Annotated in this window: 38 protein-coding genes, 2 pseudogenes, 2 CRISPR repeat arrays and 1 other annotated feature (1 of these 43 cut by a window edge); of the genes and pseudogenes, 14 read left to right on the top strand and 26 right to left on the bottom strand. The window is 70.5% G+C overall.

The genetic code is table 11. From position 1 onward, the window contains the following. The 3 genes from casA to AL2_RS17710 all read right to left on the bottom strand — a co-directional run. The coding region (casA, locus tag AL2_RS17720) for a type I-E CRISPR-associated protein Cse1/CasA (RefSeq protein ID WP_067634938.1) at window positions 1-595 on the bottom strand (595 nt) is incomplete at its 3' end. A 221-nt stretch (window positions 596-816) separates the two neighbouring features. After that, window positions 817-3,792: a CRISPR-associated helicase Cas3' gene (cas3, locus tag AL2_RS17715; protein WP_245666706.1), complete on the bottom strand. Its 2,976-nt coding sequence runs from the start codon at window positions 3,790-3,792 to the stop codon at window positions 817-819. Between the two features lie 61 nt (window positions 3,793-3,853). Then, window positions 3,854-5,163: direct repeats of the CRISPR family, unit length 28 nt; unit sequence GTCGGCCCCGCGCCCGCGGGGATGGTTC. Between the two features lie 95 nt (window positions 5,164-5,258). Next, window positions 5,259-5,652: direct repeats of the CRISPR family, unit length 28 nt; unit sequence GTCGGCCCCGCGCCCGCGGGGATGGTTC. Between the two features lie 373 nt (window positions 5,653-6,025). Next, on the bottom strand, window positions 6,026-6,226 hold the full coding sequence (locus AL2_RS17710) for a helix-turn-helix domain-containing protein (RefSeq protein ID WP_067634937.1): 201 nt from the start codon (window positions 6,224-6,226) through the stop codon (window positions 6,026-6,028). 668 nt (window positions 6,227-6,894) lie between these two features. Here AL2_RS17710 and AL2_RS17705 point away from each other — a divergent pair. After that, a complete protein-coding gene (locus AL2_RS17705) occupies window positions 6,895-7,401 on the top strand; it encodes an integrase core domain-containing protein (RefSeq protein ID WP_067634936.1) in 507 nt (168 codons plus the stop codon). A gap of 35 nt (window positions 7,402-7,436) precedes the next feature. Here the strand turns inward: AL2_RS17705 and AL2_RS17700 are convergent, their stop codons facing one another. Both AL2_RS17700 and AL2_RS17695 read right to left on the bottom strand, forming a co-directional pair. After that, the gene (locus AL2_RS17700; protein WP_067634935.1) at window positions 7,437-8,102 is read right to left on the bottom strand and encodes a response regulator; all 666 of its coding nucleotides are present in this window, start codon (window positions 8,100-8,102) and stop codon (window positions 7,437-7,439) included. A 16-nt stretch (window positions 8,103-8,118) separates the two neighbouring features. Beyond that, entirely contained in the window at window positions 8,119-9,750 is a 1,632-nt protein-coding gene (locus tag AL2_RS17695) for a sensor histidine kinase (RefSeq protein WP_157438210.1), read from the bottom strand. A 188-nt stretch (window positions 9,751-9,938) separates the two neighbouring features. On the opposite strand from AL2_RS17695, the gene AL2_RS17690 reads away from it, so the two are divergent. Genes AL2_RS17690 through AL2_RS17680 form a run of 3 tightly spaced genes read left to right on the top strand, consistent with a single transcriptional unit; the run spans window position 9,939 to window position 12,754 of the window. Beyond that, window positions 9,939-10,772: an ABC transporter ATP-binding protein gene (locus AL2_RS17690; RefSeq protein WP_210748132.1), complete on the top strand. Its 834-nt coding sequence runs from the start codon at window positions 9,939-9,941 to the stop codon at window positions 10,770-10,772. Continuing rightward, window positions 10,762-11,673: an ABC transporter permease gene (locus AL2_RS17685; protein ID WP_067634933.1), complete on the top strand. Its 912-nt coding sequence runs from the start codon at window positions 10,762-10,764 to the stop codon at window positions 11,671-11,673. The genes AL2_RS17690 and AL2_RS17685 overlap by 11 nt, the downstream gene beginning before the upstream one ends. Before the next feature lie 19 nt (window positions 11,674-11,692). After that, window positions 11,693-12,754, top strand: a complete 1,062-nt coding sequence (locus tag AL2_RS17680; protein ID WP_083946620.1) for an ABC transporter substrate-binding protein — start codon at window positions 11,693-11,695, stop codon at window positions 12,752-12,754. 257 nt (window positions 12,755-13,011) lie between these two features. Here AL2_RS17680 and AL2_RS17675 read toward each other — a convergent pair whose 3' ends face one another. From AL2_RS17675 to AL2_RS17645, 7 genes are all read right to left on the bottom strand, one after another. Beyond that, window positions 13,012-14,397, bottom strand: a complete 1,386-nt coding sequence (locus tag AL2_RS17675) for an aldehyde dehydrogenase (NADP(+)) (protein WP_067634932.1) — start codon at window positions 14,395-14,397, stop codon at window positions 13,012-13,014. A gap of 10 nt (window positions 14,398-14,407) precedes the next feature. Next, entirely contained in the window at window positions 14,408-15,409 is a 1,002-nt protein-coding gene (locus AL2_RS17670; RefSeq protein WP_067634931.1) for a proline racemase family protein, read from the bottom strand. Continuing rightward, window positions 15,409-16,338 (bottom strand): dihydrodipicolinate synthase family protein, encoded by a 930-nt coding sequence (locus tag AL2_RS17665; protein ID WP_067634930.1) that lies wholly within the window; start codon window positions 16,336-16,338, stop codon window positions 15,409-15,411. Before AL2_RS17665 ends, AL2_RS17670 begins: the two co-directional genes overlap by 1 nt. Continuing rightward, a complete protein-coding gene (locus tag AL2_RS17660) occupies window positions 16,335-17,744 on the bottom strand; it encodes an FAD/NAD(P)-dependent oxidoreductase (protein WP_067634929.1) in 1,410 nt (469 codons plus the stop codon). The genes AL2_RS17665 and AL2_RS17660 overlap by 4 nt, the downstream gene beginning before the upstream one ends. Beyond that, window positions 17,741-18,055: a (2Fe-2S)-binding protein gene (locus AL2_RS17655; protein WP_067634928.1), complete on the bottom strand. Its 315-nt coding sequence runs from the start codon at window positions 18,053-18,055 to the stop codon at window positions 17,741-17,743. The genes AL2_RS17660 and AL2_RS17655 overlap by 4 nt, the downstream gene beginning before the upstream one ends. Then, entirely contained in the window at window positions 18,052-19,218 is a 1,167-nt protein-coding gene (locus AL2_RS17650; RefSeq protein ID WP_067634988.1) for an NAD(P)/FAD-dependent oxidoreductase, read from the bottom strand. Before AL2_RS17650 ends, AL2_RS17655 begins: the two co-directional genes overlap by 4 nt. An 85-nt stretch (window positions 19,219-19,303) precedes the next feature. Then, window positions 19,304-19,915, bottom strand: coding sequence for a helix-turn-helix domain-containing protein (locus AL2_RS17645; RefSeq protein WP_067634927.1), 612 nt, complete (start codon window positions 19,913-19,915; stop codon window positions 19,304-19,306). A gap of 174 nt (window positions 19,916-20,089) precedes the next feature. Here AL2_RS17645 and AL2_RS17640 point away from each other — a divergent pair, with 174 nt between their 5' ends. Further along, complete coding sequence (locus AL2_RS17640) at window positions 20,090-20,755, top strand: GntR family transcriptional regulator (protein ID WP_157438209.1); 666 nt, start codon at window positions 20,090-20,092, stop codon at window positions 20,753-20,755. A 71-nt stretch (window positions 20,756-20,826) separates the two neighbouring features. Here the strand turns inward: AL2_RS17640 and AL2_RS17635 are convergent, their stop codons facing one another. The 6 genes from AL2_RS17635 to AL2_RS17610 all read right to left on the bottom strand — a co-directional run bounded on the left by AL2_RS17635 (window position 20,827) and on the right by AL2_RS17610 (window position 26,402). Beyond that, window positions 20,827-21,537 carry an ABC transporter ATP-binding protein gene (locus AL2_RS17635; RefSeq protein ID WP_067634926.1) on the bottom strand — a complete coding sequence of 237 codons (711 nt, stop codon included), beginning with the start codon at window positions 21,535-21,537 and terminating at the stop codon, window positions 20,827-20,829. Continuing rightward, window positions 21,521-22,348 (bottom strand): ABC transporter ATP-binding protein, encoded by an 828-nt coding sequence (locus tag AL2_RS17630; protein ID WP_067634925.1) that lies wholly within the window; start codon window positions 22,346-22,348, stop codon window positions 21,521-21,523. The genes AL2_RS17635 and AL2_RS17630 overlap by 17 nt, the downstream gene beginning before the upstream one ends. Then, on the bottom strand, window positions 22,348-23,346 hold the full coding sequence (locus AL2_RS17625) for a branched-chain amino acid ABC transporter permease (RefSeq protein ID WP_083946618.1): 999 nt from the start codon (window positions 23,344-23,346) through the stop codon (window positions 22,348-22,350). Before AL2_RS17625 ends, AL2_RS17630 begins: the two co-directional genes overlap by 1 nt. Beyond that, complete coding sequence (locus tag AL2_RS17620) at window positions 23,346-24,239, bottom strand: branched-chain amino acid ABC transporter permease (RefSeq protein ID WP_067634924.1); 894 nt, start codon at window positions 24,237-24,239, stop codon at window positions 23,346-23,348. Before AL2_RS17620 ends, AL2_RS17625 begins: the two co-directional genes overlap by 1 nt. A gap of 6 nt (window positions 24,240-24,245) precedes the next feature. Further along, window positions 24,246-25,397 (bottom strand): branched-chain amino acid ABC transporter substrate-binding protein, encoded by a 1,152-nt coding sequence (locus tag AL2_RS17615; RefSeq protein ID WP_067634923.1) that lies wholly within the window; start codon window positions 25,395-25,397, stop codon window positions 24,246-24,248. A gap of 180 nt (window positions 25,398-25,577) precedes the next feature. Further along, complete coding sequence (locus AL2_RS17610; protein WP_067634922.1) at window positions 25,578-26,402, bottom strand: ATP-binding protein; 825 nt, start codon at window positions 26,400-26,402, stop codon at window positions 25,578-25,580. A gap of 170 nt (window positions 26,403-26,572) precedes the next feature. Between AL2_RS17610 and AL2_RS17605 the strand changes: the two genes are divergently transcribed. The 3 genes from AL2_RS17605 (at window position 26,573) to AL2_RS17595 (ending at window position 29,761) form a co-directional block, all read left to right on the top strand. Continuing rightward, window positions 26,573-27,529: a LysR family transcriptional regulator gene (locus tag AL2_RS17605; RefSeq protein WP_067634921.1), complete on the top strand. Its 957-nt coding sequence runs from the start codon at window positions 26,573-26,575 to the stop codon at window positions 27,527-27,529. Window positions 27,530-27,618: 89 nt separating this feature from the next. Next, complete coding sequence (locus AL2_RS17600; RefSeq protein WP_067634920.1) at window positions 27,619-28,290, top strand: GntR family transcriptional regulator; 672 nt, start codon at window positions 27,619-27,621, stop codon at window positions 28,288-28,290. Window positions 28,291-28,480: 190 nt separating this feature from the next. Next, the gene (locus tag AL2_RS17595) at window positions 28,481-29,761 is read left to right on the top strand and encodes a S1 family peptidase (RefSeq protein ID WP_067634919.1); all 1,281 of its coding nucleotides are present in this window, start codon (window positions 28,481-28,483) and stop codon (window positions 29,759-29,761) included. A 77-nt stretch (window positions 29,762-29,838) separates the two neighbouring features. Here the strand turns inward: AL2_RS17595 and AL2_RS17590 are convergent, their stop codons facing one another. After that, window positions 29,839-31,269: an aminopeptidase P family protein gene (locus AL2_RS17590; RefSeq protein ID WP_067634918.1), complete on the bottom strand. Its 1,431-nt coding sequence runs from the start codon at window positions 31,267-31,269 to the stop codon at window positions 29,839-29,841. 100 nt (window positions 31,270-31,369) lie between these two features. Between AL2_RS17590 and AL2_RS17585 the strand changes: the two genes are divergently transcribed. Genes AL2_RS17585 through AL2_RS17565 form a run of 5 tightly spaced genes read left to right on the top strand, consistent with a single transcriptional unit; the run spans window position 31,370 to window position 36,894 of the window. After that, window positions 31,370-33,031 carry an ABC transporter substrate-binding protein gene (locus tag AL2_RS17585; RefSeq protein ID WP_067634917.1) on the top strand — a complete coding sequence of 554 codons (1,662 nt, stop codon included), beginning with the start codon at window positions 31,370-31,372 and terminating at the stop codon, window positions 33,029-33,031. Beyond that, window positions 33,031-33,978 (top strand): ABC transporter permease, encoded by a 948-nt coding sequence (locus AL2_RS17580; RefSeq protein ID WP_067634916.1) that lies wholly within the window; start codon window positions 33,031-33,033, stop codon window positions 33,976-33,978. The genes AL2_RS17585 and AL2_RS17580 overlap by 1 nt, the downstream gene beginning before the upstream one ends. Next, window positions 33,975-34,964 (top strand): ABC transporter permease, encoded by a 990-nt coding sequence (locus AL2_RS17575; protein ID WP_067634915.1) that lies wholly within the window; start codon window positions 33,975-33,977, stop codon window positions 34,962-34,964. Before AL2_RS17580 ends, AL2_RS17575 begins: the two co-directional genes overlap by 4 nt. Continuing rightward, window positions 34,961-35,926 carry an ABC transporter ATP-binding protein gene (locus tag AL2_RS17570; RefSeq protein ID WP_067634914.1) on the top strand — a complete coding sequence of 322 codons (966 nt, stop codon included), beginning with the start codon at window positions 34,961-34,963 and terminating at the stop codon, window positions 35,924-35,926. Before AL2_RS17575 ends, AL2_RS17570 begins: the two co-directional genes overlap by 4 nt. Beyond that, on the top strand, window positions 35,923-36,894 hold the full coding sequence (locus tag AL2_RS17565; protein ID WP_067634913.1) for an ABC transporter ATP-binding protein: 972 nt from the start codon (window positions 35,923-35,925) through the stop codon (window positions 36,892-36,894). The genes AL2_RS17570 and AL2_RS17565 overlap by 4 nt, the downstream gene beginning before the upstream one ends. An 89-nt stretch (window positions 36,895-36,983) precedes the next feature. Here the strand turns inward: AL2_RS17565 and AL2_RS17560 are convergent, their stop codons facing one another. Then, a complete protein-coding gene (locus AL2_RS17560) occupies window positions 36,984-39,542 on the bottom strand; it encodes a collagenase (protein ID WP_245666703.1) in 2,559 nt (852 codons plus the stop codon). A 362-nt stretch (window positions 39,543-39,904) separates the two neighbouring features. Here AL2_RS17560 and AL2_RS17555 point away from each other — a divergent pair, with 362 nt between their 5' ends. Further along, entirely contained in the window at window positions 39,905-41,422 is a 1,518-nt protein-coding gene (locus AL2_RS17555) for an alpha/beta hydrolase (protein ID WP_067634912.1), read from the top strand. Window positions 41,423-41,630: 208 nt separating this feature from the next. On the opposite strand, the pseudogene AL2_RS17550 reads toward AL2_RS17555, so the two are convergent. The 6 genes and pseudogenes from AL2_RS17550 to AL2_RS17525 form a co-directional block, all read right to left on the bottom strand. Next, window positions 41,631-41,974, bottom strand: a pseudogene (locus AL2_RS17550) (transposase); the annotation flags it as partial. Continuing rightward, window positions 41,634-41,747, bottom strand: a sequence feature (AL1L pseudoknot). Its footprint overlaps the pseudogene before it by 114 nt. Before the next feature lie 734 nt (window positions 41,975-42,708). After that, a pseudogene (locus AL2_RS36430) lies at window positions 42,709-43,026 on the bottom strand (transposase); the annotation flags it as partial. Between the two features lie 653 nt (window positions 43,027-43,679). Then, on the bottom strand, window positions 43,680-43,886 hold the full coding sequence (locus AL2_RS17540; protein WP_067634909.1) for a hypothetical protein: 207 nt from the start codon (window positions 43,884-43,886) through the stop codon (window positions 43,680-43,682). 68 nt (window positions 43,887-43,954) lie between these two features. Next, window positions 43,955-44,851, bottom strand: coding sequence for a serine/threonine-protein kinase (locus AL2_RS17535; RefSeq protein ID WP_067634908.1), 897 nt, complete (start codon window positions 44,849-44,851; stop codon window positions 43,955-43,957). Continuing rightward, window positions 44,848-47,049, bottom strand: coding sequence for a UvrD-helicase domain-containing protein (locus AL2_RS17530; RefSeq protein ID WP_067634907.1), 2,202 nt, complete (start codon window positions 47,047-47,049; stop codon window positions 44,848-44,850). Before AL2_RS17530 ends, AL2_RS17535 begins: the two co-directional genes overlap by 4 nt. After that, on the bottom strand, window positions 47,046-53,476 hold the 3' portion of the coding sequence (locus AL2_RS17525) for a DEAD/DEAH box helicase (RefSeq protein ID WP_067634906.1). The gene runs 82 nt beyond the window's last position; the window shows 6,431 of its 6,513 coding nt (coding positions 83-6,513); the start codon falls outside the window, past its right edge; the stop codon is at window positions 47,046-47,048. Before AL2_RS17525 ends, AL2_RS17530 begins: the two co-directional genes overlap by 4 nt.

Raw genomic sequence — 53,476 nt, 5'->3', positions numbered from 1 at the left:
GCTGTCCGAGCGGACCGGTGGGGTTCCCCGTCGTCTTACCGGACTTGACCATCGGGTCGCCAACGGCGCCGGTCTTGATCGCCGCGGTGTCCCAGCACTGCGCGTGCAGGAGCCACAGCGCCGCATCAGCCGGAGCCAGTTTCGGCGGCTCACCCTCGGTTCGCGCGGAGAACAGCGGCACGTTGTTGCCGGTGGCTTCCGCAGCGACCAGCAGTCCCGACCCCTTGGTCTCGCCCTTGGCCGTGCATAGCCCGGCGACCTGGGCGAACGGCGTCTCAGGATGGAACAGGTCGAGCCGGGAACGATGTTCTTCCAAGTAGGTGTCGAGCTTATCCAGCTCAGCCCCGCTGAAAGCCCCCTGCGCGAACCTGTCCGCCCATGCTCGCCGGTCAGCCGGAACGCCCAAAGCATCCACGACGACCGGCAGAAGCATCTGCCGCAGCAGCGCCGGTGATTGCGTCGGCAGATCAACGACAATCTCGCTGATCTCACCGGCGCGATGCAGCACCTCGCGCAGCCCCATCGGTTCGATGGTCTGCGCATCACCGAGACGCGGACGCAACCACCCCTCGGTGACCAGGTCGAACACCGGCATCGAAAAATCCTCAAAATAGTTATGTGTAAGGCTTGGGAGGCTAACTGGGCTTGGAGTGCCCGGTGGGCGGTATGGCAGAGTTGACCGGACGCGGCCTTGCGGTGGACAACGCCGGGCCCGTTGGCCTCGCCTCCGCGGGGATGGCTCCTAGTTATGTGTGAGCTGCGTGTTGGCCCTGCGCACGCGGGGGAAGGGCGGGGCGGCCACTGCTGTCCCGCCTTTCAGCCACGTGACTCGCGCACCACCAGCCCCAGGAACGGGTCGTAGCTGACGAGGTGGTCGCCGAGCCGCGCCACACCGCTGGAGTCCATTGGCAGGGCCCGGCTGTAGCGCAGCCACGGGTGATCGCGCCACCCGTCCAGCGGGCCCAGAGCATCCTCGGCCGTTTCGGTCAGCTTGGCCGGCAGGCGCACGGTGCCGCCGAGTACGTCATCCAGGACATCCCGTGACGCCTCACCATTGGTTCCGAGTGACCTGCCTGACAAGGCGCGGAACCCGTGGTCGTCGCGACGCACGAGCACCACCTCGATGCTGCGGTCGCCGTCGCGTACCACTGCCCGATGCTGCTCCTGCGACAGGTCACCGCGCGCTCCACCGCGGTGCAATCCTTCCAGTGTCGGCCGGGTGTGCTCACCGGCTCGGGTGAGCAGAAACGGCTCCGCGCTTTCGGCGCGCGTGCGCTGCCGGTCCTCCCAGTCGCTGCGGGCTTGACGTTCGGTCTCGGCCCAGGCATCCGGGACAACCTGGTGGTCGGCGTCATACACCTTGGCCACCAACTGCGGAACCTGCCCGGGGATGGACCAGTGCTCACCGGCAGCGTCACTCACCAGAGCCGCCGTACGCAACAACAGGTAACGCCCATAGATCGCCTCGGCGGCCGGAGGGAACTCCGGCGACGCGGCATCTCGCGGGCAGAAGCCGGTGACGACCACTCGCGGCCGCCCGACCGCCTGCGGCCGACCGACACCAGCATGCCGATGGATGCGGCCGATCCGCTGCAACAGCAGATCCATCGGAGCCAAGTCTGTGACCAGGAGATCGGCGTCGACGTCGAAGGACTGCTCGGCGATCTGTGTGGCCACGAGGATCATGCGATGGGGGCGCCCGGCCTCTCCCTGTCGAGGTGGCCCAAGCAATTGCAGACACCTTTCGGTACGGTCAGCCCGGTCGGCGGTGCTGAGTCGCCCGTGCAGCAACCGCACGTCCTCACCGAACTCGGCGCGCAGGGCGGCGAACGTCTCTTGTGCGCGCGGCACAGTGTTGCGGATCACCAGGGCGCAGCCGCCGTCGACGAGGCGTTCCCGTAGCAGGGAAAGTACCTGCGCGTCTCTCTCGGACATCTCGCCCGACATGCGCGCTGCCTGGTTGACCGGCTCGGGGAGGACCTCGATCTCGACGTGAAGATCCGGGCGCCAGGACGGGCAGCTCCCGATCAGGTGCTCCACGGCCGAATCGGTTCTCCACACGGCTGTCACATTCGGGTAGCCGGAGACCTCGCCGACCATCTCGGTCTCTGAGATTTCGGTGTGCTCGCAGTCTCCCGCGCCCGCCAGATACGCGGCGACAAGATCGCTCCGCTGCGCGGGAGGCAGAGTTGCCGACAGCAAGATGACCGGCACCCCTGCCTGCCCCAGCCAGCGCAGCCCCTCGGCCAGGAACTGCGACATGTACACGTCGGCGGCGTGCACCTCGTCCAAGACCACCACCTTGCCCGCCAGGCCCGCCATCCGCAGCATCACATGCTTTGTGCGGGTGGCGGCGAACAGCAACTGGTCGATCGTGCCCACAACGAACGGAGCCAGCAGGCCACGCTTGGCCCCCAGGAACCACTCCGCCGGCGCCAACCGCTCCGCCGCGGTCTCCGGGCAGCACGCCCCGCCCGAGAGGCCGTAGGGGTCGTCGAGATCGAACTCGTCCTCGACCACCCCGGCGAACCGGTCGTCCGGGCTGGGCCCGCCGTCCTCCAGAAGTTTCCGCCACTGCTTGTTGAACATCCGCTTGCCGTGCAGCAGAGCCACCTGCGAGGCGAGCGAAGGCGAGATCGCCTCGACCCACGAACGGACATTGGTGAACATCGGGTCGGACGTCGCCTGAGTCGGCATCCCGACGAACACCCCGCCCATCCCCCACCGAGCGGCCAAAATCTCAGCGGCTGCCAGCGCCGCCTTGGTCTTCCCCTCCCCCATCGGCGCCTCGACCACCATCAAGCCAGGCGCATCCATCCGCGCGGCAACATCCATGACCATCGTCTGCGACGGCCGTGGCGCCTCCCCAAAACGTCTCCGAAAAAGGCCTGCGTCCCGCTGATCCAGTTCATCCCAGCCCCCGCGCAAACCCAGGCGACCCCAGGCCTCATGCGCACGTTCCCGCGCACCTCCGATATTGACCCGCTCCAACGCATCGACACCCTTGAAATGGTCTTGATCGCTGGCGATCCAGTCGGCCATCACCACGAAACCACTCACCTGTAACTGCAATGCACGACTCGGCACGCTCGCCGGTTCGACATCAGCAACATCCCGGAACCCCACCGCCCGCGTCAGAACATCCAGCAATTGACGACGTGCCGCATCCCAGCCGGACGCTTTACCGCTGAGCTGCCCCTTAGCGCGGCGATTCTCACGGGCGTCACCAAGCGTAGGAAACCGACCGTGATGCCCAGCTATCAGCGGCCACACCCAGCCGACACTCTCCTCAGCCCACCCTGCCTCCGCAAGGTACCTGAGCATCAAGATCCCGCCAGCCCGATCATGACGCCACCGGTAGCGCAGAACCACGCGCTGATCCCACGCCAGCCCCGCACCCAGAACACGCGCGGCACCTGCAGCATCCATATGCTGGAACGCAGGAGTAGCCTTGCCGATATCGTGAACACCGCACACCCACGCAAACAGCCGCCTTCCCCCGCCTTCGCCGGCAACACCGTCCAACGCCCGACGGACCGACGGCGCCAGGTAATGATCCCAAACAAGTTCGGCCACCGCGGCAGTATCCAGAAGGTGCTGCACTAACAAATTTGCCTGGCCACCAGCTTTACCCGCGCTCTTGCCCCACAGCACCCCAAGCGGATCTTGCGTGTACGGGACTGGTCCTTCGATACTCACACCCGGGAAGGTAGCGAACCACACCGACAAAATAACGCTCATGACTGAAACACGGCGCGCAGTCAGATCATCACGGCTGTCAGGCATCACCATGATCACAAACCAACCGAATGGAAACCGGGTCTCTCCCTGCTAACGTCGCAGGTCAGCAAGGGTCGGCCCCGCGCCCGCGGGGATGGTTCCTCGCTTTCGGGACACGGCGGGGTGGTGGTGCCGTCGGCCCCGCGCCCGCGGGGATGGTTCACTGGTCCGGGGCAGCTTGACGCCCAGATGCTCGTCGGCCCCGCGCCCGCGGGGATGGTTCGTCGGTGATCGCTGCGGCCTCCCCGGACGTGAGGTCGGCCCCGCGCCCGCGGGGATGGTTCCACCTCGCGGCGGGTGCGGCGGGCGCTGGAGGAGTCGGCCCCGCGCCCGCGGGGATGGTTCCTCGCCGCGCGCCTACAGCAGGCCGAGCGGCAGGTCGGCCCCGCGCCCGCGGGGATGGTTCCGCCGCCGCCGGCGACGTCCGGCACAGCGCCTGGTCGGCCCCGCGCCCGCGGGGATGGTTCCTCACCTGGGACGGGACCTAGATGTCCGACGATGTCGGCCCCGCGCCCGCGGGGATGGTTCCGGTGGTGGGGCGCGAGGGTCGTCGAGGCCAACGTCGGCCCCGCGCCCGCGGGGATGGTTCCTGGTTGTAGTCGGTGAACCATGCCTGGGATGCGTCGGCCCCGCGCCCGCGGGGATGGTTCCCCGCCGCCGTCGGCGCGGTCCTGGCCGCCGTGGTCGGCCCCGCGCCCGCGGGGATGGTTCCCCGTCGTTCCCGTTCCGCACTCCACTGGAGTCGTCGGCCCCGCGCCCGCGGGGATGGTTCGCAGGTGCAGGCGGAAGGGTGGCCGCACCTGTAGTCGGCCCCGCGCCCGCGGGGATGGTTCCTCGCCGAGCCCCTCGGTGACCTCCTCAGATCCGTCGGCCCCCCGCCCGCGGGGATGGTTCTGCTGATCGATCCGGGGAGGGGTGTATCTCCTGGTCGGCCCCGCGCCCGCGGGGATGGTTCTCTGCGCCAGCGACAGCCCGGCACGCCGTAGCTGTCGGCCCCGCGCCCGCGGGGATGGTTCCAACGAGGTCGCCGACACCGACGGCGCCCACTCCGTCGGCCCCGCGCCCGCGGGGATGGTTCGACGGTGCGGGGGCCTGGGGGCGGCTTTGTGTGGTCGGCCCCGCGCCCGCAGGGATGGTTCCCGCGCGACGACCCGCGAGCCGACGCCCGGCGAGTCGGCCCCGCGCCCGCGGGGATGGTTCGATCTCGCCGGCCGGTGAGACATCGTTGGTGAGGTCGGCCCCGCGCCCGCGGGGATGGTTCCCCGTGCCAGGCGGAATCGTTCCTGGCCACCCAGTCGGCCCCGCGCCCGCGGGGATGGTTCCTGGAGGCGGTCCGCACCACCGAAACCGACGTGGTCGGCCCCGCGCCCGCGGGGATGGTTCGCACCGGTTCGACATGACGATGGTGGAGGTGCAGTCGGCCCCGCGCCCGCGGGGGGATGGTTCCATCGCGCACCACGGCGCACCCGGCATCCCCCAGTCGGCCCCGCGCCCGCGGGGATGGTTCCGCCTCACCGAGCCGCTACAGAGCTTGGACGCCGTCGGCCCCGCGCCCGCGGGGATGGTTCGGGGTGCCGTCAGACTGCCTACCGGGCGCGGCAGTCGGCCCCGCGCCCGCGGGGATGGTTCCCCGCGCCACCGGAAGACGGAGGAGTGATGGACGTCGGCCCCGCGCCCGCGGGGATGGTTCCTGCACCGCCGGCACGACTGCACCCGCCACGTCGTCGGCCCCGCGCCCGCGGGGATGGTTCTCACGTGGATCGACGGCACCAAGTGACCCCGGTGTCGGCCCCGCGCCCGCGGGGATGGTTCAGCCCGTCACAGCCTCTTGCGGGATGATGGGGGTCGGCCCCGCGCCCGCGAGGCTGGTTCGACGATTCGGTTGAAGACCAACGCCGGCGGCGGGTCGGCCCCGCGCCCGCGGCCGGTGGGGGGTATTGGAGGCATAGAAACGTCCGGCAGCCCGGTGCAGTGGCTAGCCGACCTAGGGGACGGTGAGTTGGGCCTTAGCGCGGACCATCGGACCTGACCTCTTGGCCGTGATGTGGCTGTGTGGTAGCTCCGCACCACGCCAGAAAATCTTCCCTTTTCAAAATCGTCAGCCTGATGCGCCGTCACCGCCGTCCGTGGGTAATACACCTAGCGGACAATGTTCGGGCGTGGCCTCATAAATAGGCTGAGGCGGCGTTTACGTTAATTGACTAAGATCGTCTACGCATACGCGAACGGATGCTGCTCTTCGGGGTTATTCAGCGTCGAGCAGGGCTAGAAGTGCCGCTGTGGGGACGCGGTAGCAGGAGCCGATGCGGATTACCTTGCAGGGGAACTGATCTTCTTTGGCGAGTTGGTAGGCATAGGTGCGGGAGAGGCCGAGGGCTCGGGCAGCGGTGACGATATCAACGACGGTGGGAAGTTCGGCGAGGTCTGCATACTTGAGGGGCTGCATAATTGGGCCTCCATGGAATTGCAGCTTACCGCTGATCGATGATAATGGCGGGCGATTAGGTGAAGCACCAGCAGCTATAGCAGATGCTGTCTTCGTCTCTCGAAGGAAGGGTTTCGGTTGCGGGTGACGGTGACGAGAGGGCGTTATAGCGGGTGAGGTAGACCGGGCTTGACGAGGTCGGCGCGGCGCTTACTGATGGTGGCCTCCAGGCGGCCGGCAGCGGTGGATTGCCATCCGCCGCCGTAGCTGAAGGCGCGAAGCGGCCCGCACCGCGGCGGGGTCTTCGGCTTCTTCGGGTGTGGTGACGCCGTCTTCGGGCGCCGACGATTTGGGGCTGGGCGTTCCTGGGGCCGGGGCGGTCAGAGCATGGGCTCGCGTGGTCGGGCAAGGGCAGAACCTCGGGCTAGGTTTCGGTGGAGTGCGGTACTGCAGGGTGGGCGGCGCCGATGTATTGGCGTTCGCGGTAGAGGTTGCCGGTGAATTGGGTGATGCGGACGACGTCGCCGGGGTGAAGGTCGGCGCCTCCACAGTGGGAGACCCTCAAGGACGCCGGGATCGACCCGGCACCCCAACGCGCATGCGGCACACGGGCGTCGTTCCTGCGCTCCCAAGCCGACGCCCTGCCGGCTTGCGACTTCCTGGAGACCCTCCCCCTGACACGGGCGCGCATGTACGTGCTGGCCGTGATCGAGCACCGCACCCGCCGGATCCACGTCCCGGGCGCGACCGCCCATCCAACGGACGCATGGGTGACGCAGGCCGCAAGGAACCTGGGCATGGACCTGGAGGACGCCGGGTGCCGGGCGCGGTGGCCGATCCGGGACCGCGACGGCAAGGTCCCCGAGCTGGCCGACGCGGTCCTGGCCGACGCGGGCATCACGATGGTGCTCACCGGGGTACGAATGCCACGGACGAACTCGATCATGGAACGGTGGGTGCAGACCTGCCGCCGCCAAATGCTGGACCGGACCCCGATCTGGAACCAGCGCCACCTGCCCCACACGCTGCGCGAGTTCGAGACCTTCTACAACGAGCACCGGCCGCACCGGGGCATTTCCAACGCCCGCCCGTGCACTCCGCAGCCTCCACCGACCACCGACCAGATCGCCGATCTGAACGTACGAAGACACCAACGTCTCGGTGGAATCCTCAACCAGTACCAGCATGCCGCATGACCTGCACGGATGGGGTTTTCGGCATGAGCAGGGCTCTACCGGGGCGACCACGCATACTGGTGCTCCGGGCGCCCGGTCGCGCCGTAGCGGAGCGACACCACGACCCGGCCAGCCTGGGCGAGTGCGGCCAGGTAGCGCTGGGCGGTGGCGCGGGAGATGCCGATCTCGTCGGCGACCTCGGCGGCGGAGCGGGGCGCCTCCGCGCGCCGCAGCGCGTCGCCGACCAGCCGCGCCGTCACCGGAGACTGGCCCCTGGGCGGCGGGGGACGGTCGTGCAGTGGCGCGTTCAGGGCGCGGACCGCGCCGTCCAACACGGCCTGCGACAGCTCGTCCTCGCCGGACAGCGCCTCCCGGTAGCGGGCGTAGGCGTTGAGCCGCGCGTTCAGCGCGGCGGCGGTGAACGGCTTGATCAGGTAGTGCAGGGCGCCGTTTCGCAGCGCCTCCCGCACGACGCCGGGGTCGGCCGCGGCCGTGGCCATGATGACGTCGGCGTCCAGCTCGGGGAGCAGGGTCAGGCCCGAGGAGTCCGGCAGGTAGACGTCCAGCAGGACGAGGGCCGGCGCCAGCTCGGCGGCCATGGACCGGGCCTGCGCGGCGGTGTGCGCGAGCCCGGCGACGGTGAACCCGCGCAGCGCCGCAACGAATCCCGCGTGCACCTGCGCGACCCGGAAATCGTCGTCCACGACGAGCACGCCGATCATCGTCGCCCCGCCCTCCTCACCGTACGCCCTCCGTGCCCAGCACCCCGGGGAGCCGGGCGACCGCAACGGCTCCGCCCTCGCCGGGCCCGGCCGAGCCACCGTCCACGAACGTCACGTCCCCGTCGCGGGCGCGCGCCGTGCGGCGCGCCAGCCCGAGGCCGAGTCCCCGCGACCAGCCGGCGACAGTGTCGCGAGTGGAGACGCCGTCGTCGAACACGGCGTCGCCGAACCCGTCCGGCAGCCCGTCTCCGGAGTCGGTGACCGTGATGTGCAGGTCGCCTCCGTCGCCGAGCAGTTCGACCTCAACGCGGGCGGGCCGCCGGCGGCCGAGCCGCGCCGCCTCGACGGCGTTGTCGACCAGGTTGCCGACGACGGTCGTCACGTCGAGGGGGTCGACGACGCGGCCCGGCACATAGCTGCCCGGCCCGATGTCGAGCCGGACGCCCTTCTCCGCGGCGACGGCGAACTTGGCCGACAGGAACGCACGCAGGTAGGGGTCCGACAGCGGATCGGGCAGGGTGTCGGGCGCGGGAGCGCGGGAGGCGGCGTCCTGCATCAGGGTCCCGACGTACTCGGAAGCCTCCTCGCTGTGCCCGAGCTGGAGCAGGCCCGACAGGGTGTGCAGCCGGTTGGCGTACTCGTGCCGCTGCGCGCGCAGCGCGTCGAAGAGCGTGCTGACCGAGTCCAGCTCGCGGGCGAGCGTCTCCAGGTCGGTGCGGTCGCGCAGAGTGACGACGGCGCCGAGGGCGCGGCGGTCCCGGCGGACCTCGCGGCGGTTGACGACCAGGACCCGGTCCCCCGCCGTGACGAACAGGTTCGCGGCCTCGCGCTCGCCGGTCAGGACGTCCCGCAGCGTCGTGCCCTCGGGAGCGAGGTCCCCGGCCGGGGCGCCCCGCTCGGGACTGACGCCGAGAAGTCGGGCCGCCTCCTCGTTGCAGACCGCGGTCCGCCCGGCGGTGTCGACGGCGACGACACCCTCGCCGACACCGTGCAGCACGGCCTCCCGCTCGTGGACGAGCTCGACCAGCTCGTACGGTTCGAGGCCGAGCGTCTGCCGTTTCAGCCGGCGGCCGATCGCTGCAGACGCCACCACACCGAGGAGGACGGCACCGGCGACGAAGAGTGACATCTCACGGAGCATGTGCCCGAGTTCCCGGTCGATCGCTCGGGCGTCGAACCCGACGCTGACCTCGCCGAGGATCTGCCCGTTGCCCCCGTACAGCGGCACCTTGCCGCGCGCGGACAGGCCGAGCGTGCCGCGCTCGACCCGCACGACCTCCCGGCCGGCCAGCGCGTCGGACGGGTCGGTGCTCACCCGCCCGCCCAGTCGTCTCGGGTTGGGGTGGGAGAAGCGCATGCCGCGGTTGTCGGTCACCACGACGAACAGCGCCCCGGTCCGGACCCGGATCCGCTCGGCCCGGTCCTGGACGAGATGTCCCGGATCGCCCGCCGCGACCGCGTCGGCGACTTCCGGATCGACGGCGACGGTGCGCGCCACCGTCAGCGCCCGCTGGCCGTACTGGTCGCGGAGCTGGCCGTCGAGCATCCATGCGACCAGCCCGTAGCCGAGGACGGCCACGATGACGACCACGCCGACCTGGAGGATCAGGACCTGCCGGGCGAAGGAGATGCGGGGCCGGACGGACATGACGTGTCACGGTAACCCATGCCGGCCCGGCCGCCCACCCCCGAGCGAGCAGAATGCACAGAAGTCCGGAAAACGCGCTTAACGTGGGGATTCGCGGCTTGCGAGCACATCGCGGGCAAGGGTTCCGGTGACGTGCGCCACATTCGTACGGTTCGGCAGTGTCCGAATCAGCGATGTCCGAAGAAGCAGTGCCTCGAGAACAGACCACCGAGCGCCGCGCCGCCGGGCCCGTGATCGAGCTGGACGGCGCAGCCAAGCGCTTCCGGTCGGCCGGCGGCGTGCACACGGCCGTCCGCGACCTGCACATGAGCGTGGGGTCCGGCGAGTTCGTCGCCGTGGTCGGCCCGACCGGCTGCGGCAAGTCCACCACCCTGTCCCTCGTATCCGGCCTGGAGCCGGCGTCGGAGGGCCGAGTCCTGGTCCACGGCCGACCGGTCGACGGCATACCCGACGGCGTCGGCTACATGTTCCAGAACGACGCCGTACTGCCGTGGCGGTCCGTCCTGGACAACGTCGCGGCCGGTCCCCGCTACCGGGGCGCGTCCAGGCGCGAGGCCCGCGCCCGCGCCCGCGACTGGGTCGCGCGGGTCGGCCTGGCGGGCTTCGAGGGCTACTACCCCCACCAGCTGTCGGGCGGGATGCGCAAGCGCGTCGCGCTCGCGCAGACCCTCGTGAACGAGCCGTCCGTGCTGCTCATGGACGAGCCGTTCTCCGCGCTCGACGTCCAGACCCGCGGCCTCATGCAGGACGAGCTGCTGCGGCTGTGGTCGGGGTCCGGCGCCGCCGTCGTGTTCGTCACCCACGACCTGGAGGAGGCGCTCGTCCTGTCCGACCGGGTCGTGGTCATGACCGCCGGCCCGGCCACGATCAAGGGCGTCTTCGAGGTGCCGCTCGACCGGCCGCGGGACGCCGAGGAGGTCCGCCTCACCAGCGAGTTCCTCGACATCTACCGCGAGGTGTGGGACTCGCTGCGCGACGAGGTCCAGATCACCCGCGAGAGAGGGGCCGGCCATGCCGCGTGACGCGCACCTGGCGGAGGCAACGGCGACCGTCGAGAAGGCGCCGCCCGCGGCGGCAGCCGCCGCCGACTGGGGCGAGCCGGCCGCGATCGCGCGGGCGCGCACCGCCGGGCTGCGCCGCGCCCTCGGCATCAACGCCGTGCGGATCGCGCTCGTCGCGGCGTGGCTCGGCTCGTGGGAGCTCGCCGCCCGACACGTGATCGACCCGTTCTACTACTCGATGCCCTCGAAGATCTGGGAGCGGCTCGTCGGATGGTTCACCGACGGCACCTCGCAGGGATCGATCTGGGAGCAGATCTCCGTCACGCTGCAGGAGGCCGTCGCGGGCTTCGCGCTCGGCGCCGCCGGCGGCGTTGTCCTCGGCATCGTGCTCGGCCGCAGCCGGTTCCTGGCGGACGTGTGCGCGCCGTTCATCAAGGCCGTCAACGCTATACCGCGCATCATCCTGGCCTCGCTGTTCATCATCTGGTTCGGCCTCGGCATGCAGTCCAAGATCGCGACGGCGTTCGTGCTGGTGTTCTTCGCGGTGTTCTTCAACGCCTTCCAGGGTGCCCGCGAGGTCGACCGGAACCTCGTGAACAACGCGCGCATCCTCGGCGCGGGCCGGCTGCAGGTGCTGTGGACGATCGTGGTGCCGAGCGCCACCTCGTGGATCCTCGCGTCGCTGCACTCGGCGTTCGGGTTCGCCATCATCGGCGCGATCGTCGGCGAGTACACCGGCGCCGACAAGGGCCTCGGCCTGCTCATCAACCACGCGCAGGGCACCTTCGACTCGGCCGGCATCTATGCCGGGATGATCATAATCACCGTGCTGGCCCTGCTCGCCGAGTACCTGCTCACGCTGCTGGAGGGCCGGCTGCTGCGCTGGCGCCCCACTGTCTCCGGCCACGACGTCCAGATCTGACCCCCGACAGGAGAACCCCATGCCCACCAGCAGGCCCACCGCCTCCGTGCGGGTGAGCGCCGCCGCGCTCGCCACTCTCACCGCCCTGTCGTCCCTCTCGGCCTGCCGCGACTCCCACGGCGGCGGGGACGAGACGTCCGGCGGCACCGTCAAGATCATGGTCGGCGGGATCGACAAGGTCATCTACCTGCCCGCCAAGCTCACCGAGCAGCTCGGCTCCTTCAAGGCGCAGGGGCTGAAGGTCCAGCTGCTGACCGAGCCCGCGGGTGCGCAGGCCGAGAACGTGCTCATCGCCGGCGACGTGCAGGCAGTCGTCGGCTTCTACGACCACTCCATCCATCTCCAGACCAAGGGCAAGTGCGTGGAGAGCATCGTGCAGATGGCCGACGTCCCGGGCGAGGCCGAGATGGTGGCGACCGCGAAAGCGGGCTCGCTGACGTCCCCGGCCGGGTTCAAGGGCAAGAAGCTCGGCGTCACCAGCCCGGGATCGTCGACCGATTTCATCACCCGCGCGCTCGCCGTGCGGAATGGGGTGAAGACCTCCGACTACACGACGGTGAAGGCCGGCGCGGGCCAGACGTTCATCTCCACGATGGACAACGGCGGCATCGACGCGGGCATGACGACCGACCCGACGATCGCCAAGCTCGTCAGCACCGGCAAGGGCAGAGTGATGGTCGAGATGCGCACCGAGGAGGGCACCCGCGAGGCGCTCGGCGGGCTGTACCCGTCCAGCTCCCTCTACATGGACTGCGCGTACGTGAAGTCGCACGCCGAAACCGTGCAGAAGCTCGCCAACGCGTTCGTCAAGACCCTCGGCTGGATCAAAGCGCACAAGCCAGCGGAGATCGCCGCGAAGATGCCGAAGGACTACGCGGGCGGCGACCCGAAGTTGTACGAGAAGGCGATCGGCGACTCGATCAGCATGTTCAACGGGGACGGCGTCATGAAGCCGGAGGCGGCGGAGAACGTCCTGAAGGTGCTGGCGCAGTTCTCACCGGAGGTGGGTGAGAAGAAGGGCCAGATCGACCTGGCCAAGACCTACACGACCCAGTTCGTGACCAAGGCGAAGCAGCCCTGAGCCGACGCCGGACGCCGGACGCGGGCCGGGCCTTGCGCGGAGGCCCGGCCCGTCAGCCTGCCGGGCCGGGGCCGGATCGGCCCGTGCGCGCGGGCGTGGCTGCATCAACTGCTGCTGGGCCACCTCGCGGCGCGGGACGGCCGCCCGGTGCGTCCGTCTGGACGAGCTGGACAACATCTGCGCCGTGCTCGGCTTCGGCGTGGTCGGGCTCGTAATCTGTGATGCGGTCTCTCGGCGTCTTCGATTACTTCCGCCCATCAGCGGACGGCCTGGGGGACGTTCCAGGGGTTGTCGTCGCGGAGCGGGGGCGGGAGGAGGTGCTGCGGCCAGTTCTGGAACGCGAGGGGGCGTAGGAACCGGTCGATCGCCGCAGGGCCCACCGAGGTCGTGGCGGGCGCCGTCGTCGCAGGGTAGGGGCCGCCGTGCTGCATCGCGTTGGTGACGGAGACGCCGGTGGGCCACTGGTTCCACAGGACGCGTCCGCTGCGGTCGGCCAGGACCGCTGGAAGCGTGCCCAGGTCGTCGTTCTGTTCCGCATGCACGGAGGCCGTCAGCTGGCCCGGCAGTCTCGACAGGGCCTCGGCCACGTCGGCGAGGTCACCGTAGGTGACGACCAGGCCGAGCGGACCGAAGCATTCCTCGGCTGCTCGGGTGTCGGCCTTGAACGCATCAAGGTCCATGGTGAGGAGGCGGGCAGCGGTGGACGCTGCGTTCGGCCAGACGAGGCGGTGGACACCGGGGCGGGCGGCCAACGCGGCCGCGGCATCCAGGTAGCCCGTTTCGATGCGGTCGTTCAGCATCGGGGCGGCGGCGATCTCGTGGAGGCGTGCGCTGATGCCGTCCAGCAGCCCGGTGGGGGCGAACAGGAGGCCGGGGTTCGTGCAGAACTGGCCGGCGCCCAGGGTGAGGGACGCCGTGTAGCCCTCGATGATCTCCTTGCCGCGAGCCTCAGCGGCCGCGGGTGTCACCACGGACGGGTTGACGCTTCCCATCTCGGCGTAGAACGGGATCGGCACCGCGCGTTGCGCGGCGATCTCGGCGAGGGCCAGGCCGCCGCGTTGGGAGCCGGTGAACGCAGCAGCGGCGATGCCGGGGTGCCGGAGCGCCTCGACACCCTGGGCCTCGCCTTCGACCAGGGCGAGCACACCGTCCGGGAGGACGGGGGAGATGATCTCGGCGATGCGGCGGGACAGCCGAGGGTGGCCGGGGTGGGCCTTGACCACGGCCGGGCAGCCCGCCGCCCAGGCGGACACCGTGTCGCCACCCGCGACGCTGAACGCGAAGGGGAAGTTGCTCGCGGCGAAGACCAGGACCGGGCCGATGGCCGTCCGGTAGCGGCGCAAGTCGGGGCGGGGACCGGTCGGCCAGGACGGGTCGGACCTGTCGATGCGGGCGTCGTGAAAGGCCCCGGTCCGGATCTCGTCGGCGAACATCGTCAGCTGGAACGTCGTGCGGGCCAGTTCACTGTTCAAGCGGGCCACGCCGAGGTGGGTTTCCTCGTCGGCGATGGCGACCAGTTCATCGCGGGCACCGCGCAGCGCTGCGGCGACGGAGGCCAGGGCTCCGGCACGCTGCTCGGGTGGTGTTGACGCCCAGCGAGGTGCGGCGGTCTGGGCGATGCTGACGGCCTGATCCGGTGTCATGGGCCTTTCCTTAGAAGACGAAGCCTTCGGGGAAGGGGTCGGCGGGGTCGAGCAGGTAGGTCGCGGTTCCGGTGATCCAGGCGCGTCCGGTGAACTCGGGGACGACGGCGGGGAGCCCGGCGACCTCGGTCTCGGCGACGAGGCGGCCGGTGAAGCGAGTGCCGATGAACGACTCGTTCACAAACTCGGTGTGCAGGGGCAGTTCGCCGCGCGCGTGGAGCTGCGCCATGCGGGCGGACGTCCCTGTGCCGCAGGGGGAACGGTCGAACCAGCCGGGGTGGATCGCCATGGCGTTGCGCGAGTGGGACGCGCCCGAGCCGGGGGCGAGGAACTGGACGTGCTTGCAGCCGCCGATCAGCGGGTCCGCCGGGTGCACGGGGCGGTCGGTCTCGTTGATCGCCGCCATGACGGACAGCCCAGCCTTGAGGATGTCGTCCTTGCGGGACCGGTCGAACGGCAGGCCGAGCGGTTCGAGGTCGGTGATGGCGTAGAAGTTGCCGCCGTAGGCCAAGTCGTAGCGGACGTCGCCGAGCCCGGGAACGGTGACCTCGGCGTCCCGGCGGAGGGCGAACGAGGCGACGTTGCGCAGTGTGACGTGTTCGGCGACGCCGTCGCGGACGGCGACGCGGGCCTCGACGAGCCCGGCCGGGACGTCCAGCCGGACGATCGTCTCCGGTTCGGTCACCTCGACCATCCCGGTCTCGACCAGCACGGTCGCGACCCCGACGGTGCCGTGCCCGCACATCGGCAGGAAGCCGCTGGCCTCGATGTAGACGACGCCCCAGTCGGCGTCCGGGCGGGTCGGCGGCTGCAGCAGCGCGCCGCTCATCGCGGGGTGACCGCGGGGCTCGTCCACCAGGAAGCGGCGCAGCCCGTCCAAGTGCCGGACCGCGTGGGCGCGCCGCTCGGCCATCGTGGCGCCGGGGATGGGCGGGACCCCGCCCGTGACGACGCGGGTCGGCATTCCCTCCGTGTGCGAGTCGACGGCGCTGATCGAGCGGACTGAGCGCATCAGGCGGCCTGCCGGTTTCGGAGCGCCGCAATGGCGCGGGCCATGTCGGCGGTGACGGCGGCACGCTGCGCCTCGGTGAGCGGGCCGCGCGGCGGACGGCACGGTCCTCCGTACCGCCCGGCCTGATCCATGCCGAGCTTGATGGCCTGGACGAACTCGGTCCGGGAGTCCCAGCGGAAGGCGGCGATGAGCACCTCGTACAGGCCGCGCGCCTCCTCCAGCTTCCCGGCGAGGGCCAGGTCGTACAGCTGCGCCGACTCGGCGGGGAACACGTTCGGGAACCCCGCGAACCAGCCGGTCGCGCCCATCAGCAGAGATTCGAGGGCGACGTCGTCGGCGCCCGAAACGACCTCCAGTCCGGGCGCCTTCTCGGTGATCTCCAGGACGCGGCGGACGTCGCCGGAGAACTCCTTGACCGCCGTGACGTTGTCGATCTGCGCGATCTCGGCGAGCAGGTCCGGCGTCAGGTCCACCTTGGTGTCGAGCGGGTTGTTGTAAACCATGACCGGTAGCCCGACGGACGCGACCGACTCGTAGTGCGCGATGACGTCGGCGCGGTTCGCCCGGTACATGGTGGGCGGCAGGCACAGGACGCCGTCCGCGCCGTCCTCGGCGGCGATCTCCGTCCAGTGCCTCGCCTGGTGGGAACCGGGGCCATGCACGCCGACGATCACGATGCCGTCCCCGCCGACCGCCTCCACGGCGGTGCGGGCGACGCGGCGGCGCTCGTCTGCGGTGAGGGCCGAGTACTCGCCGAGTGAGCCGTTCGGGCCGACACCGCGGCAGCCGTTGCCGACCAACCAGCGGCAGTGCTCGGCATAGGCGTCGTAGTCGACGGCGAGCCCGGCGGGGGCGTCGGCGTCCTCGCGGTAGGGCAGGGCCGTGGCCACCACGAGGCCGCCGAGACTCTGGGACTTGGTGCCGCTCATCGGGGGCTCTCCTTCGTTTCTTCCTCGATGGGATGTCGTGCCAGTTCGCCGAGCCGGATCGGCTGGGCGACGGGTCGGTGGTGGGCCGCGCCTCGGGACAGCAGTTCGGCGACCGTGGGGCCGCAGATCCGCGCCTGGCACGGGCCGAGCCCGGCGCGGGTCGCGAGCTTCACCGCGTGGGGCGAGTCCCGGGCGGGATCGGCGGCCGCACGCAGGAGCGTGCCGTAGGTGGTCTCCTCGCAGCGGCAGACGATCGTGCCGGGATGCAGCCAGCCGCGCCAGGCGGCGCCGATCGGGTGCGCGGCGGCGAGGCGCGCCGCGAACGCGCGGGCCCGGTCGCGGCGGCGCCGCACGGGTCGCAGCTCGGCGGCGGCGGGGGAACCGCCCCCGGCGATCCAGCCGGCGAGGAGCCCCTCGGTCGCAGCGGCCTGGGCGCCGGCGATGCCGGTGATCTCCCCGGCGGCGTGCACGTCGGTGGCGGTGGTGAGCTGGTCGCCGTCCACCTCGACGAACGCGCCGTCCCGCAGGCGGCAGCCGGCGGCGACGGGGAGTTCGAGCTGCGGGCTGAAGCCGTGGGTGACGCAGACCGCGTCCACCGCGAGGGTCCGTTCGGTGCCGGGCACGACCGACCAGTCGGGACGCAGGCGTGCCGTGACCGCCTCCTCCACGCGTCCGGCGCCGCGCGCCTCGACCACGGCGCGGCCCGTCCGGTAGGGGACGCGGTGCCGGGCGAGCAGCCCGAGGTATCCGGCGAGTTCGGCGCCCTTGCCCGGCTGCGCCGCGAGTTCCCACGGACGGTGCAGCCAGCCGCGTGCCATGGTCGCGGCGGGGTTGGCCTCCAGCACCGCCTGGACGGTCGAGCCGGCCGCCAGGAGCGAGGCGGCGACCGGTAGCAGGAACGGTCCAGAGCCGGCGATCAGGACGCGGTCACCGACGATGAGGTGCTCCCCCTTGGCGAGCGCCTGCGCGGCTCCGGCGGTGTAGACGCCGGGCAGTTCCCAGCCGGGGAACGGCAGGACGCGGTCGTGGGCGCCGGGTGCGAGGACGAGCCCGTCGGGTCGCAGGACGTGCCGTTCACGTGCCGCCCCGTCGGTCTCGCCGCGCAGCACGTGGACGTGCGGGGCGCCCCGGTCCCGGCGCTCGATCGCCCAGACGGTGCTCCGTGGCCACCAGGCGCAGTGCGGATGACCGAGCACGTGACCGCGGCGGCGTTCGAAGCCGCGCCGGCCGCGGTGAAGGCGCCCGGGGTGCGCAGTGGCGTAGGCGTCCGGGGGCATCCGGTGATACTGGCCGCCGGGGTCGTCGGCGGTGTCGAGCAGCGTCACCCGCGCCCCTGCGCGCAGGGCGCCCACCGCCGCGCCCAGGCCTGCCGGCCCGGCCCCGATGATCACCACGTGCCGGGTCATCGGGCGTCCTCCCTCGCGCGGGACTGGGTGGCGACCGCGTCGCCGTCGCGGGCGCGGCGGCGGCAGGCCCGCACGTCGCGGACGCCGTTGACGGTGACGAGGCAGTCGAAGCAGGCACCGATGCCGCAGAAGACGCCGCGCGGGGAGCCGGACGGGCCTTCGCGCCAGGCCAGCCGCCCGGACGCCAGCAGCACTCCGGCGATCGTCTGGCCCTCGATGCCGGTGAGCGGTTCGCCGTCCACGGTGATCCGCAGCGGGATCTCCCGTCGCCCAGCCGCGTTGCCGGCGGTGCGCGCGAGTCTCGGGCTCATCCGTTCTCCCCTTCGGCTTGGAGGGCGGGCCGGTCGACCCTGAACGGCTCCGCGTCGATGTCGGGTTCGCGATCGAGCAGCAGGTCGCGCAGCAGGGCGGCCGTCCCGACCGAGAGCCCGATGCCGGCGCCCTCGTGGCCGGTGGCGTGCCAGAGCCCGCTCAGGCGCGGGTCGGCGCCGATGACGGGCAGGTGGTCGGCGACGTACGGGCGGAACCCGCCGTAGGCGCGCATCACCGGCACGCCGGCCAGGGAGGGGAAGAGGCGGAGCGCCTTGCCCGCGATGACCGACAGGACCTCGGGACGGAGCCGGTCGTCGAATGCGACCCGGCGCCGCGACGAGCCGATGAGGACCGTCCCGGCACGGGTGGATTCGACCACGGCGGACGCCTGCAGGTCTCCGGCGCCGCTGCCGACGGCGCCCACATAGTCCGCGTCGTAGACCTTGTGGAAGACGGTCGGCGGCATCGGCGCGGTGACGAGCACCTCGCCGCGCCGGGGCCTGACGTCCAGCCGTACGCCCAGCCGTGCGGCGACCTCGCCGGACCACGGGCCGGTGGCGTTGACGAATGCGTCCCCCTCGATGGTTCCGGCGCGGGTGCGGACGCCGGTGATGCGGCCGCTGCGCACGACGGCGCCGGTGATCTCGTGTCCGGTGCGCAGGGCAGTGCCGGCGCGGACGGCGTCGGCGAGCAGCGCGGTGGCCGCGCCGGCGGGCTGAACCTGCGCATCGCCGGGGTAGTGGACGGCGGTGGTGCAATCACGGGTGAGGTGCGGTTCCCAGTCAGCGAGGGCGGCGGCGTCCAGGTCGGCGGCGTCGATGCCGGCCGCGCGCTGGGACGCCGCGAACTCCCGCAGGGTTCGCGCGCCTTCGCCGGTGGTCGCGACGACGATGCCGCCCTTGGGCTCCCACTCCACAGCGTCCGCGTCCGCGTCCGGGAGGATCTGGAGGATCTGCGGCCACAGTCGCCGGGACAGCTTCGCGAGCTCCAGTTCGGGACCGGGTCCCTTGTCGGAGACCAGGACGTTGCCCTCGCCGTGCGCGGTGGTCGCCGCGGCGGGGCCGTCGCGGTCCACGACCGTGACGTCGCACCCCGCCAGGGCGAGTTCGCGGGCACAGGCGGCGCCGATGATCCCGGCACCGAGCACCACAACCCGCGCCATCACCCACTCCATTCGTTCGATATAGCGAACGAATTTGACGTTATGTCTCCCGCGCGCGGATGTCAATGGGGGTGGCGAGGGAGTGTCAGGACGTGTGGTCCCGGTGCGCCCGTTCCCCTTGCGAGGAGTGAAGACGCTGGTCGGCGTCATATTGCAGGAGCAGCACGGAGCGCACGGGCCCGTCGAGCGCCAGGTAGCCGTGGGGCAGCCGGGCGTCGAACGCGACGTAGTCGCCGGGGCCGAGTTCCACGTCCCGGTCGTCCACCCGAACGCCGAGCCGCCCGGCCTGGACGATGGTGTGCTCGGTGCCGACATGGCCCAGCGAGTCCTGCCGGCGACCGGCCCTGACCTGCTGGTCGTACACCTCGAACATGGCGCCGCCGGACGCGATGCCGCGCAGCGGCCGCAGATCGACGCCCTCACCGCGCAGCACCTCGACGTGCGCCCCCCGGACCACGGTGAGCCCGGACGGCTCCTGGCGGTCGAGCAGGTCGGAGATGGGGATCTCCAGGACGCGCGACAGGCTGAACACCGTCTCGATCGTGGGGTTCCCCGCGCCGGCCTCCAGCTGGGACAGCGTCGCCTTGCCGATCCTCGACCGGCGTGACAGCTCCGACAGCGACAGCCCGAGCTCCAGCCGCGCGCGGCGCAGATTGCCGGCCAGCACGTCCCGCACCGACTCCGCTGATGCGCCCACACGCCCACGCCCTTCCCCACGGCGTTCGCTCTACCGAACGCTTAGTGTACCTGCGGGCGGGCTGGACGGGGACGCCGAGTCGGGCCGCCTCCGTGAGTGCAATACTACATGTCACCGGCCGGTCCGGCCGTCGTGCCGGCGGGGCACCACGCCCCGGAGGGAGTCACGACCCAGATGCTGAATCTTCCTGCCCTGGGCCCGCGCAAGAGCGTGCGGGTGCAGATCGCCCATGCGCTCCGGGCGGCGATCGTCAGCGGGGAGATGCGGCCGGGCGTGGTCTACTCCGCCCCGGCGCTCGCCGAGCGGTTCGGAGTGTCGGCGACCCCCGTCCGGGAGGCCATGATCGACCTGGCCAGGGAGGGGCTGGTCGACGTCGTCCGCAACAAGGGCTTCCGGGTCACCGAACTGTCCGAGCGAGAACTGGACGAGATCACGGAGGTGCGGGCCCTGATCGAGGTCCCCACCATCGTGCGGGTCGCGCAGACCGCGCGCGCCGAGGAGGTCTACGCGCTGCGGCCCCTGGCCGAGGCGATCGTGACGGCCGCCGGGAACCGGGACGTCCTCGCCTACATCGAGGCGGACCATCGCTTCCATCTCGCGCTGCTCGAACTTGGCGGCAACTCCCACATCACCCGGCTGGTGAGCGAGCTTCGCTACATGTCCCGGCTGTACGGTGTGCCACGGCTGGCGGAACGCGGTGAACTGGAGCCGTCCGCCCGCGAGCACGAGGAGCTTCTGGAGGCCGTGGCGAGCGGTGACCTGGCGGCCACGGAGGCTTTGATGGACCACCACCTCCGCCACATCCGCGGAATCTGGGCAGACCGCCCCGAACACCACTAGCCGCCTGGGCGCTGGGGACCCGCCGACCGCCCCCGTGGGCACGGCCGGCGGGAAGGCCCCCGCTGTCGCGGTCACACCGCGCCTCCCAGGTAGGCCTCGACCACGCGCGGGTCGGCGGACAACTCGGCGGCCGAGCCCGCCAGCACGCAGCGGCCGTTCTCGATCACGTAGCCGCGCCGGGCGATGCCGAGCGCCGCCCTGGCGTTCTGCTCGACCAGCAGGACGGCCGTCCCGTTCGCGGCGACGTCGCGGACGACCTCCATGACCGCCGCCGCGACGAGGGGCGCGAGGCCCATCGACGGCTCGTCCAGCATCAGCAGCCTCGGCCCGGCGACCAGGGCGCGGCCGATGGCGAGCATCTGCTGCTCGCCGCCGGACAGCGTGCCGCCCTCCTGCCCGCGCCGCTCCGCCAGCCGGGGGAGCAACCCGTAGACCCGGTCGATCCGCCTCGCCAACTCGCGGCCGTCCCGGACGAGGTACCCGCCGAGCAGCAGGTTCTCGTGGACGGTCAGGGTGCTGAAGACCCGCCGTCCCTCGGGCACGTGCACCAGGCCGCGCGCCACGATCGAAGGCGGGGCGGCCCCGGCCACCGACTCGCCCTCGTACCTGATGTCGCCGCCGGACGGGCGGACCAGCCCCGAGATCGCCGACAACGTCGTCGTCTTCCCGGCGCCGTTGCCGCCCAGCAGCGCCACCGTCTCGCCCTTCCCGATGGTGAGCGACAGGCCGTTCAGCGCGGTCACCCCGCCGTACTTCACCGTGATGTCAGTCAGTTCGAGCACCGCGCACCTCCCCGCTCTGCTCCGGCCCGCTCTGCTCCGGCCCGCTCTCCTCCGGTTCCGTGTCGCGCCCGAGATACGCCGCGATCACCGCGGGGTCGCCCCGGACCTCGGCGGGCGCACCGTCCGCGATCTCCCTACCGTGGTCGAGCACGACGATCCGGTCGGAGACCTCCATGACCAGCCCCATGTCGTGCTCGATGACGGCGACGGCGATGCCCAGCTCCCGGATTCGTCGGATCAGGCCGAGCAGCTCCGTCTTTTCCGCGTGGTTGAGCCCGGCGGCGGGCTCGTCGAGCAGCAGCAGGGACGGCCGGCGGGCCAGCGCCCGCGCGATCTCGACCCGTCGCTGCTCCCCGTAGGGGAGGTGCCTGACAAGGCCCGTCCGGTCCCCGCGGAGCCCGGTGAAGTCGAGCCATCTGTGTGCCTCGTCCGTTGCCGCCTGCTCACTACGCCGGTAGCGCGGGGTGTGCAGCAGCACGTCGACGACGCGCTGCCGCATCCAGAGGTGCGTGCCGGCCCGCACGTTGTCCAGCACCGACAGGTCGCCGAACACACGGAGATTCTGGAACGTCCGCGACAGGCCGCGCGCGGCAATCGCCGATGGGCGCCGCCCGGTGATGTCGGTGCCGTCCAGGACGACCCGGCCACTGGTCGGCTTGTAGAAGCCGGTGACGCAGTTGAACGCGGAGGTCTTGCCCGCCCCGTTCGGGCCGATGATGGAGACGATCTCGCCCGCGTGCACGCCGAAGGTGAGCCCGTCGACCGCGCGGACGCCGCCGAACGCGAGCCGCAGATCCCGTACGTCGAGCATCACGCCTCCTCCGACCGGGCGGCCGTCCGGGCCGTCTCCCGCGAGCGGTGCGGCCAGAGTCCCTGCGGGCGGCTGATCATCATGGCGATCAGCAGCACGCCGAACACGAAGAACCGGTAGTCGGCCAGGTCCCGGAGGATCTCGGGCAGCAGGCTGATCACGACGGCGCCGATGACGACGCCGGGTGTGGAGCCCATCCCGCCGAGCACGACCGCCATCAGCACCAGCGCCGACTGCAGGAACGTGAAGCTCGCCGGGGAGATCGCCGACAGCTGCGCGGCGAACAGCACGCCCGCGAGCCCGCCCCAGACCGCCCCCGCGATGTAGGCGGCCATCTTGACCCGGTACGTGTGGACGCCCATCGCCTCGGCAGCGTCCTCATCCTCCCGGACGAACCGCCACGCGCGGCCGAGCCGGGACCGTCCCAGCCGCCCCGCCAGCAGCACCGCCGCCGCGACGATCAGCAGCACGGCGTAGTAGAACACCACCGGGTCACCGGCGTGGTCACCGAACAGACCGGGGATGCCGTAGATCCCGGACGGTCCGCCCGTGACATCCAGGTTGTTGGCGATGATCCGGACGATCTCCCCGAAGCCGAGCGTCACGATCGCCAGATAGTCGCTGCGCAGCCGCAGTGTCGGGCCGCCGATGACGATTCCGGCGGTCACGGTCGCGACGACGACGAACGGGATCGTCGCGAGCAGCGGCCAGCCCAGCCGGGTCGCCACCAGGCCGCTCGTGTAGGCGCCGACCGCGAAGAACGCGGCGAAGCCGAGGTCTAGCAGGCCGCAGTAGCCGACCACGATGTTCAGGCCGACGGCGAGCATCACGAAGATGACCGCGCTGGTCATGATGTTCATCGCGTACGGCGTCGCGATCGCGAACGGCGCGGCCAGGCCGACGGCCAGGCCGGCCCAGCCGAGATGGCGGCTCTCCAGCAGGCGTGAGACCGCGCTGGTTCCAGGCCGTCTCGCCACCCGGTCGCGCACGGCGGTCATCACACGCGCTCCGTGACGCGCTCGCCGAGCAGCCCGGTCGGGCGCACGGTGAGGAAGAGGATGAGGAAGCCGAACGCGAACACGTCCCGCCACTCGCCGCCGACCCAGTGGGTGCCGAACGACTCGAGCATGCCCAGCACGAGGGCCCCCAGCATCGTGCCGGGAACGTTCCCGATGCCGCCGATGACGGCCGCCGTGAACGCTTTGAGTCCGATGATGAATCCCATCAGGAAGTCGATCTTTCCGTAGTAACCGCCGGCCATCACGCCCGCGGCGCCGGCCATCGCCGAGCCGATGAAGAACGTGCGCGCGATGACCGCGTCCACGTTGACGCCCATCAGCAGGCACGCTTTGGGATCGAGTGCGATGGCGCGCATAGCGCGGCCCTGCCGCGTCCGTCCGATGAGCAGCGCCAGTCCCGCCATCAGCGCCAGCGAGATGCCCATCAGCACGAGCTGCTGCATCGTGACGCGGGCGCCGAGGACGGTGAAGGACGCGCCGTCCAAGCGCACCGGGTAGACGCGCGGGTTGGGGCCGGTCACGATCCGGGTGCCGTACTCCAGCGCGAACGATGCGCCGACGGCCGTGATCAGCAGAGACAGACGGGGCGTCCCGCGCAGTGGACGGTAGGCCACGCGCTCGATCGCGAGCCCGACCGTCCCGGTGGTGATCATTGTGAGGACCAGGACGGCGAGCAGCGCCACCAGCGACGAGGAACGCACCAGGCCGCCCATCGCGCCGAGCATGGCGAATCCGGTGAACGCGCCGAGCATGTACAGGTCGCCGTGGGCGAAGTTGAGCAGCTTGATGATCCCGTAGACCATGGTGTAGCCGAGCGCGACCAGTGCGTAGAACGAGCCGACGAAAAGCCCGTTCCAGATCAATTGCGACATCGGCGGCTACTTCAGCGCGTCGTGCAACTCGAAGGCGCCGTCCTTGACCACGAGGATCACGAAGCCGCCGTTGCTGAGCGTGTGCCGCGGGGTGAACTTCAGCGGCCCGGAGAAGATCGGGAAGCCGTCGATGTCCGCGAGTTCCTTCGCGACCTTGTCGCCGTCGGTGCCGCCGGCCTTGGCGACGGCCTCGGCCGCGACCCGCACCGCGTCGTAGGACTGGGTCGAGTACGGGCCGGGGTCACTGCCGAACTTCCGCTTGTAGGTGGCGATCCAGCCGCCCGCACCCTCGATCGTGTCGGGCGTCTGAGTCATGGTGGCGTAGACGCCGTCCGCGGCCTTCTCCCCGGCGATCTTGATGAGTTTGGCGTCCACCGAGCCGTCGCCGACCATGAACGCGCCCTTGTACCCGGCCTGCCGGAACTGCCGTACGAGTAGGCCGCCCTCCTGGTAGTAACCGGTCCAGTAGATGAAGTCGGGTCCGGTCTTCAGGACGTTCGCGATGTTCGCGGAGTAGTCGCTCTCACCGGGGTTGACGGCGTCCAAAGCCGTCTTCTCCGGGCCACCGGGCTTCTCGAGCGCGGTGGCGGTCCGCGTTGCGATGTCCTTGGAGTAGGACGTGTTGTCGTGCAGGACCGCGACCTTCCGTGCGCCGCTCTTGGCCATCCAGTTCATCGCCGCCAGCGCCTGCTGGTCGCCGGTCCCGTTGAGCAGGAACACGTGCTCGAGCCGCTGCTCGACCAGTTCGGTGGAGTTCGCCGCGGGGATGATCATCGGGATCGCGGCGCGGTCGAAGACGGGGAGCGTGGGCAGCGTCGCCCCTGAGCAGTAGCCGCCCACCGAGACGACGATCTCGGCGGCGACCAGCTTGCTGGCCGCCGCGACCGCGGTCTTCGGGTCGCAGGCGCCGTCCTCAGCGCGCAGCCGCAGCGTCCGGCCGTGGACGCCGCCGCGCGCGTTGATCTCGTCGACGGCCATCTGGGCGCCGTTCTTCATGTACGGGCCGATGTCGGCGCTGGCGCCCGACAACGGGACCACCATCCCGATCACGATCGGGCCCGAATCCGCGGTGTCGTCCGAACCGAGCAGTCCCTGGCCGCAGGCGGACACCGCCAGGGACGCCGCTCCGAGGACGGCGCCCAACGCGAGCTTCTTCATCCGGGTCTTCCCTTCTGAGGCGGTCAAGGTGGCGCTGCGCCGATGCGACCGTCTCCGTATGACATGTGACATTGCACAGGTACGGTCCTGCCACGTCAAGAGGGTGAATCCACCTGACGGCCACCTAACACACAGGTCACGGACCTGGTCGCCGTGGCGTCCCCTCGCCGTGGCGCGCACTCAGTGCAGATCCCAGGACGGTGCGCGATACGCCGAGGCCGCGGTGGCGAGTTCCTCGCTGTGCCGGACGATCTGCTCGACCACCTCGACCGCGTCCGACACCGGGTGCCGGACGACACCGTGCCCCGGCCGCTCGTATAGCAGCGACTCGCCCTTGACCCAGACCCACAGGCCGACGGTGAAGTGAATGACCGCCGCGTCGGGACCGAGCGAGACGCGCGGCCGCAGCCCGCGCGCGTCCGCGAGCGCGCGGACGCGCTCGTGCACGGGCCACGGCGCCGGAGCCGGCGGCGCCGGGCTCGCCGCCGGCATCGGGATCGTGAAGTAGACGGCCTTGCCGGGCAACGGGTCCGGTCCGAGCCTGGACCTGGTGGGATGGACACCCCAGCGGCCGCCGTTCTCCGCCGTCAGCGCGTTCACGAGAAGCAGGCCGCGCCCTCCGCACGCGTCGGACGGCTCCGCGGGCGGGGCCGGGAACTCGCCGGGGCCGCGCCAGGGGGCGGCGTCGAAGACCTGCACTGTGACCGCGGGACGGGTCCGGTGGCTGATGTGGGCCCACAGTTCCACCCGGTCGCGGGCCCCGTGCACCACCGCGTTGGTGGCGATCTCGGAAACGATCACCTGCGCGCCGTCGAGCGCGACCGGCCGGATGCCCAGTTCGTCGAAGACCGAACGCACGATGGCCCGTGCCGTGCCCGCTGCCTTCGGGCCGGGCGGTAACGGCCAGGCCGGGAAGGCGCCGTCGCGCAGACCGCCGGCCGAGCCGACGCTCAAGCGGTCGTCCGGCTGGGCGCCCTCCTTCTCGGCCGTCCGCGGTTCGTCCATATCGATCGCTTCCCGTAAGAGTCACTGGACGCGCGCATCCTCGGCTGCCGGGAGAGGGGCGGTGAGGAGGACCTCTCCCGGCGGCCGATCGCTCACTTCAACGAAGGAGTACGGGAAGTATGGCCATTGGTCCCCGCCAGGGGTCATCAGCTGATGCATAATTTCCGGCTATGGACCTCGATATCAGTCATCTGCGCATGGTGTGCGCGATGGCCGAAACGGGAAGTGTGACCCGGGCCGCGGCCCGGATGGGCATGTCCCAGCCCGCGATGTCGAACCAGCTCCGCCGGGTCGAGAGCATCGTCGGCGGTGAGCTGTTCACGCGCAGCCGGTCCGGGCTGGAGCCGACGCCGCTGGGCCGGCAGGTCATCAGCCGGGCGCGGACGGTCCTGTCGGAACTCGACACCCTGTTCGGTGACCTGCGACCGCCCATGGGCCAGGACAAGGCGCTCGCGCTCGGCTGCGTCCACCTCGCGTGCGTGGGAAGTATCGTCGCCCGCGTGAGCGAAGCGCTCCCTGGACGGGAGGTCTCGCTGCGCATCGAGCCGTCCTCGGCGCTGCTCGGGGACGCGCTCGCCCGGGGCCATCTCGACGCCGCACTGCTGGGGACCATGGAGGGCTTCGACGTCCCGCTGCGGGCGCCGGTGGTGAGCCGCACGCTGGTGCCCCGATTCCCGATCTTCGTCGCCCTCTCGGCGGCTCATCCGCTCGCCGGCCGGGAGGAGATCGACCTGGTCGACCTGAAGGCCGAGTCCTGGGTGGCGCCGCCCGGCGCGGACGACGGCTCCCTCGCCTCACTGCGGGCGTCCTGCCGCGCCGCCGGCTTCGAACCGATCGTGCGCTACGAGGCCCCGAGCGGGGCGGCCTGCCCGCTGGTCGCGGCCGGGCACGGGATACGCCTGGTGGACCCGTCCTGGCCGCCGCAGCCCGGCACGGTCGTCCGGCCGCTCGTGGGAGAACCGCAGGTCGCGAAGCTGATCGTGGCCTGGCGCCGGGACCGGATGGAGGATGACGACGCGGCGGCCCTCTACCGGGGGCTCGCGGACGCCTTCGTGGAGCACGCCGACAGCCACCCGGCCTTCGGGGCGTGGTGGCACGCCCATCCCCAGGTGCATCCACTGCTGTGACCGGGGTCCGAGTCCGGCCCCGGCGGTCCGCCCGCCCGGTCGGGACCGCGACCCGGAACGGTATTCTGATCGTGGTTGAGGAGGGGCGTATGGATGCGGTGGCCGATGCCGCGGTCGGGCTGCCGGATCTCGGCGGTCACAGCAGTCTGCGCGGGCGGGTCGCCGATGCGCTGCGCGGCGCACTGGCCGGCGGGAAGCTGCGGCCGGGCGTCGTGTACTCCGCGCCCGCACTGGCGGACGAGTTCGGGATCTCGCCCACCCCCGTCCGCGAGGCCATGATCGACCTCGTCCGGGACGGGCTCTTCGAGGCCGTCCGCAATCGCGGTTTCCGGGTCGTCCCGCTCTCGGACCGGGATCTCGCCGAGTTGACCGAGATCCGGGAGTTGGTAGAGGTTCCCGCGGTCGCGAGGCTGGCCGGAAACGTGCCGGAGGCGGCGCAGCGGTCACTGCGGGTCCTGATCGAGGAGGCCGCCGCGGCGGCGGCCGACGGGGACCTGATCCGCTTCCTGGACGCCGACCGCCGTTTCCACGGCGGGCTTCTCGAACTGACCGGCAACCGGATACTGGTCCGGACGGTCCTGGAGCTACGCGCCCGGTCCCGGATGTACGGGCTGGCCGAGCCCGCCGCCGCGTCCGACGACCTGATGGCGTCGGCGCGGGAGCACGCGCACCTCCTGGACGCGCTGGTCGCCGGGGACGCCGACCGGGCGCGCAAGATCATGATGGGGCACCTGGAGCACATGCGGCGCGGCGGGCGCTGAACCGCCTTCCCGACAGCGGGCACATCGTGGCCGGATCCGGCCACGCCCCTTGCACGCTGGCATTCGGGTGCGCGCCTGGGCCTTGGCAAGTCGCGTTCCGCACTTTACAGTTCAGTGCAATTTCACATTGCACAGCGGACGCCACGGCCCGAAGCCGTGGCACCCCCGTCCGCGAAGGAGGATCCCCCCAATGGTCCGCCACAAGCGCAGCGGCATCGCCACGGCCTTGACCGGGGCCGCCGTCCTGATCACGGTCTCGGTGGCCGCACCGGTTCCCGCCGACGCGGCCACCGACCGCGGCGCGCCCCCCGCCCCCTCCCCGAGCACCAGATCCCGGACCCAGATCCAGAAGGAGGCCAAGCAGGCGCTCGTCAAGCAGATCACCAAGGACCACCACATCTCGGCCGCCGAGGCGCGGCGCCGCGCCGACCGCCAGCCGGCCCAGCTCAAGCTGGCCTCCAAGATCCGCAAGGATCTCGGCACGGCCTACGGCGGCGCATGGATTGACCAGAAGCACGGCGGCAAGCTCACCATCGGCGTCACCGAGGCGACCAAGGCGACCGCGGTGCCCAAGGCACGGACGACCGCCGAGGCGTCCGGCATGAGCGACACGAACACGACCACGGTCAAGTACAGCTTCAGGCACCTCCAGCATGTGTCCGCCGCCCTGGCCAAGCGCGTCGGCAAAGCCAACAAGGGCGCTGAGAACGGCCTGCAGACCGGCATCATCACGTCCCGCAACGTGGTGAAGCTGAACAGCCTGCGCGGCGCCGCCCTCACCCCGGCCCAGCGCAACGTGCTGCGCTGGGCCGAGCACGAGTTCGGCGATGCCGTGCAGACCGGCACCTACGCGCAAAAGTCGGTACCGAAGTACTGCTACGACGACTACGCCTGCGACCCGCCGCTGCGCTCCGGCCTGGCGATCTTCACCAACGGGGCACGCTGCACCAGCGCGTTCAGCACGTACTCCGGCGGCCGGTACTACATGCTCACCGCCGGCCACTGCGCCGAGATCGGCTACTGGTGGGACGTCTCCACCTACAGCTACGGCTACCAGAACGTCGGCGGCGTGGCCAACTACACCTTCGGCTGGTACGGCGACTCCGCGATCATCTCGGTCGACAACCCGAGTTGGTGGCAGCCGCGCGGCTGGGTGCTCTACACCACGCCCGTCTACGGCAGCGAAAGCGACTACGTCGGCGGGTACGTCTGCAAGCAGGGCTCGACCACCGGCTACACCTGCGGAACGGTCACCGAGGTCGACGCCACCGTCTCCTACCCGAACCGGACGCTCGCCGGCATGACCTGGAGCACCGCGTGCGACGGCCCCGGTGACAGCGGCAGCGGCGTCTTCTACGGCAACTACGCCCACGGCATCCTGAGCGGCGGCCCCAATTCGGGATGCGGCATGATCCACGAACCGATCGGCCGCGCCCTGTCCACGTGGGGGGTCTCCCTGCTCAGCGGGTGATCCACCACGGATGGGGATGGGCGGGCGGTGCCGCTGCGGGGCGGCACCGCCCGCCCGTGCTTTCCGGATCCGTGCTCTCAGGAGAGGGACTGCATCCAGAGCTCGATCTCTTCCGGGTGACGCGGGAGTTCCGCCGACAGCAGGCGGGCGCCCTGCTGGGTCACCAGCACGTCGTCCTCGATCCGGACGGCGATGCCCCGCAGCTCCGGCGGGAGCGTCAGATCGTCCGGCTGGAGGTAGAGGCCGGGCTCGACGGTCAGGACGTGGCCGGGCCGCAGCACCCCGTCGAGGTACTCGGACGCGCGCGCCGCCGCGCAGTCGTGGACGTCCATGCCGAGCATGTGCCCGCTGCTGCACAGGGTGTAGCGACGGTAGACGCCCGATTCTGGATCGAGCGCCTCTTCCGCGCTGCGCAGCACGCCCCAGTCCTCCAGGCCCTCGGCGATGACGCGCATCGCGGCCATGTGGAAGTCGCGGAACCGGGCGCCCGGGCGGATGGCGGCGAGGCCGGCCTCCTGGGCGTGGTAGACGAGGTCGTACACCTGCCGCTGCCGCGGCGTGAACCAGCCGCTGATCGGGAGGGTGCGGGTGATGTCGGCGGTGTAGAGCGTGTCGGTCTCCACGCCGGCGTCGAGTAGGAGCAGGTCGCCGAGACGTAGCGCCCCGTCGTTCCGGGTCCAGTGCAGGACACAGGCGTGCGCGCCGGACGCGGCGATCGTCTCGTAGCCGACCCCGTTGCCCTCGATGCGCGCGACGCGGTCGAAGGTGCCCTCCACCCAGCGCTCCCCGCGCGGCACGCCGGTGACCTGCGGCAGCCTCGCGGCGACCTCGGTGAAGGCGGTCACGGTGTGGTCGACGGCGGCCTGGATCTGGGCGATCTCCCAGTCGTCCTTGACCAGGCGCAGCTCCGCGGCGCGAGCGGCGAGCTCGCGGTCGGGCTGCGGATCATCCGCCGGGACCGCCCGGTCGATCTCCGGGTCGACGTTGCGGATCACGCGGGTCGGGCCGGGGCCGCGCAGCGCCTTCTCGAGGTCGTCGAGGGGTGCACAGGTGATCGCCAGCCTCTCCTCGGTTTCGGCGAGGGTGGCGCGGGGGCCGACCCAGAACTCCCCGTGCCGGCGGTCGCGGTAGAAGCCTCCATCACCGCGTGGGGACCGGGGCCGGTGGTAGAGGATGGCGTCGTGCCCGTCGGCGGTGGGCTCCATCACCAGGACGGCGCCGGTCCCGGTATCGGCCGTGGTGTCCCCGGTGAGGTGGGCGTAGGCGGTGTGCGGACGGTACCGGTAGTCGCAGTCGTTGCTGCGGACCCTCGGCGGCCCGGCAGGCAGGACCAGGCGGTCACCGGGGAAGTGCGCGGACAGGGCGGCGCGACGCGCGCGCGTGTACGGCGCCACGACGAGACGGCCGGGAGGCGGCTTGTCTGCGGCGGCCCAGTCCCGCGTCATGAAGGAGGCGAGGGCCTTGGATACGGGCAGATCGTGGCTGCCCGTGGTGAAGCGGTCATCCATGTGCGTGTTCCCGGAGGTGGAGATTCGGTAACGAGGCTTGCAGTGCAATTGCACGGTACTATTTTATATTGCACTCCGCCCGACAATGCACGGAGATGCCATGAGACGTCCGGTACGGACCTGCTTCGCCCTCGCCCTCTCACTCGCCGTCGCGGGCGGGCTGTCCGCCTGCGGATCGGGAGACGACGCGCCCGCCGGCAAGGCGGGGGGCACCCTCACCGTCCTGTACACGCAGGACTTCGCCCACCTCGACCCGCAGCGCAACTACGTGATGTTCGCGATGGACTTCGGCACCCGGCTGCTCTACCGGACGCTGACGACGTACGCCGCCGAACCGGGGCAGGCGGGCACCAAGGTCGTCCCGGACATGGCGACAGGCACCGGCACGACGTCCGACAACGGCAAGACGTGGACGTTCCACCTCAAGCCGGGGCTGAAGTTCGAGGACGGCTCGCCCATCACCAGCGCGGACGTCAAGTACGGCGTGGAGCGGTCCTTCGCCCCCGACCTGCCGGAAGGCCCGGGCTACGCGAGGACGATGCTGGAAGGCGGCGCCAAGTACGAGGGGCCCTACAAGGACAAGGACGGTCTCGCGTCCATCGAGACGCCGGACGCGCAGACCATCGTGTTCCACCTCAAGGAACCCTCCATGGACTGGCCGAAGATCACGACGCTGCCGACGTTCGCGCCCGTCCCCAAGGCCAAGGACACCGGCGTCAACTACGACAAGCGGCCGTTCTCGTCCGGCCCCTACAAGGTGGAGTCGTACGACCGGGGCCAGAAGCTGTCACTGGTCAGGAACGCCAACTGGAGCAAGGCGTCGGATGGCGTCCGCCAGGCCAGCCCCGACAAGATCGTCGTGGAGGAGGGCCTCGCGCAGACCAGCATCGACCAGCGCCTGATCGCCGACCAGGGCAAGGACCAGCGGGCCATCACCCTCTACAGTGTCGCGCCGGCGAGCATGCCGCGCATCCTCACCAGGCCGGACGTGAAGAAGCGGTTCGTCAGCGCGACGAGCCTGTGCACCCGCTTCCTCGGGCTGAACACGACCAAGCCGCCGTTCGACGACCCGAAGATCCGGCAGGCGATGCAGTACGCCATCGACAAGGAGGCGTACCGCACCGCGCACGGCGGCAGCGGCGTCGGCGACCTGGCGGGCTCCTACCTCCCGCCGGCCATGACCGGCGGGCAGGCCCAGGACGTCTTCCACACGCCTCCGACCGGTGACCCGGCCAAGGCCAAGCAACTGCTCGCCGCCGCGGGCAAAGCAGGCGGCCTCTCGATCAATCTGACCACCACCAGCACCGAGCAAGGCAAGGCCGAGGCCGAAGCCGTCCAGCAGGGGCTGGCCCGCGTCGGCGTGAAGGTACGGATCAACTCCGTCGCCAAGAGCGTCTACTACGACACGATCGGCGACATCAAGAAGGAGGACGAGATGGTCTTCTACGGCTGGTGCGCCGACTACCCGTCCGCCTCTTCGTTCATCCCGCCGATCTTCAACGGGCGGAACATCACGCCGAAGGGCAACACCGTCGTCTCCCAGATGGACGACAAGGCCATCAACGACAAGATCGAAGCGGCCGTGAAGGCGAACGATCCGGCGCAGTGGCAGGCCCTCGACCGGGAGCTGATGCAGCTGTCGCCGATGGTCCCGCTGATCCACGACAAGCTGCCGCTGCTGCACGGCTCCAAGGTCACCGGCGCGTTCGGCCACCCCATCTGGGAGGGCGAGTTCGACTTCGCCACCATCGGGGTCAAGTAGTGAGCGCCCCGCCCCTCACCGAGGTGGCGGGCAGCGTGCCGGCGCCCGCCGGCCGGTCGCCCTGGCGGCTGGCCGGCGGGCGCCTGCGCCGTGACCCCGCCGCACTCGTCGGGCTGGCGATCATCGCGCTGTTCGTGCTCATGGCGCTCGCCGCCCCGCTGCTCACCGCGCTCAACGGGCACGGCCCGAACGAGTTCCACCCCGAGAAGATCGACAAGGCGCTCGCGGGCGCGCCCAAGGGCGCGTTCGGCGGCATCGACGGCGACTTCTGGCTCGGCGTCGAGCCGGGCACCGGACGGGACGTGTTCAGCCGCATGGTCTACGGCGCCCGCGTCTCGCTGCTGATCTCGGTCGCGGCGACCGTCGTGTCCACCGCGGTCGGCGCCGTGCTCGGGCTCATCGCCGGGTTCACCGGCGGCCGGGTCGACGCGTTCGTCAGCCGCATCATGGACCTCGTCCTGTCGTTCCCGCACCTCATCTTCATGATCGCGCTGGTGTCGGTGCTGCCGGACGCCAACCGGAAACTGGAGCTGGTGTTCGTCATGGGCTTCTTCGGCTGGCCCTACATCGGGCGGATCGTGCGCGGGCAGACACTCTCGCTGCGCAACCGGGAGTTCGTCGAGGCGGCGCGGGCGTCCGGGATGCTGCGCATGCGGATCGTGTTCCGCGAGGTGCTGCCCAACCTGCTCGCCCCGGTGCTGGTCTTCGCGACGCTCACCGTCCCGATCAACATCGGCACGGAGGCGGCGCTGTCGTTCCTCGGCATCGGCGTCCGGCCGCCCGACTCGTCCTGGGGGCAGATGATGGCCAAGGCGATCGACTGGTACCAGGTCGACCCGACGTTCTTCGTGGTGCCCGGCGTGTGCCTGCTGCTGACCGTCCTCGCGTTCACCCTGCTCGGCGACGCGTTCCGGGACGCCCTCGACCCGCGCGGGGGTGGCCGGTGATCCGCTACATCGCGCTGCGCCTCGCCGGGGTCGCCGGCGTCCTGCTCGTCATCTGCGCGGTCACGTTCGTGATCTTCTTCGTGTTCCCCGCCGACCCGGCGCTCCAGGCGTGCGGGAAGTCGTGCACGTCGGAACGGCTGGCCATGCTCCACCACCAGATGGGGCTCGACCGGCCGATCTGGCAGCAGTTCACCGACTACCTGGTCGGCATCTTCGCCGGCCGCACTTACGGTTCGGGGCCGCTGGCCGTCCAGTGCCACTTCCCCTGCCTCGGATTCTCTTACCAGAACAACATGCCGGTCTGGGACCTGATGATGCAGCGGCTACCCACGACCGTGTCGATCGGTATCGGTGCCGCCGTCCTGTGGCTCGTCGGCGGCGTCACCGTCGGGGTCGTCTCCGCGCTGCGCAAGGACTCGCTGCTCGACCGGACGATGATGGTCGGCACGCTGACGTCCGCGTCCCTGCCGATCTACTTCACGGCGATGGCGCTGACCGTCCTCGTCGTACAGATCGGCGGCCTGCTGCCTTATTCCAGCTACGTTCCGCTAGCCGAGGACCCCGTCGGCTGGGTGAAGAACCTCATCCTGCCCTGGGTCGCCCTTGCCCTGCTGTACGCGGCGATGTACGCGCGGCTGTCGCGGGCGTCGATGGTGGAGACGATGGCCGAGCCGTACATCCGGACGGCTCGCGCCAAGGGCCTGCCCGAGCGGACGGTCGTCACCAAGCACGGGCTCCGCGCCGGGCTCACCCCCGTCCTCACCGTTTTCGGCATGGACCTCGGCGCGCTCCTCGGCGGCGCCATCATCACCGAGAGCGTGTTCGGGCTGCCCGGACTCGGCCGCCTCACGATCGACTCCATCGAGAAATCCGACCAGCCGGTCGTGATGGGTGTCGCGCTGCTGGCCGCGTTCTTCATCACGTTCGCCAACCTCGTCGTCGACCTCTTCTACGCCGTGCTCGACCCCCAGGTGAGATACCAATGAGCCTGCTGACCGTCCGGGACCTGACCGTCGAGTTCACCGGCCCGAAAGGCACGGCCCGCGCGGTGGACGGGCTGTCGTTCACCGTGGACGAGGGCCGCACCCTCGGCATCGTCGGCGAGTCCGGCTCCGGCAAGTCCGTGACCAGCCTCGCGATCATGGGGCTGCACGACCAGGCCCGGGTGACCGGGTCGATCGACGTCGCCGGCACCGAGGTCGTCGGCGCCGACCGGGAGGATATCCGCGCGCTGCGCGGTCGCCGGGTCGCGATGATCTTCCAGGACCCGCTGTCGTCGCTGCACCCGCACTATCGCATCGGCGAGCAGATCGCCGAGGCGCGGCGACTGCACTTCGGCGCGTCCCGGCGGGCGGCGCACAAGCACGCCGTGCAGTTGCTCGCCGACGTCGGGATCCCCGATCCCGGCGAGCGCGCCGGCGACTACCCGCACCAGTTCTCCGGCGGCATGCGCCAGCGCGTCATGATCGCCATGGCGCTGGCGTGCGAGCCGGACCTGCTGATCGCCGACGAGCCGACCACCGCGCTGGACGTGACCGTCCAGGCGCAGATCCTGGAACTGATCGCGACGATCCAGCGAGAGCGGGGCCTCGCCGTCCTGATGATCACGCACGATCTGGGGGTGGTCGCGCGGGTCGCCGACGACGTCCTGGTCATGTACGCGGGACGGGCGGTCGAGCGGGCGGACGTCGACGCTCTGTTCGCCGAGCCCCGCCACCCCTACACGCGCGGGCTGCTCGGCTCACTGCCCAGGCTCACCGGCCCCGCCGGCGAGCTGACCCCGATCGCGGGCACCCCGCCGTCTCCGCTGACTCCGGCGGCGGGGTGCCCGTTCCATCCGCGCTGCCCCGACCGGATCGCGACGTGCGAGACCGTCCGCCCGGACCTGGAGGGCGCGTCCCACCAGGCGGCGTGCCACCTGACGGCCACGAAGAAGGTGACATCGTGACGCCCCTGCTGAAACTGGACGGGCTGACCAAGACGTTCCACACCCGGCGCGGCGCCGTCCGGGCCGTGGACGGCCTCGACCTTGAGGTTCGCGCCGGGGAGACACTCGGGCTGGTCGGCGAGTCCGGCTGCGGGAAGTCCACCACAGGGCGGATGCTCGTCCGGCTCCTGGACCCCACCGCCGGGCGGATCACCTTCGACGGCCAGGACATCACCGGGCTGTCGCAGCGGCGGATGCGTTCACTCCGCCACGACCTGCAGATCATCTTCCAGGACCCGTTCTCGTCGCTGAACCCGCGGCACACCGTAGGCTCGATCGTGGCCGCGCCGCTCCGCGCGCACGGTGCGGACGCTCCACGCCACCTCGTCCAGGAGATGCTGGAGCTGGTCGGGCTCGGCGCCGAGCACATCGACCGGTACCCGCACGAGTTCTCCGGCGGGCAGGCGCAGCGGATCGGGATCGCCCGCGCGCTGGTCACCCGTCCCCGCCTCGTCGTCGCGGACGAGCCGGTGTCGGCGCTCGACGTGTCGATCCAGGCGCAGATCGCCAACCTCCTCGCCCGCCTGCAACGGCAGCTCGACCTGGCGTACGTGTTCATCGCGCACGATCTGGCGGTGGTGCGGCACGTGTGCGGCCGGGTCGCCGTGATGTACCTCGGCCGGATCGTCGAGATCGGGGCGCGGGACGTGATCTACGGGGCGCCGGCGCACCCCTACACCAGGGCGCTGCTGTCGGCGATCCCGCTGCCCGACCCGGCGGCGGAGCGGGCACGGGAGCGGATCGTGCTGCGCGGCGATCCGCCGAGCCCGGCCGACCCGCCCGCCGGATGCGCCTTCCACCCGCGCTGCTTCAAGGCCGCGGACCGGTGCCGCACCGAGCGGCCGCTGCTCACCGAGGTCAATGGCCGCCGGGTCGCCTGCCATTTCCCGGAGCTCGGCCCGTTCGAGCTCGCCCCGCCCTCCTCCTGAGCACACTCGCCCCGGCTCTCCTGAGAAACGGCGCCGGGGCCGGACCATCGCGGTCCGGCCCCGGCGTTCTTCGTCGGTGAGGTGGCGGATCAGTACTCGGTCTTCACGGTCACGCCGCTGAACGCGTCCTTCCCGTAGAGGCTGATGTAGTTGTAGCCGGCGGGCGGGTTGGAGATAGTGAGGGATTCACCGTTTCCGGCGTTGGTGGAACGCTGGGTGTAGGACGTCGACGTGGCCCATGAACTGGCGTTGTAGTAGAGGTCGGCGTCGCCCGTCCCGCCGGACGAGGTGATGGTGAGCGACCGGGTGCCGGACGGGATGTAGATGTAGAGGTAGGACAGGTCGCCCTGCCCTCCCGACAGGTTGCTGCGCAGGCAGTTCTGCCCGAGCTGGCGTGTGTCGGACCCGGTGCACTCGGTCCCGCCGCCACCGCCGCCGCCGGCGGACACCGAGATCTGCTGGGTACTGGTGGCGGTGGCGCCGGAGTTGTCGGTGACCGTCAGCGAGACGCTGTAGGTGCCGTCGGCGCCGTAGGTGTGGGACGGGTTGGCCGACGTCGAGGTGGTGCCGTCGCCGAAGTCCCAGCTGCGGGAGGCGATGGTGCCGTCGGAGTCGGTGGACTGGTCGGTGAAGTTCACCGCCAGGCCGTTGGCCGAGTGGGAGAACTTCGCGGTCGGCGCCTGGTTGCCGCCGCCACCGCCGCCCTCCGCGCACGCGCCGGACGCGCACGCGGCCAGCCATGTGCGCCAGTCGCTGTCGTAGCGGCTGCCGATGGTGCCGGTCAGGAACGACCGGGCGGCGTTCCAGTTTCCGGCGCGGTAGTAGCCCAGGACGGTGGCGAGGTCACCCGGGTGTTTCTCGAACATGTACCGCACCGCCAGGTAGCCCCAGTAGTAGATGCGGGTGGTGTCGTTGCTGTAGGTGGTGTCCCACAGGGTGCTGAGCGCGTAGGTGCCCTTCGCGGCCTCGGCGATCGCCGAGTCGTCGTTCACCTTCCGGTAGGAGTAGGAGACGTACTCGGCGAACCCTTCGATCCACCAGATGGTCGGCGTGGTGATGCCGGCGTTGAAGTCGCCGTACATGTCGAACCGGCCGTCGAGGTAGTGGGTGTACTCGTGGTTGAGGTTCCAAATCTGGAACGTGGGGCGGACCCATTCGGCCTCGTAGGCGATGAACCGCGGCTGGTTCCCGGCAGCGGCCGGGTCGCCTTCCAGGTACATGCCGCCGTTGTTGGTGTCGATGCCGAACATCGCGCCCGCGTAGGTCTGGTAGTCGGTGCTGGAGTCGAAGACGCAGACCTCGATCGTGGTGTTGTTGTCGTTCGCGACGGGCTTGTTGCCGTCCTTCACCAGGCTGTGGAAGTAGGCGTCCTGGTTCATCAGGCTGGCGCAGCTGTCCGACAGCTGCGCCGCTGTCATGTCCTGCGCCCGGATCTTGATGCTGGAACTGCAGGTGTGGTTGATGGTCAGGACGTTCTGGGCGAGCCGCTGCTGCAGGTTGCACGTGTTGTAGTAGGAGCAGTTGGCCTTGTCGTAGGAGTCGGTCATCTCGGCGATGCCGACCCACAGCGGCGCAGTCTTCCCGGTCATGCTGCTCTGCCCGAGCAGGCCCTTGGCCAGTGGCCTGACCTTGGCCTGGAGCGGGGCGTGCTGGAGGAACCGGGCCATTTCACGTCCGGCGTTGGAGGCCAGGTAGCTGCGGTCGGTGCCGAGCAGGCCGAGGTGGCCGGCGGCGAACGAGTTGAGCGCGTCCAGGACACTCGGGTCCGATTGGACCGCGGAGACGAACTCCGGAACCTGGTGGCCGCGGAACAGCACGGTGTACACGTTGTTGACCGCGTTGAGCATCCACCAAGAGGCGTCGTAAGAACTGTTGTAGCCGTTCAGAAGCCGCTTGACGACGTAGAGGTAGCGCGCGTTCTCCTGGGCGCTGTCGATCAGCGTGACCGCCTCGGCGAGGACCTCACCGTTGGCGTCGCTGACCGTCGAGGACTTGGAGCTGCCGAAGTAGGCGTCCAGGCCGGACTGGATCGCGGTCTTCAGCGACTGCCCGTAGGTGCCCACGGTCGAGGAGTTGTACCACTGGACGTAGTACCCGGCGCGCAGGTACAGCACGAGCTGGGCCGTGCTCGTGCTGTTGTCGCCCGGGTAGTAGACCGCGTTGTCGCGCAGCGCGTACGCGATCGTCACCATCTGCGACTCGCGGAACGCGTAGTAGGCGTCCCCGCCGGTCAGGCTGAACAGCGAGTTGACGCAGTCGGTCGTCGACGACTTGACCTGCTGGACCAGCGCGCTTCCCGAACGGCTCGTGAAATCACTCGGGCTGCAGGCGGCCGCCTTGGCAGTGGCCTTCGGCGCGTTCTTCTTCGCCTTCGCCGTGCTCTTCATGGACGGCCGTTTGTGCTCAGCCGACTTCTTCGGTTGTTCGGGGCTGCTCTTCAGCGCGTCCTTCTCCGCCGACAGCGGCGGACGGTCCTTGGCCGGGAGCGGGGACTTCTGGACGTGCGGCGCCCGATCGTCGGGAGTGCTGACGGGGGGCGGTTTCGGGGCGGCGTTCGCGGGGCTCGCAGGGGAGACCAGGAAGCTGATTCCCAGTAGGAGCGCGGCCGACGCCTGCAGGCATCTGACGGATCTGCGTCTGTTTCTCACGGGGGTTTCCTTCGGAGACATTCCCATTGGAACGGACGGATTCAGGGGTCCGGGGTCCAACGCCCGGAGGGGGTGGGGGAAGCGTGCGCCCGCAGTGTGCAAGCCGGATCCGCGCCGTGGTCATACACGGCCCCATCGATCTCGGTTATGGATCGTCCGAGTGCCCGGATTCGCGTGACGGCAGGGATGGGCATTCGCTGAGGTGGCGGACTCTTTCCGGTGCCGGATCTCCGCCCGTTGCCGAATGCGGACAGCCTCAAAAGAAGTCTGCAATTGTACACTGCAATTTCACTGACCGGGAGGCACTAGTGAAACAGCCAAAGCCGAGCCGTCGGAGTGCGGCGGTCATCGCGGGCGGGGCTATGCTGGCCGCCGCCGCGCTGACCGTCCCACCGCGGGCGGCCGCCGCGCAGGAGTCCCCACAATGGCGGTCCTGCGGCGACACCGAACACCCCACCCTGCAGTGCGCGATGCTGGAGGTCCCCGTCGACCACGCTCATCCGGACGGGCGCACGGTCAAGATCGCGGTGAACCGGCTGCCGGCCACGGCACCCGAGGACCAGCGGCAGGGCCCGATCCTGCTCAACCCCGGCGGACCGGGCATCAGCGGCCTATGGATGGCCACCTGGATCCCCGACCAACTCCCCCCCGACGTGGCCGCCGCCTACGACTGGATCGGCTTCGACCTGCGCGGATCCCAGCACAGCGAGCCGCACATGTCCTGCGACCCGCACTACTTCGACGGCCCCCGCCCCGACTACCAGCCGAGCCAGGGCACCACACGGACCTGGCTCAGGAAGGCCGCCGGCTACGTCGCGAAATGCACAGCGAAGTACTCCCGGCTCCTGCCGCACCTGTCGACCCTCGACCACGTCCGCGACATGGAGTCCATCCGCAGAGCCCTCGGCGCCGAGAAGATCAGCTTCTTCGGCTGGTCCTACGGGACCACCCTCGGCTCGACCTACGCCCAGCTGTACCCCAGGCACGTCCGCCGCCTCGTCCTGGACAGCATCGTCGGCCCATCAGTCTCCTGGTACGACCACAACATCCGGCAGGACCTCCAGCACGAGAAGCGGTTCAAGGCTTTCACCGAGTGGGCGGCCAAGGCCGATGACGTCTACCACCTGGGCACCGATCCCGACGAGATCGCCGACAAGTGGTACGCCATGCGCGCCGAACTCCGCGCAAACCCAGTCGGCAGGATCGGCCCCGACGAGTTCGACGACACCCAGGTCGCGGGCGGCTACAACGCACTCCGCTGGCCGCGCCTGGCGACCGTCCTCTCGGCGTACACCAACTCCGGCGACACCGCCCCACTCGTCACCGCCTACGAGCGCTACGCGGCACCGAACCCGGAAGACGACTCGTTCGACCTGTACAACGCCGTCATGTGCGCCGACAGCAAATGGCCCCGCGACTTTCGGTTCTGGCAGAGGGACCAGGCCGAGGTCAACGAGAAGGCCCCCTTCTACACCTACAACAACATGTGGTTCAACGCCGGCTGCCTCTACTGGCCGGTCAAGGCGGGACACCGGACTAGGATCACCGGAAAGGGCCTGCCGCCGGTCCTCCTCTTCCAAGCCACAGACGACCCGGCCACGCCCTACAAGGGTGGCCTGGAAATGGCCCGCGCGCTCCCGTCCGCCCGCCTGGTCGTCGATCGCGGCGGCGGAAGCCACGCCATCACCTTCGCCGGCAACAAGTGCCTGGACGACCTCCTGATCGACTACCTCCGCACCGGAAGGGTCCCCACCGACCGCGGCCTCGTCGACCGCACCTGTGAGAAGAACCCGGACCCGACCCCGGTCTGGGTCGCGCCGGCGCCGGCCACCGCACTCCGCACGCCGGCGACCGCCGTCCCGCGCCAGTTCGCCACGTGACCCGGTGACTCCGAGGGGGCCTGCCGGGTACACGGCAGGCCCCACCGGCCGGTGAGTCCGTCGGAGATCAGTCCAAGGCCAGCAGCAGTGCCGCGGACCAGCGGACGCGTCGGCGCGGTAGCCGTACCTCTGCAGGCACTTGAGGGAGAAGTACGCCTGGTCGAGCCAGACGGGGCCGCGCCAGTACTTCTCCGGGGCGAAGCTACGTCGACGGCGCGCACTCCAGCACCGCGCAGATCGGGTCAACACCGAACTGCTCCCGGTGGGAATCGATGAACTCGACTAGCGCGGCAGTTTCGGGTCGAGTTCCCGGGCGAAATACGCGGACGCGGCCTTCAGGATCTCGTTCGCCCGCCGCAACTCACGGTTCTCGCGCTCCAGCTCGGCGATCCTTTGCGCGTCGCTGGTCGTGGTCCCTGGACGCTGCCCGCCATCGATCTCGGCCTGCCGGATCCAGGTCCGCAACGCCTCACGATGCACCCCGAGCTGGTCGGCGACACGGGCGATCGTCCCGGTCCTCTCACCTGTCTGCTCACGCACCTCAAAGACCATCCGGACCGCGCGTTCACGCAGCTCAGGGGAATACTTCCTCGGGGGTGCCATAGCCCTCACCCTTCCAGGTATCAGGGCCTCCACCCAACCCGGGACGCTCCACCTGACCCAGGTGACGCGCACCAGCAATCGGTCAGCCCCCTCCAGCGCGTCTCACGGCCGTCGGACCGGCCGGGCGGGTGGTCGGCGCGTTCTTCGACGGAACTCATACCCCCGGCTGGGTGGTGACATGCAAACGAAAAACCTTGAATTATAGGCCGAGCCTGGCCAGCCCGAACGAAGTGTCAAGAAAGCTGAGGCCGTTACCCCGGCATCTGTAAATGACGACCCCGAGAACGAGCGGTCAGGCGGACTGGATGTCGGCTCGCCGCCACGCTGATCGAGCCGGCCCTGGCGGTCTGTTAGCCGGTGCAACAAAGTCGCTGCTGCAGGTCTCGTTGGAGACAAGGCTTTCGCGTCTTTACGTTGTAGATCACCACATCACACCGGTGCCCCTTCTCTAACTCCGGGTCAGGACGACCGCCTGCGGCCTCGATGCTCACAGAGAGCGACCTATTGCCGAGTGGGATCTAGCCTCGATCTTTCGTGAGGTCGGTTGGGTCGCGGAGCGACCCAACCGACTCTTTGTTTTCAGTGGCGGGTCAGCCGCTCGGCCCGACTGACGCGTCGGGTGGGCGGGGTTCCAGGGGCCCTGGGGTTTCCTTCCTGGGGTTGATGGGACGGCTTGTCGCTGGTCAGGGTGCGGGAAGCATCTGCAGCCGGGTGATCGCGGTGGTGATCAGGTCGGTCCAGGGCCAGTGGTCACTGAGCCGGAGCCGGAGGCGGCTGCCGCCGCGGACCAGGCGCCCGGCGGCGGAGAAGACCCGCAGCCGCAGGCGTTTGGGTTCCCAGGTGCGGGCCGGGTGGCCGGTCAGGGCAAGCATCTGGGTCCAGGCGGTCAGTTCCGAGGCGAGCGCGACGATCTCCAGCCAGATCTGGTTGGCGGCGGCGCCGTGCAGGGGCAGGTTGCGCAGGCCGGCGTCCTTGGCGCACCGGATGCGGTCCTCGCAGCGATTTACATTGAATCAGTGTTGGCAATTTTGCTATTCTTCGGCTAGATCCATCAGATCCCGAACGGCTTCCGCGCTGGAACGTCATAGCCCCTACTGGACGGGTTGGGCGTGCTAGCATCTTTGGCTTCGAGTCTCGACTAACGGATCGTTGAACACCCTCTGGAACGCGCGCCTGCGTATTCTTCTGCAGTTCCCCTCGTGTTGCCTCAGGAGACGATGCGATCCTGCAGGCCGTTTTGCTACCAAGGGCTCCTCAGCACTATGCGTTGATACAGTCAACAACGAAGAGGGGGCATGCGGCAACTGAATGGCCACTTTCGGCACTTCTGTTGAAGGTAAGAGATACGAGGGCTCTGATCGCCGCGCCTCACCCGGCCTGTACCTCATGGTTACTTCGGAACCTTGGCATCCTTGCCAAGATTGAGACGGCACGGTGGCGACACCAACGGCAGGTCCTGCCCTACGGCGATATCAAGGCCAACCCCGCTCTGATCACTGGCACGACCGTGCTTCTTGCTGACTCGGACACCCAATGCGCGGAACGCGTCGCCGACCTGGTTCCACACTTCATCTGGCCGGCCACACGCCCCCGCAGTAGATCATGAACCCGCTACCATGCTATTTCAGCGGACATGACCTCATCATGTCACCAGTTACACAAAGTGCGGAATCCGTATCTCGCCGATTTTCGTCTGCAACTTCTTGCCGCATCCGCCGATCCATTTGCCGCGGTAGAAACCACGATGCTGGTAGTGGTCGCGCATGAGCCTTGCGCTGGGGCGGTCGAACGGCATCGCGATCGGGTGTAGGGACATCGGGCCGTCGAGCACTGTCGTCTGAACTTTGCGAAGGTCGAGCATTTCACTTCCAGGGGGTCTTGCGTAAGGCGATTCACCCGGCCGACGGGCCCGGGTACGGAGTGGCGGCCTCAGCCGAGGTGGGCGAGGGCGGCGGTGTAGAGGTGGATCGGGTCGGTCGGCAGGTCGCGGGACGTCCAGCCGGGGATCGGCGCCACTCCTGGTATCCAGGGGCGCAGGCGCGCGTAGACGGCGAGGGCGTCCGCGGGACGCGACTCCGGGGTCTTGGCCAGCAATTCGTCCACCAGGGCGGCCAGTTCGGGGGGGACGTCGCCGTGCAGTGGCGGTGGCGGTTCCGACTGGCTGCGGGTGATCTCGTCCAAGACGTGCTGCGACTCGAACGGGCGCACGCCGGCGAGCAGTTCGTACAGCAGGCAGCCGACCGCGTACAGGTCGCTGGCACGGCTGGCGTCCTCGCCGCGCAGGAGTTCGGGGGCCATGTAGTGGGCCGTGCCGGGTATCTGGCCGGTTTGCGTGATGCGGGAGAACTCATCGCCGGTGGACGTGGCCACGCCGAAGTCGATCACCTTGACGGCCCCGTCCGGGGCGAGCATGAGGTTCTCCGGCTTGACGTCCCGGTGGATCAGGCCGGCGGCGTGGGCGGCGGCCAGAACCGCGCACGCCTGCGCGCCGATGAACGCCGCCCAGGACGGCGGCAGTGCACCTTGCTCGTCGAGGAGTTTGCCGACCGAGTCGCCCGGCAGCGACTCCATGACGAGGAACAACTCGTCGTCCTGGCCGAAGTCGTAGACGGTGGGGACGCCCGGGTGGCTCAGCCGGGCGGTGATCCGCGCCTCGCGGTGGAAGCGGCGGCGCAGTTCCCGGTCGACCTCGGGCACGCCGACCAGCTTGATCGCGACGGGGCGGTTGAGCCGCAGGTCGGTGCCGTTCCAGACCTCGCCCATGCCGCCGCGGCCGATGGGCGAAGTGATCCGGTACCGGTCGGCGATGTCTCGTCCGGAGCTCACGGCAGGAACCCGCTCTTCGTGCCGTGCCAGGTGATGACGGCGTTGTCACGCGCACGGGTGACGGCGACGAACAGCAGGGAGCGCGCGGTCCGGAGGTCCCGCCGGTGGCGCAGCGGGTCCTCCTCTGCGAACCGGGTGATCCGGGCGGCGGGGACGAGGCCCTCCGCGACACCCGCGATGATCATGTTCTGGTATTCGAGGCCCTTGAAGCGGTGCATGGTGCCGACGTGGACTGGCGCCTCGACATACCGGGGGCCGTCCGCGGTGATAGCGCAGGCGACGATGCCCTCCTTGGCGAGGCGGGTCTCGACCTCGGCGACCATGCGGCGTTCGGGGACGCACACCGCGATCGAGTCACCGTCCCATGCCCTGATCTGCTGGACAATGCCGTCCAGTTCGGCGTCCCAGGTGGAGAAGCCGCGCAGTTCCGGGACGGCGCCGCGCAGCACGGAGCGGTAGCCGGCGAGGTCGTCGCGGCCGTCGTCCAGGTCGTCCCACTGCTCCCCGCCGAGCACCCTGACGGCGGTGCCGAGGATCTCGTGCGTGGTGCGGTAACTGAGCGTCAGCCGGGACGACCGGCCGCGGATCGCGATGCCGAGGTTGCCGAGCGACACGTGGTTGCCGTAGATGCGCTGGTGCGTGTCGCCGGTGATGAACATGTCGTTGCGCCCCGGGTCGACCATCGCGCGCAGCATCCGCCAGTGCGCGGCGGACAGGTCCTGCGCCTCGTCCACGACGACGTGCTGGTAGCGGGGGCGCAGCCGCATACCGGACTCGTCCTGCAGCTTCGGCGAGTCGGCCTGCCTCTCCTGGTACGCCGCACGGTCACGGGCGCGGGCCGCCTCGATCTGCGCGGCACGCTCGGTCACCTGCCGGAGCGTCGACAGGTTGTTGTTCTCCAGCCGCATCACGTACCGCTCGGTGAGGTTCCAGATCCGCTTGCGGTCGGCGCGGTTGAGCGGGCGGCCCCGCCCGGCGCGGCGGGCCCGGAAGTACTCGGCCTGTGTCCGCAGCCCCTGTCCGAGGATCACCTGCGACCATTCCTCGTGCAGGAACCCGGCGTCCCAGCGGGTCTCGTTCTCCTCCGCGAGCAGGTCGTCCCACTCCTTGCGGGCCTTCTCATCGTCGAGGCGGCGACGCGCCCGGCCCCGTTCGGACTCCGCGACGATCTCGCTGGCGAGCTTGTCGACGTTCGTGATGTGGACGCGGGCGGCGACCTCTTCGCCGGCGAGGGCGATGAGCCGCTGTTCGAGGTCGGCGGCCAGGTTCTTGTTGAATGTGGTGAGCAGGACGGCCTTTCCGCCGCTGGCCGGGAGCCGGTCCACGAGATGCTTGACGCGGTGGAGCGCGACGATCGTCTTGCCGGTGCCGGGACCGCCGCTGACCCGCGCCGGGCCGTTGTAGTCGCGCTCGACGAGCTTGCGCTGCGTCGGGTGCAGGTACACCTTCCAGCGGCCGAAGTCGCCCTGTTCGAGCACTTCGCGCAGGTCGGCGTCGGCGGTGGTGACGGCCGTGGCGGGACGGGCGAGGGCCGCCGCGTAGTCCTCGGTGTCGACCTCCTCCTCGGCGGCGACGGGCGCGGTCACCTGCTCCAGGACATCCTCCGGGGACGCGCCGTCGTGTAGCGCGAGCAGGACTTCCCCTGTCAGCTGCGGCGCGTACGACACGAGCCCGAGCAGTTCGTCCTCGGTGGTGATCTTCGCGATGAGCGGCAGCAGCGGCTCGGCGACGCCGAGGTCGAGGAGCTGCTCGGAGGAGTATGCGGCGAACAGTGGCGCCGCCGCTACCGGCTCCGGCGAGGGTGCCGGTTCCGGCCGCGGTTCCGGCTGCGGCCGCCCGTTGCCGTTGCCGCCGACGACCTCCTCCGCCACGACGAGGTCCAGGAATTCGATGCCGCCCGTGACCGGGTTGATCTGGTACCGGTACCGGTCGAGGTGGTCGTACACCTCGCCGCGCGGCTCGACCGCCACGAGGATGTACTCGGTACCGCCCGCGTGCAGCAGCAGCGCACGGTAGTCGTCGTTGACGCGCGCCGAGTACAGCTGCGAGTTCTTCAGCTGCTTGAACCGCAGCCCCTTGTTGCGCGGGTCGTTGCGGAACTTGTGCTGGAAGTCGTAGATCGCGCCCTTCACCGCGCGGGGGAGCTTCAGGATCTCCTTCTCGGCCCGGTCGAGCAGCCGCAGCGTCGCCCCGCTCACTTCGCTCCTTCGATTCGATCAACCAGTTCTTCGCGCGTCCAGCCGTCCACGGCCCGGACGTCCCACCCCGCCTCCGCGTAGGCGGTGTCGCGGCGCTGTGCCTCCTCGCCGTCCCCGGCCAGGACGATCGCGATCTTGCGGTCAGGCCAGGCCACTTCCGCCTGCCACGCCTGTTCGCCCAACTCGTAGCCGATGCCGGAGTCCGGCGGCGCGGCGATCCCGGCGGCGGCCAGGCCACGGACGAACGCGGCCAGGCCGGGCTCGTCGGGATCGATCATGTCGAGCACGTCCACCCAACTGTCGGTCAACACCGTCGGCTCGGGGGCAGGTTCCGGCTCCGCCGCGTCGACGCGCGTCGGTGCGGGCTCCTCGTGGGACGGCGCCGGAGCCGGGACGGTCGCGGCGGGCTCCGTGATCGCCTCCGGCTCGTCCCGCAGGTCTTCGTCCAGCGGGACGAGGCTGAGCGCGGCCTGCCGCCCCTCGCCGCCGGACGCCGCGAGCAGCGCCGGGTCGAACCGGTCGATCTCCGACAGTGCGAGCTGCCCGCCGTCGCCGCCGCCGTGGTCGAGGAACTGCAGCAGGTTTCCCCAGTACAGCCAGCTCGCCCACCGCCGCTTGTGCGCGTCGGTGTCGGCGACGATGGTCTCGTTCCGGTCGTCGATGACGACGAAGGCGCTCCACGCGGGGGCGCCGCTGCGGCTCTTGTCGAGGATCACGGTGAGCGGGGCGGCCGCGTACACCTCGACCGTTCCCTGCTCCAGTGCGGGCAGCGGCTCCCCGCGCAGCGCGGCGTTCACGCGCGCGGCCACGCCGGCGCGGTCGCTGCGCGTCCCGCCCGTCCGGAGGCCGGAGTTCAGCACCCCGAAGGTGACGGCCTCGGCGCGCCGCAGCCACACGTCCCGGTCCGGTTCGGCGAGGTAGGCGAGCAACGTGTCGACGGGGTTGGTCCACATCGTGCGCGGCAGCTCGTCCGGGTCGCCGGCCCGTCCGTACAGTTTCCTGGCCGCCAGCCGCGCGTTGTTCTGGTACGGGCTGTAGGCCTCGACGCCGTCACAGGGTTCGTGGCGGCGGGCCTCCCACTCGTCCAGGTCCTTCCAGGTGAGCGCGAACACCAGCCGTCCGTGCGCCCGGAGCTGGGCCCGCTTGGCGGCGTCGTCGGCGAGCCGGTTGATCTCCGGGGCCGCGTGGTAGTTGTACCCGTCGAGATACACCGTGACCTGCTGCGGCTCGTCGTCGACCAGCCGGAACACCACGTCCGGGCGCGTCCCCCGGATCGTGTTCTGCAGGGTCACCCGCCACCGCCGGATGGCCGCGCCGCCCGAGCCGGTGTTCGGGATCTCGATGCGCAGGTCGGCGGTCTTGCGTCCGGCGACGACCGGGCCGCGCGTCAGCGACGCGTTGCCGCCGTCCCGCTTCGCCCAGGTTTCCAGCCCCTCCAGGAACCGCGACTCGAGCTCGCTCTCGACCTGGTCCCACAGCGAGATCTCGCTCGTGTCGGCGACGGACGCCGTCTGCCATTCCTCCAGGAGCTCTTCCAGCATGTCGACGGCCTCGGCCCGGCTGACCTTGTCGAACAGCGTCCCCGGGACGTGCGAGAGCAGGCATCGGTGGCACGCGCGCTTCCCCGGCTCCTCCCGGCACGGGCATTCGGAGGCACGGGCGTGGGCCGCCTCCAGGACCCGGCGGAACTCCGCGGGGTCGGCGAGCCGGTGCAGGTATCCGGTGCCGCCGGGCAGCGTGTCGTGCAGGACGAGGAAGCGCCGCCGCCGGCCGGTCGCCTGGTCCGGCATCGTCGCCGTCACGATCTCCAGGTGGTCGGGGTCGCCGCCGTAGCGGGCCGCGACGCCCGCCATCAGCGCCGCCTGGAACGACGCCGTCCGCTCCTCGACGTACAGCGTCGCGACCGGCAGCAGAATCCGCAGCGCCTCCGTCCGCAGCTCGTGCGCCAGGATCATCTTGTGGTGGTCGGCGTCCCGCGACGCGCGCCGGTAGGAGCACCAGGTGCGGTGGTGCCGCCGGCTCCGGTCCGTGGAGGACGCCGCGATCAGCGCGTCCCGTCCGTTCTCGTCGTCCTGCCCCGGCGGGCCGTCGACGGTCGCGCCGCCGCACGACGGGCAGACGTGGAAATGGGCGATCTGCCGTTCGTCTCCGGCGAACCGGGCGACGTCGCGCCGGTCGGTGCGCCGCACTCCGAGGTTGAACCGGCGGACCACCGCGTGCCGGGTGAAGTCGACCCCGAACACGGCGCCCGAGTGCCGCCACGACCCGGGCGCGATGTCGGCGCGGTCGATGTCGACGGCGACGGCGTCCTCGTAGTACCGGCGCTGCCGCTCGTCGGAGTCGTCGCCGATCCGCGCCTCGTCCCGCCGGTCGTGCGCGAACACCCGCACCGGCCGCAGCACCTTGTGCAGGTTCTGCACGGCCCCGATGGCGGGGTCGCCGCACCGCGCGCACGCCGAGATGTCGCCCCCCGCGTCGAGGCCCGTCCGGACGTGCCCGCAGCTGGGGCAGACCCGCCACTGCTCCCAGGAGGGACGCGACTCGGTGCCGATGTCCAGCCCGCTGACCTTGTGCTGGTAGCCGCGGATGTAGAAGGAGTTGCCGGGCGCGAGCTCGGTCAGCGCGAGCCGCGCCGACCGCCCGTACTCGCGGACCTCGCTGTGGTACGTCCGCTCCTCGGCGTTCTCCTCTTCCCACGTGACCGTCGCTTCGAGCGTGGTGACGTTGTCGAGCAGCGAGTAGTTCGGTAGCAGCCCGAGTTCGACGAGGGTGCCCTGCGCGCTGCGCCGCCCCATGTCGCCCATCAGCCGCGCGATCCCGCCTCGCTCGGAGCGCAGCGACCGCCGGGTCGCATTCTGCGAGGGGTCCGATTCGAGGAGCGAGTCGATGGCCTCGTCGATGCGGTCGAGGCGGTCCTTCAGGTCGGCGCGGCGGGCCTCCCACCGCTCCTCGACGTCCCGGACGACGTCCTTCAGCCCGGCGGTGGCGAACGCGCGCAGATCGGCGGCGGCGTCCGGCGACACCGACCCGCCGAACAGGTCGAGGAACGCCTCGACGGCTCCGCACTCCAGCGCGGCGGCGGTGAACGCGGCGAGCCAGCCCGTCTCGCCGAACAGCGCGGACGTGCGGCGCGGCAGCGGCAGCACGCCCGGTAGCCGGCCCCGCGCGCACAGGTCGACCAGGTGCGCGGCGTACTGGCGGCGCAGGATCTCGATGGCGGACAGGTAGCTGCCCGGCGGAACGATCCGGCCCGCGATCATCGCTTGGGGCTCGTTGATGAAGTACAGGTCGCGAGGGTGCCGGCCGACGAGCGTCACCAGGAACGCGTTGCCGGTCTTGCGCCCGGCCCGCCCGACCCGCTGGACGTAGTTGGCGGGGCCGGGCGGCAGCGACGCCAGGATCACCGCGGACAGGTCGCCGATGTCGATGCCGAGTTCCAGTGTCGGCGTGCACGCCATCACGTTCGGGTCGTTGTAGCGCTGCTCCTTCTTGCGGAACCGCGCCTCGACGTCCTCACGCTGCCGGCGGGTGAGCGCGCCGGTGTGCTCGGCCGTCACCACCCGGAACGGCTCCTCCCCGAGGTACAGGCGCCGGTAGTAGTCGTCGCGGTGGCTGCGGGTGCCGCGGTCGGTGAGGGCGCCGCCGCACCGGTAGCGGGGACACGGCTGCCCGCGCCAGGCGTCCACCAGTTCGGGACGGATCGTCTGCTGCCACGCGCACCGATCGCAGCCGAGCCCGGCCTCGTCGGCTTCCGCGTCCGTCAGCGCGTGCACGAGGACGTGCCCCGGCTGCAGCCCGTACACCCCGGTCGCGCCGTCGATGACGCGCTTGGCGACGAGGCCCTCCTCGGCGAGGACGGGCAGCAGGCGCCGCAGGTACTCGCCGGCCTGCCGCCGGTCGAGGGCGAGGCAGCGGGCGGCCCAGTCCTGCGCCCAGCCCTGGTCGGCGTCGATCCGGTCGAACTCCGACCTGCGCTTCTGCCGGTCGAGCAGGAACGTGGGCGCGCTCAGCCCGCGCGGGAACGCGGGCATCCCATCTGGGCGGCGCCCCCAGATCGCGCCGAACCGGCTGGTGCCGCCGTTCGTGATCCACGCGTCGAGCCACCGGTGCTTGATCGCGCCCCGGTAGCGGAGCCGTTCCAGCAGACCCCGGACGAGCGTCGCGTACCGCTCCGGCGTCTGAAGCTCGATCATGCCGGTGACCTGCGTGTGGACGTCCTTCGCCAGCGCCGCGGCGCGGGCGGGGTCGGGCAGTGCGACCTCGGCGACGGCGGTGCGGGTGAGGTCGAGGGTGCGTCCCTGCCGGGACCGCAGCCCGAACTCCAGGATCGTCTGGAACGCCAGCCGCTCCCCGATCAGGCCCCACGCGGCGGGGGTGCCGCTGGTGGTCTCGGCGAGGATGGCGTCCACCTCGGGGCGTTCGTGCAGGTCCGGCGGGACGACCGCGGGCAGCACCCCGGACTGGCTCGCCGCCGCGGCCAGATCCCCGATCACGTCGTTCAGCCGCACGCCCTTCCCGGGCTCCAGCCGCGAACTGATCAGCCGCCGGAGGGAGAAGGCGTACGACCGGTTTGCCACGAACCCGGCCCGGTGCGCGGCATCCTGGACGGAGTCGTTGAACAGCAGCGTCTTCCGCCGGCGCGGATCAGTGGACAGTTGCCGGCCCGCCATCAGCTGGGTGACCGTCACCGCCGCCAGCGACGCCAGCCCCGCACCGAGGTACCGGATGCCCTGGTCCATCTCGCAGGCCGGGCACCGGTCCTGCTTCGCGGCGTTTTCGGACGACTCGTCGTGCACGATGTCGGTGAGGACGAACACGCCGTCGCCGATCGCGCCGTACCGGTGCAGCGCCGGGTCGAACGTCTTGACGCCGTCGCCGGTGAGGATGGCGAGGCGGCGCACTCGCGCCTCGACCTCCGCCTTCGTCGCCGCGATCATCGGCCGGACCCGCTTCTTCTCCGGCCCGGTGGACGCCCGGTAGATCCGCTCGGGGACGGTGACGAGGTCGCCCGGGTCCCGCTGCGGCGAGAACGCCGTCCAGCCGGACCGTCCGCAGTGCCGGCAGTAGACCGCCGGGAGCATCGTCTTGCCGAAGTGGTCGAAGCCCGAGTCGGCCTCCAAGACCGGGGGCTCCCCGATCCACGCGAACGCGGCCCTGTCGTCCACCATCCGCAGCAGCCGCGACACCGCCCGCACCCACAGGTGCGTCTCCACCAGCAGGAAAGGAGTCTCCGGGTCGTCGGCCTCGGGATCGCGGGCCTCGGAGATCAGCGCCACGAACCGCGCCAGCGCCTTCGCCGCCTTGCCGGGATTGTCGAGGATGGACGCGCCCCACGCGTACGCGCCCATCTTCGGCAGCAGCTTCAGCATCTGCTCGGGCGTCTGCGGGTCTCCGTCCTTGAGCAGCTCCAGGACGGCCCGGGTGAGGATGTGCTGCTTGAGCACCTCCGCGAGCTGCTGCCGTGTGAGGTCGTCGCGGCCGGTGACCTCGCGCTGAATGCGTTTCAGCGCGTCCGGCTTGTGGATCGGGTCGCCGCACGCGATGAGGTCGTCCGGGGACGGCAGCGGAAGCCCGTAGTCGAGTTCACCGAGGAACTCGTCGACGGTGCAGCGGTCCTCCCCGATCACCGCGTCGTCGGCGAACGGCGTCCCGAACACTTCCCCCGCAGCCGCCCGGATCTCCGCGCCGTCACCGCCCTCGCCCAGCGTCGCGGACGTCGCGACCGGGCAGATGTCGCCCAGCGGCCTCCCCGGCTCGGCCTTGCCGGTGACGGCCGCCAGCCGGCGCAGCAGCATCGCCACATCGGTGCCCTGCGCGCCGTCGTAGGTGTGGAACTCGTCCACCACCACGTAGGTGAGATTCGCGTCCTTCCACAGCGGGACGTCGTCGCCGCGCTGGAGGAGCAGGTCCAGCATCTTGTAGTTCGTGATCAGGATGTCGGGCGGGTTCCGGCGGATCTCCGCCCGGTCCGTCATCACCCGCGGATACCCGATCTCCGGCGTGTCTCCGATGTAGAGGCCCGCGGTGACCTGCTCCATGCCGTGCTTGTGGAGGTAGTCGTTGAGCCGGTTCGCCTGGTCGGTGGCGAGCGCGTTCATCGGATACAGCAGGACGGCCTTGACGCCGCCGCGCCCCTTCGACCGCTCCCGCCGGCAGTGGTCCAGCACGGGGATCAGGAAAGACTCGGTCTTACCGGAACCGGTCCCGGTCGTGATCAGCGTCGGCTTCGCCGGGCCGTGCAGTGTGCTGAGCCGCTCGAACGCCTTTGCCTGATGCCGGTGCGGACGGAAGTCGAGCCCGTGCCACTCAAGGCAGTCCTGCCAACCGGACTCGGCCTTCCGGAATGGCGTCCGAATCCGCAGGTACGGGCCCCGGAAGATGCCCTGCACCGGGTCATTGAGGAACCGTTGCAGCGCCTCCCGAGCCG

Source organism: Actinomadura latina NBRC 106108, assembly GCF_001552195.1.
Classification (GTDB): domain Bacteria; phylum Actinomycetota; class Actinomycetes; order Streptosporangiales; family Streptosporangiaceae; genus Spirillospora; species Spirillospora latina.
The sequence above is the reverse complement of the archived record's forward strand: the minus strand, read 5'-3'. Positions and strand labels throughout refer to the sequence as shown.

Excerpts from the sequence above, each read along its gene's own strand:
- cas3 (WP_245666706.1), bottom strand. The coding sequence starts at position 3,792 with ATGGTGATGCCTGACAGCCGTGATGATCTGACTGCGCGCCGTGTTTCA.
- AL2_RS17710 (WP_067634937.1), bottom strand. The coding sequence starts at position 6,226 with ATGCAGCCCCTCAAGTATGCAGACCTCGCCGAACTTCCCACCGTCGTT.
- AL2_RS17705 (WP_067634936.1), top strand. The coding sequence starts at position 6,895 with ATGTACGTGCTGGCCGTGATCGAGCACCGCACCCGCCGGATCCACGTC.
- AL2_RS17700 (WP_067634935.1), bottom strand. The coding sequence starts at position 8,102 with ATGATCGGCGTGCTCGTCGTGGACGACGATTTCCGGGTCGCGCAGGTG.
- AL2_RS17695 (WP_157438210.1), bottom strand. The coding sequence starts at position 9,750 with ATGTCCGTCCGGCCCCGCATCTCCTTCGCCCGGCAGGTCCTGATCCTC.
- AL2_RS17685 (WP_067634933.1), top strand. The coding sequence starts at position 10,762 with ATGCCGCGTGACGCGCACCTGGCGGAGGCAACGGCGACCGTCGAGAAG.
- AL2_RS17680 (WP_083946620.1), top strand. The coding sequence starts at position 11,693 with ATGCCCACCAGCAGGCCCACCGCCTCCGTGCGGGTGAGCGCCGCCGCG.
- AL2_RS17675 (WP_067634932.1), bottom strand. The coding sequence starts at position 14,397 with ATGACACCGGATCAGGCCGTCAGCATCGCCCAGACCGCCGCACCTCGC.
- AL2_RS17670 (WP_067634931.1), bottom strand. The coding sequence starts at position 15,409 with ATGCGCTCAGTCCGCTCGATCAGCGCCGTCGACTCGCACACGGAGGGA.
- AL2_RS17665 (WP_067634930.1), bottom strand. The coding sequence starts at position 16,338 with ATGAGCGGCACCAAGTCCCAGAGTCTCGGCGGCCTCGTGGTGGCCACG.
- AL2_RS17660 (WP_067634929.1), bottom strand. The coding sequence starts at position 17,744 with ATGACCCGGCACGTGGTGATCATCGGGGCCGGGCCGGCAGGCCTGGGC.
- AL2_RS17655 (WP_067634928.1), bottom strand. The coding sequence starts at position 18,055 with ATGAGCCCGAGACTCGCGCGCACCGCCGGCAACGCGGCTGGGCGACGG.
- AL2_RS17650 (WP_067634988.1), bottom strand. The coding sequence starts at position 19,218 with ATGGCGCGGGTTGTGGTGCTCGGTGCCGGGATCATCGGCGCCGCCTGT.
- AL2_RS17640 (WP_157438209.1), top strand. The coding sequence starts at position 20,090 with ATGCTGAATCTTCCTGCCCTGGGCCCGCGCAAGAGCGTGCGGGTGCAG.
- AL2_RS17630 (WP_067634925.1), bottom strand. The coding sequence starts at position 22,348 with ATGCTCGACGTACGGGATCTGCGGCTCGCGTTCGGCGGCGTCCGCGCG.
- AL2_RS17625 (WP_083946618.1), bottom strand. The coding sequence starts at position 23,346 with ATGACCGCCGTGCGCGACCGGGTGGCGAGACGGCCTGGAACCAGCGCG.
- AL2_RS17620 (WP_067634924.1), bottom strand. The coding sequence starts at position 24,239 with ATGTCGCAATTGATCTGGAACGGGCTTTTCGTCGGCTCGTTCTACGCA.
- AL2_RS17615 (WP_067634923.1), bottom strand. The coding sequence starts at position 25,397 with ATGAAGAAGCTCGCGTTGGGCGCCGTCCTCGGAGCGGCGTCCCTGGCG.
- AL2_RS17610 (WP_067634922.1), bottom strand. The coding sequence starts at position 26,402 with ATGGACGAACCGCGGACGGCCGAGAAGGAGGGCGCCCAGCCGGACGAC.
- AL2_RS17605 (WP_067634921.1), top strand. The coding sequence starts at position 26,573 with ATGGACCTCGATATCAGTCATCTGCGCATGGTGTGCGCGATGGCCGAA.
- AL2_RS17600 (WP_067634920.1), top strand. The coding sequence starts at position 27,619 with ATGGATGCGGTGGCCGATGCCGCGGTCGGGCTGCCGGATCTCGGCGGT.
- AL2_RS17595 (WP_067634919.1), top strand. The coding sequence starts at position 28,481 with ATGGTCCGCCACAAGCGCAGCGGCATCGCCACGGCCTTGACCGGGGCC.
- AL2_RS17590 (WP_067634918.1), bottom strand. The coding sequence starts at position 31,269 with ATGGATGACCGCTTCACCACGGGCAGCCACGATCTGCCCGTATCCAAG.
- AL2_RS17585 (WP_067634917.1), top strand. The coding sequence starts at position 31,370 with ATGAGACGTCCGGTACGGACCTGCTTCGCCCTCGCCCTCTCACTCGCC.
- AL2_RS17570 (WP_067634914.1), top strand. The coding sequence starts at position 34,961 with ATGAGCCTGCTGACCGTCCGGGACCTGACCGTCGAGTTCACCGGCCCG.
- AL2_RS17555 (WP_067634912.1), top strand. The coding sequence starts at position 39,905 with ATGCTGGCCGCCGCCGCGCTGACCGTCCCACCGCGGGCGGCCGCCGCG.
- AL2_RS17540 (WP_067634909.1), bottom strand. The coding sequence starts at position 43,886 with ATGCTCGACCTTCGCAAAGTTCAGACGACAGTGCTCGACGGCCCGATG.